A 57,671-nucleotide genomic window follows, 5' to 3' on the forward strand; every position below is an offset into this window, starting at 1 on the left:
GACCGGCTACCGCTGGATCTGAATCGCAACCCCTGATGGGGCTAGCCCCATCAGGGGTTCAATATAACAGGACAGAGTTTAGTTTACACTACCTTTTCTTCCTCGATTCTTAAATATGCCTCACATTGGGTAAGTAAAGCCTCAATGTTTTTATCACGTGAATCATGCTTTACAACCTCTATTATCTCCTCTGGGTTTATTTCAATTTCTTTCTCTTCGCCATTATCTTTATACCTGTAAGTGGGGTTATTATTAGTGACCTTTTCCCAAAGATCACCCATAGATGGCCCACCTACTTCGCCCAAAGATGTGCCACTTCCCGCCAATACAGCTAAGTGTGGCATCTGTAATGAAGATAAAAGGGTTTCTTTTATAGATTCACTGTTACTTTCAACTTCCTTTTGTTTCTCCTTGTCCTCTTGCTCGTCCTTAGGTAATTCAAGTAGTTTCCATTCAGAACTATTTGGAGCTAGAAATTTATCCAAGTTCTCCGATTCCTTACTTTTATTCCCTGAAGTCCTTTTAATTTTTATTTTTTTGCTCATAGAACTAATCCTTGATTCTTTAGTCGTTGAATATCAATCTTTCCCGATATAAGCTTCGGCAAAAGTAAATTTCTCGTTTCCTTAAGCTTAATATTCTGCTTTTGAAGTGTACTTATTTGATCAAATAGAGGCCCAACTTTATAATGAAAAGTATCAAGTAAATCTTGGTTAGGCATAAGAGCTGGCAGCCCCTTAAATTTAGTTTTACTAACGTTTGTCATGGTTGCCCCCGTAGATCCAATTTTTTCCATCAACGGCTTTAGGTCTTTTGTAGTGAAGTACAAGTACTCTCTATAGGATTCGTTTTCTGGTACAATTGAATTTATTTGCTGATTGGTTTGGGAGGGCACCGATGTAAGAGCAACAACACCAGCTGTACCAATACAACTTACACAGATACTGCTAGCCGGCAAGGTTTTATTCTCTTGGGTTTTGACACCTTTTTTTGATAAAACATTTTCAGTTTCATGAATAAAAATTTGATCATGCATGTCAGGTGTCTTTATGAAAGGCATGTAGTCACCATAATTTGCAGAATCTTTGGTGCTTGGTGTTTTACCTAAAACAATCTCTCCAAAATCCTCCAGCTTCTTCACCTCCCACCCCTCAGGAATTTCCCCGAGCTCCGTACCCGAATCCACAAGCTCATCCTCCTGGTGACCGGGATAGCGGAAGTGCACAAACCACTCGCGGTAGATCCGCCGCGCCATCTCCTCCAGGATCTCAATGCGGCGGGTGTTATTTTCGATCAGGTCGTCAAAGCCGGAGAGAATGGAAGCTATTTTTTGCTGAATGGGAAGATCGGGAGGATCAATCTCAACTTCTTCGACAGCTGTTATATCTGCTCGCTGTCTACCCGAAGCCCCTGCCATACTTTTTTCAGCCGTTTTTCTAATAAGTGGACTTCTACTCAAATAGTAAACAAAGTTTGGATCTGAAACACCTTCTTTAGCCCGAAAAACAAAAAATTCAGTAGAGCCAAAACCCTTCTTTATTCCATCTGATTTAAACCGAGTAATTTTCCCATTTTCCAAACAAGGAGTGATACGTGCAAAAAGAGTATCTCCTTCCTTAAATTTTGACCTACTATTCTTGTATTCCCGTGTTTCAGAATTTGTAACATAACCACGGGATGGGTTAACATCAGCCATTCCCACATAGGGATAGGTTTTTCCTTTCTTTAAATCTACTTTGGGATTTATCTGTACGAAATCTTTAAACAGCATCAATTACTGATTTAGAATAGATTGAATATTCTCTGTAATCTGATTTTCCAAACTATCAGCTTCTGCATTGAGCAGTTCCAACTCCTCATATAATTCACCTAATCTCACCTGAAAATCCACATCATCCTCTTCCCGCTCGGCCACGCCTACGTAGCGGCCCGGGTTCAGGCTCCAGCCCTGCTCCTCAATCTCTTCCACCGTAGCCACCTTACAGAGGCCGGGGATGTCCCGGTACTGGCCGTCATCAAATAATTCGTACATGTTATCGGGCTGGGTGATATTGGACGATTGGGTGTCCTCATCGGCCGTACCGTGGTACGGCCCTACAGATTGGTATTCCTCTGCCTCCTCGGCAGCCATTGCCATTTCCTCATTCCCTGCCTGTTGGGACACGCCATGGCGTGTCCGTACGGCAGCATCTCCTTTCACAGAATCCAGCTCTTCGCCCCGGTATCGTCTCACAATATTGGCAATGAAATCCAGCTGCCGGTCGGTGAAATCCCGGTGGGCGCGGTCGAGCTGCCGGTAGATATTTCTTGCATCGATGAAGAGCACGGTATTGCAACCGCGGGTGGATACTTCATCTCTGCCCTTTTCTTCATCCTGTGGGGACACGCCATGGCGTGTCCGTACATCCTCGATATCTATTTCCGGCAATTGCTGCTTGCCCTTATCAAAAAACCACAAGGTACAGGGCAGCGTCACCGTATAGAAAAAGTTGGAGCCGACGGAGATGATCACATCCACCACGCCCTCTTCAATGAGTTTCCTGCGGATCTCCTGCTCGCTGTGGCGGGCATCGGCGGCGGAGTTGGCCATCACAAACCCGGCCCGGCCGCTATCGTTCAGGGCGCTGAAAAACTCCTGCATCCACAGGTAGTTGGCGTTGTCGGTGCTGGGGATGCCGAACGGGTAGCGCGGGTCGCCCTCAATGGCCTCCTTGTCCACCCCGCTCACGTTAAACGGAGGGTTGGCCATCACGTAGTCGAACCGTCCCACGCAGTCGTGGGCATTCTCGTAGTAGGTGTTGCCGGTGCGGATGTCACCCTCCAGCCCGTGCACGGCCAGGTTCATCTTGCATAAGCGCACCGTATTTTCTTTATTCTCCTGGCCGTAGATAGATAAAATATCCTTAGCCTGTTGGGACACGCCATGGCGTGTCCGTACGGAGTCATCTCCGTTTTTCTGATGCCTATTCCTAAATTTATCGCTTTGCACAAACATGCCGCCGGAGCCGCAGGCCGGGTCCAGGATCTTACCGCCGTAGGGCTCCAGCACTTCCACGATCAGCTTGACAATGGCGGTGGGCGTAAAGAACTCGCCGCCTTTCTGTCCCTCGCTCATCGCAAACTTGCCGAGGAAATACTCGTAGATCTGCCCGAACACGTCCCCTTCCACATCGGCGCCCACGTTGGAGAAGTTCTTCAGTAGGTCTTTCAGTACCCGGTCCTCAAACTGCTTGTAGTCCTTGGGCAGCACGTCGGCCAGCTCGGGGTTCTCCTCTTCAATGGCCTCCATCGCCTCGTTCACCTTCTGCCCGATATCCTCGCTTTCGGGCAGCTGCAGCAGGTAGTTGTACCGCGCCTGCTCCGGAAGGTAGAGCACGCCTTCGGCCTTGTAGTCGGCCGGGCCTATGGTGCGCCGCCCGGAGGACTGGCCTTCCAGCTCCTCGTGCAACGGCTGAAATCGGTGCCAGGCGTAGCGCAGGAAGATGAGTCCCAGCACGGGCGTGGAGTATTCGTAAGAACTAAGTTTGGAGTTGGCGCGGAGGTTGTCGGCGGCCTGCCACAGCCGGTCTTCGAGTTCTTTTAGGTTTGTCGGCATGTAACCCCGTTATTCTCTTGTTTAACGCTTTTGTTCTGTGCCCTATATATAAATTTTTTAAGGGATAAAACAAGCATTTATTGGGGATCCAGCCAGATTGTTTAATCTTTTCCAGGAATACACACTTTTCCACACTAGCTATTGAGTATATAAATAAGCGATTAAACAAGCTCTGGTATCTCAATTTCAATGGTATCATATAGACTGGATATGCCAAATAACCGCAGGAGCTGATTTTCTTTTTTCTATATGTGATGTGATATCTATCGACGATGAGGGCCCATTGCAGATCTGGTATGTATTCCTCCAACACTAAATACCTGCAAGTCCCCTACAAAAATTTTCATCCATCTTCTCCTGATTGGTTTACCAATAACTGTCCCATCCAAATATCCATGTAAAATTCCTGTATAGTGGCTAAAATCAGTGTCTTTCTAAAAGAGTTTATGAAATTCAGCTCCATCCCTCCCTATGGCACACCTGAAACCGGTAATAATATGTACTCAGGCAACCCTTTCCTTCCAGAACTTGTATAGACTAATACCGGAACACGGTCAAGACGTACGTGGATTACAAATATTAACTAAACAGGAAGGGATGTTATGAGGAATAAAACAGTATGGCTAATCGGATTACTTTCAATTGTGTTCGTGATTGGATATGCGTGCCAGGATCAATCATTTAACCCGGTCCATTCCGGACAGGAACATGGAGTTAGTCCTCAAAACGTGGAAGGTAAAGCACCTGCATGGGCCAGCTCAAACCAGCGAAACTTTCGTGCTCACCTAAAAGGCAGCAACGAGGTTCCGCCGGTAGAGACGGACGCGCAGGGACAGGCCATCTTCCAGGTAAGTAAGGACGGCAGCTCCATTGACTATAAGCTGATTGTTGCAAACATTGAAAATGTGTTAATGGCTCATATCCATAACGCCCCCTCCGGTCAAAATGGCGGTGTAGTGGTTTGGCTCTATCCGCAGGCGCCCCCGCCCCAGCTGATCGAGGGACAAACCCAGGGCATTCTTGCCGAAGGGACCATCACAGCGGATGAACTTGTTGGGTCACTGGAAGGTCAAACACTTGATGCACTGATCAGCGAGATGAAGGCTGGAAATACGTATGTCAATGTACATACTACGCAAAACCCACCGGGGGAGATCCGGGGCCAAATCAAATAACGTTTAATCGCTGATCTAATACCAGCGTTTGACGTTAAAATAATTATCCGCCTATACTCCCAAAAGTTGGCGGACACTTGTAGAGCAGCTTGTTCCCGGCCGGTTAAACCGGTCGGGCTTATTTTTTTAAGAGATTATTTCCCTGCAGATAGACAAGCACAATCTAGAATGGGGTAATCATGAGAGCTCTTACATTGATAATTCTAAGTATTTGGTTGATTTCCGGATGCAATATTTTTTTCACTTCGGATTCCGGCTTGCCAATTGAAATAAGCGGAATGGTTTATGATAAAGATTCTGGATCACCACTGCCCCAAGCTGCAATCGAATTGTGGGGCGTGGACTTTTGGGGTGATGATGAACTAATAGTCAGAACCTTTTCATCCGGCAGCATTGGACAACCCAGTGGTGCTGGATTTTATATGGTCGATACCAGTACAAAGGCATATCATCGATGCGATTCTACCGGTATTAGATTAAAAGCATGGCACAGTGTTCATTATGCGGAGGTCGACTCATTTGTGTCGTACCGGCTTCCTGAGCGGCTTATACCAATCAACTGCAATAGTAATTTCAAGCATATACAACGAACCATCAATCTGGGTCTTGAAAGAGAGTGAACCGTACAAATTATGCCCTCTTTATAAATGAGAAAATCCCAATTTCGATCAATAATACTGATATACGGCTATGGACTTTCGCGGATAGCAATAAATATTCCTGGATGAATGCGGAGAGCTTCACAGGCCTGGGCTGAGGGGTGAGGATCTGGTTACATTTTTTATAACGGTTTTACTTGCTTAGCATAAAAAATAAAAAGTATTTTGAAGAAGTAATTCTTTATGCTTTATATTTGCAGGTGATTAATATTGATCGCTGATAAATTTCCCGTTTAAGCAACGACGGGGAAAATTTCAGACACTAAAAAGTACGATATGAACTACTTTTTAAAACAATTAAGTGTCCCTGCAACCCATTGTATTCAAATGGATTAGGCGATTTGCCGGTGTGGCGGAATTGGTAGACGCGCGCGACTCAAAATCGCGTTCCCTCTGGGAGTGAGAGTTCGAGTCTCTCCACCGGTACTTTTACCCTTGCAAGTTATTGGCTTGCAAGGGTTCGGTATGTAAGATACAACCAAGGTAACGGGATTGAAACCACCTGCCTCCCCGACCGAACCAGTTATCAGGCAGGAACAGGTTCTTGCATAATCTTTTCCGTGAATCTGCCGAACTTAAAGAATAGTAACGAGAATCAGCCAATGTAAGGCAGATTTTGCGATCTTTTGAAGTGAACACGGGATCTTTTTATGAAAAGATCGCAAAATCACGCCAATATGGGATGGTTCGCTATAGGCTCCAGCCTCATGGTGTGAGGCGATCGCATCCCGGGAATCGATAAACCACGTAAAATGACAAATATATACTACGACCAGGATGCAGATATATCCGTCCTCGAGGGAAGGAATATTGGAATAATTGGTTATGGGAATCAGGGCAGGGCCCAGGCGTTGAACATGCGTGATTCCGGCCTGTCGGATATCTTTATCGGCACGGCCAGGGATGAAACATTTACCCAGGCTCAGGAAGATGGGTTCAGAGTGGATGATGTGCCCGAAGTCGCGATCCAGTCCGATATCCTGTTTCTGTTAATCCCTGATGAGATCATGCCCCGTATCTACCAAGAGCAGGTGGAACCCCATCTCAAAGCGGGCAACGTGTTGAATTTTGCCTCGGGATACAACATCACCTTTGATCACATATCACCGCCCTCACATTGCGATACTATCATGGTTGCTCCCCGCATGATCGGGGACGGAGTTCGCAACCGTTATTTAAACGGGAAGGGCTATCCCGCCTTTATCGCGGTAGAACAGGACGCATCGGGAGAAGCCCTGCAAACCGCCCTTGCCCTTGCAAGGGCGATGGGGGCCACAAAAATGGGATCGATCGAGGTTACCTTCAAAGATGAAACGATGCTGGATCTGCTGGCAGAGCAGGCAATATGGCCGATGATCATATCCATACTGACCGAAGCTTTTCATTTTGAAGTTGAACAAGGACATCCCCCGGAAGCTTCACTGATCGAGTTGTACATGTCGAGAGAGCCTGCCTACATGTTTGAAAAAATGGCTGAAGACGGCCTCTTCAAGCAGTTCCCCTATCATTCTCATACCAGCCAATACGGGCAGCTGTCGCGTATCGAAGATCTGGACAAATCTTTTATCCGAAAAACACTGGCCGATGCCTACCAGTATATCGAAGACGGCAAATTTTCCCGGGAATGGGAAAAGGAACAGGAGAACGGTCTGCCAGAGTTGAAGAGACTCCTGGACCAGGCATATAATTCAGTGATATCCAACATGGAAGAAAAGATCAAAAACCAGTGATATTGTCTTTCACCGACTCCGACATGCTATTGCAAATCTGAGACCGCCCGCTTATGATCTCCACTTCGCTGTTAATTACCAATTTAGTAGTGGCCATTGCCATTATCCTGGTAGCTATTATCGCGTTTCGGTGGAGTCCTGTTGTCGCCCTGATATGCGGAAGCATCTATATGGGACTGGCTTCCGGGCTGGGATTGATGGAAACCGTCCATCAAATTACTGAGGGATTCGGAGAGCTTATGGCAGCAGTCGGTTTGTCCATCGGGTTTGGCGTTATTATCGGGCAGTTGATATATGACAGTGGGGGCGCGCGTTCAATCGCTCTCAAAATGGTCGACATTTTCCCCGGTCAGCTGGTATTCTACGGTATCGGGCTGACGGCGTTTCTCTTTTCGATACCTGTATTTTTCGACGTTACCTTCGTTATTTTGATTCCCCTGGCCCTCGCCCTGGTTAAAGAACTTGATAAGCCTCTTCCCTACGCCGTGGGGGCCATGGTTATCGGGGCGGCTGCCGCACATACGCTCGTGCCCCCCACGCCCAACCCGCTGGCTGCTGCCGATATTTTGGGATTTGATCTCGGGATCATGATCGTGGCAGGCCTGCTTTTTGGCCTAGTCGCGGTCTCCCTCTCCATCAAGATCCTCTTTTATTTTCTCGATCACGGTTTCTGGAACGAGGAGAAAGACCAGGTCAAGGAACCGCTGGAAGTTACGGAGGAGCACCCTCCGAACGCCCCGGGTGCCCTCCTGGCGGTTATACCCATTGTTGCTCCCATATTGCTGATTCTGAGCGGGACCGCATACCAGGCTTTTTCTGAACAGGTCCCCGGTATCATTCAATTTCTGAGTCACAAGGTGATCGCCATGCTTGTGGGGGCCATACTGGCTTATCTCATTGCTGTACGTTCGATGAAGAAAAAAGTCATATCCGATTCTGTTCAAAATGCGATGTCTGCGGCAGGCCTCGTACTGCTTATTACCGGGGCAGGTGGAGCATTTGGAGCAGTCATCGAGAGCACAGAGATAGGCACTACGCTGGCCGGCGGCATAAGCAGTTTTTCCAATTCTGCAATCTGGGCGATCCTCATTACGTACGGGATAGCGCTTATATTTCGTGTCTCCCAGGGATCCGGCACCGTGGCCTCCATAACCACCATGAATATCATGGCCGGGGCCAGCCTGGCGGCCACCGTCGGACTTCACCCGGTATGGATAGCGCTGGCGGCCCTTTCCGGTGGAATGAGTATCGGTCATGTCAACGACAGCGGATTTTGGGTTACAGTTGAACTCAGCGGTTTTTCGGTAACCGGCGGATTGAAGATTTATACTTTTGGAGAGTTCATTATTTCAATAATCGTGCTGACGCTGGCTATACTGGGCGGGGTTTTTCTGCCCGTATTTTAGAAGGTTACTGGTTTCCCAACTCCCCATCCACTTTTTTATCAACGTCAGCCAGGAATTTGCAGTACTCTTCATCTGCCGGGGCAGTTCTGTTTCCATATTTGTCCGGAAATAAATTCGTATTTTTCTTGTTGACTAAACCAAAATCAAGCGATGGTACTTGAGTTGTTCAAGGGCCAGGCCCAACTGTTTATTGGATTGAGAAATGGATAAAATCCAGGAAAAGGTATTGAGAGATAGTATTAAATCGTGTCCATCTGCAGTGGCATATTATAAAACTATTGACGGGGATGACGACCTTGCCGATTTTGAAATCTGGACCACCAACGATGCTTATGCCCGATTTTTCGATCGAACGCCCGGGGATCTTGCCGGCACCCGGGCATCCGAACTGTTGCCCGATCCTGATAATGCAGCAACCAGCTGGAGACGGGCGTATACCCGGGTTGCTTCGAGTGGACAAAATGAGAAGTTTGAACTTTACCTCAGTAATCTGGACAAATGGTTCGAGGTACAGGTGTGGCGCATCCAAAAGCGGGTTATCGCTACGCTTCTGATCGATATTACTAACAAAAAGGAGGCGGAATTCCAGAGCCAGGAACGCACCAAAGAGCTGAGTGCGATGTACTATCTCTCAAAAATATCGCACCATGATACCTCCCTGGCCGAGATGTTGCAACAGATAGCCGATACGTTGCCCGAAAGCTGGCAGTTCCCGGAAATAGCCTGGTGCAGAATTGTGCTGGAAGGACATGAATATAAATCCGGGTCAACCACCGATTCGCAGTGGACCCAGAGCAGCAGTATCGAAATTGAGGGGAAGCGCCGGGGAAAGGTTGAGATCGGCTATTCGGGAGAACGACCCATTCGGGATGAGGGTCCCTTTCTGAAGGAGGAGCGACAACTACTGGAAGCGGCAGCCGATAGAATTGGACGAATTGTCCAGCGAAAACAGGCCGAAAAAAAGCTGGAGGAGACAAAGAATATTATCGACAGAAGCACACTGGTCGCCTTTACCTGGAAAAATGAGGAAAACTGGCCGGTGGAATATGTCTCGGAAAATGTCCGGAAAGTCTTTGGATATTCCGAAAAGGAGTTCACCTCTGGCAGCGTCACATATGAAGACTGTATCCACCCGAAAGACCTGGAGCGGGTCTTTTCCGAAGTTCAAGCCAACAGCCAAAGCGATGTATCAGAGTTTGAGCACCGTCCCTACCGGATTGTTACCAAACAGGGAGTTGTCAAATGGGTCACCGACTGGACGTTTATTGAGAGAGACAACAGCGGCCAGGTTCTGCATTACCGGGGCATTATACAGGATATTACCGACCGCAAGCAGGCGGAGCAGGAGCTGCGCGAAAGCGAGCAGGTCTACCGCAGCCTGGTATCCAATCTTCCCGGAATTGTATACAACTGTGAAAATGATGAGCACTGGACCATGCTGTATATGAGCGACCGCGTTGAAGATATTACCGGGTACCCGGCAGAGGAGTTTATCGGCAACAGGGTCAGATCCTATGAGAGTATCATCCATGAGGAGGACACCGGGCGTGTGGACCGAGAAGTGCGGGCGGCCGTTACCGCAGGGAAAAAGTGGGAAATTGAGTATCGGATCGTCGACAGGGACGGAGACATTCACTGGGTATGGGAAAAGGGGCAGCCGATCGAAGACAGGGAGAACGAGAGAGTGTATCTAAACGGCTTTATCGAGGATATTACGGAGCGCAAGCAGATCGAGAAAAACCTGAGAACCTCGCTGGTAGAGAAGGAAACGCTGCTTTCGGAGATCCACCACCGTGTAAAAAACAACCTGGCGGTAATATCGGGATTGATGCAGCTACAGGTACTTGACACGAACAACAAAGAATTAGAGCATCAACTCTACAACAGCATCGCCCGTATCAAAACCATTGCGAGTGTGCATGAACTGTTATACCGATCGGACAGCTTCTCCAGGCTCAATTTTTCCGATACTATAAAAGAGCTTTTGAGCCATATATCGGATACATTCCAGGCCGATCATTCGGTAACCCGTGAGATCCACTGCGATCCTGTAACGCTGAATGTAAACCAGGCGATACCGGCTTCACTGATACTTAACGAGGTGCTGACGAATGTCTATAAACATGCCTTCAAGGGAGATCAACAGGCAAACCTGAAGTTAACGATCGTTGAAGACAACGGGACGATAACTGTTGAAATTGAAGACAACGGAATTGGAATACGGGACACTCAAAAGGAGGGACAAAACTCGATGGGCATGAAACTTATTGATACCCTAACCACACAGCTTATGGGGACAAGCGAATATCAAAACACCGGAAATGGGACCAAATTCATCCTCTCATTTAAACGAGAAGACCGTAAAACAGGCGTTGGAAACGCCCTCCTGGACTAAACCTGCGTATCGGTATGTTAGTGGAAAAATGTTGGTACCCGGCTTCCGCGCCCCATTCAAGACCGGAAAGGCGGGTTCATTTTTTGCCTCCTCTCGTCAGACAGAACCTCTACCAGTTGAACATGGTGCTATAACCCGTTTATACAACCTCCCTTGAAATTCTGCATTCTGCATTCATAATTCCCAACCGGTGATTCAGGTTCATTTTTGTTCTCAGACACAGGAACACCCCTGCCTGGAAAAAGCTGCAATCACTTTTTGAGTATCTCCCTGCTTGGTGGGCTTTAAAATTCTCGATTCCTCGACCTGAGGGTTGTACTGCCCGCATAAAAGGGCAAATAAGGTCGGTTGTAAACCATCTCCCAACAAATTAGCAGGTTCTGCAAAGGTCCTGATTAAGTATTTCTAACTTGGAAGTGATCCCATAGTTTAGAAAATTACACGTGAAATTAAGAAGGGCAAAGCATGCTTAATTTAAGAGGTCTATGCAAAACCGTTGTTTTGGCCAATATCGGCATTTTCGCGGTTTCGAATCCGCTGAGGGGTTGGTCTTGACCAAAACTCCTGGTTTTTCAATGCCCTTTTTAAGAAAATTTTCACCAGTTTTTACTTGAGCATGCTGGCTGGATACATGCTTTAGGTTCAGGCATTGGGAGCTTTTTTCCGCCAGACGGTATAAAATCAAAAATCAAAAGCAGGAACGTCGGTTTGATGGGTCGACGTTTTTTTATTGTAGGTGCTTGTCCCGAAGAACAGCGGCATACGCTGTCATTTGGCCGCCTGTGGTTCTTCGGCTTCCGTTTCTTCCGGCAAAAGCTGGTCTTTGTACTGAAGTTCATACAGCTTGCGGTAGATACCGCCACTCTTCTCAAGCAGTTCGGCATGCGTGCCCATCTCCCTGATTTCACCTTTGTGCATTACCAAAATATTGTCGGCGCCCTGGATGGTCGAAAGGCGGTGGGCAATCACGATCGATGTGCGTCCCTTCATCATGCGGTCACACGCCTTGTTGACAATCGCCTCGGTTTCGGAATCGACGCTGGAGGTGGCTTCATCCAATACCAATATCCGGGGATTGTACACCATGGCCCGCACAAAACAGATCAGCTGCCGCTGTCCCATCGACAACGAGGTGCCCCGCTCATTCAGCTCATAGTCATACGTTCCCGGGAGTCGCTTTATGAACTGGTGGGCCTGGACCTCCCGGGAAGCTTCAATTACCTTCTCCCTGCTGATAGCCGGATTGCCCAGCGTAATATTCTCCATGATGCTGCCCGAAAAGAGGGCGTTGTCCTGCAATACCATTCCAAAATTCGATCGGAGATCCTCCAGTTTTAAATCCCTGATATCCACCCCGTCCAGCAGAATGGCCCCATCGTCAATATCGTAGTAACGCATCAACAGGTTGATAATAGTCGTTTTGCCGGCCCCCGTAGCGCCCACGATAGCCACAGTTTGCCCCGGTTCTACCGAAAAGGAAACATTTTTAAGCACCTGTTCCTCTTTGTTGTAGCTGAACGACACATGTTCAAACTCAATTCTCCCCCTGGGATTACGTATAACCCTGGGGTTTTCAGGGTCGGTGATCTCATTTTTGGTATCCAGCACATTAAAAATTCGTTCCGAAGAGGCCAGTGCCGACTGCAGGGTATTGAATTTTTCCGAGATTCCCTGTATCGGCCGGAAAAACTGGCGCACGTATTGTACAAACGCAAGCAGGATACCGAATGTCACCTCTCCCAGCAGGGCACGTCCGCCGCCGTACCAGATCACCAGCGCCAGCGCCAAGCTCGAGATAACCTCGATAGCCGGCCAAAAGATGGCATAATAAAAAATGGTGTCGATGTGGGCTTCCCGGTGCTCCCTGTTGATGGAATGATAACGCTCGCGTTCCCGCTCCTCTTTATTGAAAAGCTGAACGATATCCATGCCATTGATATGTTCCTGTACAAAGGAGTTCATTCGGGCCACCTGGTCGCGCACATTCAAAAATGCCACCCGAACCTTGGCTTTAAACCAGAAGGTAACGTAGAACAGGATCGGCAGCACTGAGATAGAAACCAGGGTCAGTTCCCAACTCATGCTGAACATGAAATAGAGGATAAAGAAGATCCGAAACAGGTCGCCCACCATGTTCACCACTCCGTCGCTGAGCAGCTCACTCAGGGCCTCAATATCACTGGTGGTGCGCGTTATGAGCCGGCCGATCGGGTTCTTGTCAAAAAACTGAACATGAAGGGACTGTATCTTTTTAAATACCGCATTGCGCAGGCTGAACAGCGTACCCTGCCCAAACCAGCGGGTCAGGTAGGTGTTGGCAACCAGCACAATAAACTCTCCGACAAGGGCCAGGGCCAGCAGAAAAATAATCCACAGCAATCCCTCAAAATCGTTTGTACGTATATACTCATCTACGGCAATCTGGGTCAATTTGGGACGCACCGTCCCCAGAAAAGACGCTGTCAGCGTCAGACCGATGCCCAGGAGGACATACCATTTATACGGTTCTATAAAAGAGTAAAGCCGCCGAAGAAGATCCCTGTCGACGGCTTTACTACTGTTCGATTTGTTCACGTACCTTGCTAAATTTTAAAAACGATCGAAATCGTCAAATGGAGTGCGCGGCGTTATATGTTTGGGCTTTCGCTGGTTGTCATTACCGCCGTTGTTATTGCTGTTCTTTTTATTGTAGTTGCGTGAATTACTGTCGCTGCTCCTGCTTTTACGCTTGCTCCGGCCGGAGTTGCTGCTCGACTTGGAGCGGGAACGGCTACTGCTTTTAGAACTCTTACGCTTGCGGAAACGTTTCTTTTTCTTCCGCTTGTCGTTGCCCCGGTTCTTATTCTTGGATCGCCCTTTATTCTTGTTTCCACCGCTGTTGTTGATCTCCTTGAGATAAACCTTGGGCTTGATAATGCCTTTTTCATGAGCGGGATCAGTGAAAATGGGACGAAGCTCGGTGGCAACCCAGGTGGGGAAGAAATCGTCGCGCGCTTCCCTCAGCAATACATACTGGTTGGTATACCGGGCTGAGAAGTGGGTCAGTACCAGCAACTTCGTCTTCGCCTCATTCGCCACCCGGGCCGCATCCTTGGCCGTGGAATGGCCGGTTTCCTCGGCCTTGTCAGCGAGGCTGTCGCTGAAAGTCGCCTCGTGCATCAGTACGTTGGTGTTCATCCCCAGCTTAACCGAGTTCGGGTGATACCGGGTGTCGGTAATGTAGGCAAAGCTGTCTCCCGGGCGCGGGTGCCCCACAATATCATAAGATTTGACAACTGTCCCGTCGTCGAGTTCAACGTCATTCCCCGCTTTCAGCTCCTTGTATTGCCAGTCTTCCGAGATTCCCATCTCCTGAGCTTTTTCGGCATCTACCTTGCCGGGCTTGTCTTTCTCCTGGAATCGATAGCCGATGCAAAATTTGGAGTGGTTCAGCGGTCGGGCTTCAATGTAGTATTCATCCTCATCGAGGACCCGTTCGTGTTCAAAGCCCTCTTCTTCGATCTCAACATAATCGATGGGGTAATTCAGCTCAATACCGGCAAAATTGACGTTGAACTCCACATACTCCTTGATCCCTTTGGGAGCTACAATCGTCAGCTTTTGGTCTCTGCGTTGTAACTGAAGCGTGGAAAGCAGCCCGATAAGTCCTGAATAATGGTCGGTATCAAAATGAGAAAGACAGATGCATTCGATTTTTGAACGTTTCATTCCACCCTGCAGCATACGCATTTGGGTGTTTTCTCCGCAATCGAATAGAAATATACTTCCCTCTCTCCATACTGCTACCGATGCTAAATGTCTTGTGGCGGTTGGTGTTGCAGATGCAACTCCGAGTGGTACGATAATCATTATTGTTACTCCCGTTTTTTACGTTGGGGGATTGCGTTCAAGCAATGAGACCCCGATTACTTGTTTCTGGTTTTATTTAAATCTCAGCCAATTCTTCTTCTAGTAGTTGTTTTTTGTACATAGCTGAGTATCTACCTTTTTTTTGCAGAAGTTCATCGTGTGTTCCGTGTTCTTTGATTGTTCCTTCTTCCATGTAGTAAATGATGTCAGCATCCTTGATGGTAGAAATCCGATGACTGATCATAATTGTTGTACGTCCTTTTAATTCTTCTCGCAGGTGCTGGAGAATTGCCTCTTCGGTTTTGGTATCTACCGCACTTAACGAATCGTCAAGTATAATAATTTTAGGGTCCCGGATTAAGGCCCTGGCAATGGCCGTCCGCTGCTTTTGCCCGCCGGAAAGGGTAATCCCCCGCTCGCCGAGCATGGTCTCAAATTTTTTGTCAAAATCCATAATATTTTCACGGACCTGGGCCTTTTCCGCAGCTGCGTGTATCTGTTCTTCACTGGCCTCTTCCGTGCCAAAAGCAATATTTTCGCCAATAGAATCGGAAAATAAGAAAGTATCTTGGGGGACGAAACCTATTTCCGCTCTTAATTTTTTAACTGGTATGGTCTTAATATCGATGTCATCGATCAATATGGTTCCCTTTGTCGGATCAAATAGCCGGGGAATAAGCTGCACCAACGTGGATTTTCCGCTTCCTGTTCTCCCCACGATGGCAACATTTTGGCCGGCGTTGACCTTCAGATTTATATTTTTCACGGCATATACCTCGGCCCCGGGATATTTAAATGATACATCGACAAATTCGATCGACCCTTCAATCTCTTTAACTGACTGATCAGTGCGATTATTATCGCTTATTTCCACCTTCTCGGTTAATACCTGGTCTACCCGGTTCCAGGAGGCCATGGAGCGCTGGAACCGGTTAACGGTGTATCCCAGCGACGCTACCGGCCACGTCAGGTAGGCCACATATACAACAAACTCGACGATATTCCCGATCGTCAGCGTACCCTCGATCACGTACTGGCCCGCCTTCCAGATAACCAGGATAATAGAAATACCTATCAAAAAGTTGAGCCCGGGGTGAAACAGCGATTCAACCAGGTCAAGCCGCAGTTTCTTCTTTCGGTACGATTCGCTTTCATCCTCAAACCGATTTTGTTCGTAGTCCTCGCGGTTATACGCCTTAATAAGCCTGATGCTTGAAAAAGCCTCCTGCGCCCGGCCCGCCACGTTGGAGTACTGCTCCTGGATAATCCTGGAATGGGTGTTGATATAGCCGCTGATCCAGTAGGCAAAACCGGAGAGAAGCGGAAGCGGCAGCAGTGCCCAGAACGTCAACTCCGGGCTTACAATAATCATCATGGCGATAACAAATCCCGCCCGGGAAAGCGTGTTGACGGTATACATGAATGCGGGACCAAAGTATTCCCTCACCTTGGAGATATCCTCGGTTGCGCGCACATAAATTTCTCCTTTGTTAAATTCGCTGAAAAAACGTTGAGGCAGCTCCAGCAGCTTGTCAAAAACATTATTCCGGAGGTCGAACTCAATTTTCCGTGAGGTGACGATCAGCGTCTGTCGAGTCGCAAAAAGAAGCAGGCCCGATGCGACCACCGCACCCACCAGCATCAGCGCATTCTCTGCCAATATAGCCCCCGCCTGGCTGCTAAAAAGCACTTCTGCGAGCCCGTCAAAAGAGCCGCCTCCCTTGCTCTCCAGTGCTGCCACTTCATCGATGGTCCGCCGAATAAAAATCGGGATCCAGACCAAAAAGAAATTGGAGGCAACCAGGAAAACAGACCCGAGAATGATGGTCCCCAGGTACTTTTTGAAATATGTATTCAGCTTTTTGAGCGATCCTGTCAAGGAGAAATTGTTTTAAAGATCAATAGATTGTTGGCAGACAAGTATTTTACAGCCTGAGAACCTTTTATGTTACAGCAGTAACGAAATGCCTCCGTGCTTTTTATTATTTCAGGAAGTACAACCGAGCAAATTTATTATGATATAACAGTGGGTTAGGATGAATGATTCAGATTTAGGTAACAATATTTAGACCCTGGCCAGCTCATATTTTTCATTCCAGTATTCCGCCAGGCGGAGTCCTGATAAATAGGAGCTTTCTGCCGAGTTCCCTCCCAGGTAATCTCCTATCAGGGCCAGCGGAGCCTCTTCCATCTCCAGTTCCATAAAACCCTCGTCAATCGGGTTCCTGCAGCTTGCATACTGCCAGTAGTGGTAATGCTCGGCCGTGGGCTGGGCGATCCAGTCCTGACCGGTGATGCGTGCAACCTGCTGCAGCAACCCGGAAGCTGCCTTTTGTGGGTCTTCTTCCTTGTTTTTCCGGGCAAACGCGGCGGAAGAGTGAATGACCAGGGAGGTATCGGCATTGTCCCGTTTTGACGATTCATTAATTACCCACTTCAGGTGCTCTCCAGCGCATTCAACAGCATCCCAGTCGGGGACCTCCTGGTTCCTGTAGCTGGCCATCACGGTGAATGAAGGGTCATAGTTAAATTCATCGACATGGCGAATAATACGGCGGGCCGGCGTCTCATCCTGTGCGGTCATCAGGATGCCGTAGGCCACCGTGGCGGGGGTGGCGATGATTACCGCATCACACTCAAAAACGCTGACATCCGTTAAATTGATCATCCACGCCCGTTTTTTGGTGCGGTCGGCCCCGATGTAGGTCAATCCCCCCGCCTGTACGGACGACTTAATATCGACCCAGCGACTCAACTTTTGTGCAACCCTGGAAAAGCCCCTGGTTGACGCATAATGCAGTTCTGGAGAGCGGTTGGGATTCAGATCGTGAAGCTGAGAACCGTCAAAATACTCAAACCGGGACGACCATTCATCCACCAGGTTTTCCTCTTTCAGGTAGTTGACAAATGAGACAAAATCCGGGTTGTTGGCGTGAAAGTGTGAAATCCCGTAATCAAATATATTTCCTTCTCCATCATCGAGCGTGGCCATCCGTCCGCCGAGCATTCTTGTTTTTTCAATAACGGTTACTTCATGTCCTGCCTGACCCAGTTTTTTACCCGCTACAAGACCTGCCAGGCTCGATCCGATAATTCCTATCTTCATTCTGTAAAATTAAATTTTGATTAGTTCTCAACTATAAAATAGCAAATCATATTGTATAAATCCGAAATTCGAATCACCTAAATCCGGAACTACCTCCAAGCATAACATATGGACAAATGGACAGGTGATATCTGCCCGCAAGCTCACCGGTTACGAGCCCACCTTGTTGCTATCAAACGGGAAAAATTTATTTCCAGTGAGGACTCTGCAAACAACGGTTTTGCGAACGGACTTTTCCGGTGATTTAGAGAGGACTTTTCAAAACCATCAATTCTTCGTTCTGAGGGAGTTATACTCCCGTTAAAAGGTCAGTAGTACAACTACCTCCTAACAAAATAGCAGGTTTTGCAAAGGTCCCTTAAATCTTTCGGTACGGGGTGTTCAAATCGTAAACAACCTCATCCGGGGCTCTACTGCACTCTTGTCAAGCAAGGCGGGCCAGTAGGCGACAATTTCCGCAGCTTTCGGGCGGCCGGCGGCATAGCCAGTTACCCCGCCCGGGCCTGTCAGTACCAGGGGAATAACCTCTTTTCCAAATCGGTCGAGCACTTCCCGGTTCATCCCCGAAACAGAAATTCGAAGCTGAATTTCCTCAAACTCCCGTTTCAGGGCTTCTTGCGTGACCGGGTTTTCACTGCACCCGTTGTAGCCGATATATTCCGCTTTCCACTCTCCCAGCTCAAGCCCGAGCTGTTCGGCCCTGCCCTGCAGGATATCGGCCGCCTTTTGCGCTTTGCCCAGGGCCCGGGGCCAGGAATATACCAAAGTAGAAGTTATTTTATAACCCGCCTTGTAGCTGGCAGAGACCTTGTACGACCGGGGAGGCGGCTTGCCCTTGATATTAAAAACACGAACACGATCCGGCCCGGACTGCTGCAGCTGGAGCGTGGTGAAGTCAGCCACCCCGTCCGGGGTCAGGTAGGCTGATGGGTCTGCGATCTCATACACGAGCTGCTCCTTCACCGTCATCTGGTTGATCAATCCCCCCGTGCCCTCGTGCTTGGTAACGGCAAACGTTCCGTCGGGGAAGGCTTCGACAATCGGGAACCCGATATTGACAAAATCTTTGACCTCTTGCCAGTCCGTAAAATTGCCCCCCGAGGCCTGGGCTCCGCATTCAATTATGTGGCCCGCTACAATACCGGAAGCGATCCGGTCATAATCATTAAAGTCCCAGCCGAATTCATGGACCAGGGGACCCAAAATCAGCCCGGCGTCAAATACCCGGCCGGTGATGACAATATCCGCCCCTTGGTCTAGCGCTTCCACAATCGGGCGGCTGCCCAGGTATACATTTGCACTTGTCAGCTGGTCACGCACCGATGTGATCGGCTCACCGGTATCGATATTTTCAAGCTGATGCCCCGCCTCGACCAGCGCATCAATTTTTCCCAGGATGTCGTCGCCGTCGACTACCGCTACCGAGATATCCTCGTATCCGCGCTCTTTGACCAGCGTCAATATCGCCTCTTTACACGCCTCCGGATGCACGCCGCCCGCATTGCTGATCACTCTGACTCCGCGCGCCGTGATATACTCCAGGATTTGATCAATAACGTGAACAAAATCGAGGGCGTAACCGTGATCGGGATTGCGCATCCGCTGCTTCTGCAGGATCGACATGGTGACCTCCGCAAGATAGTCCATTACCAGGTAATCGATTGAGCCCTTTGTAACCTGGTCGACCGGTGCCCGGGGCAGATCTCCCCAAAAACCCGAGGCCGATGCAATGCGAATTGAAGATTTCAATATTCTTATCTTATTTTTTCAGTTGACTTTATTTGACTATTCATGCGTCATTATTTGCAAATCATCCCGGCACAGGGTGGTCCCTAATCGTTGCTGTACCCGGTCCGGGCGTGTTGGTCCGAATGGTAAGATAAAAGTTCATCCCAGAGGAACAAATTGCATTGCGTGCCTGAATATTGTCTACATATTCTTCTCGCAGGATATACAACGCACACTTTACCGAGCATGCGGTTGGCAATTCAGGGAACTTCATTTTGTCCCGGCCGATCGTGGACGAAAGTGATACCAATGTGTAAAGTACAGGCTAAAATACTTGCCGGTCTCCCGCGATCACCTTACCATTACTGCATAATGTTGAGCAACTAATATTCAAGTCTGTGTTTATATCAACCTATGATGCAATTATTGTTGGGGCCGGTCCAAATGGTCTGGCGGCCGCTGTAGCGCTGGCTGAGCGGGGCCTTCACGTTAAAGTACTGGAAGCCCGGGAAACGATTGGCGGCGGCACCCGAACACAGCAGCTGACCCTGCCCGGCTTTCACCACGATGTATGCTCGGCCATCCATCCGATGGCACTGGCCTCTCCCTTTTTTAATACGCTTCCGCTGGAAAATCATGGTCTTCAATGGATCTACCCGGAATATCCACTGGCCCACCCGCTGGATGAAGAACCGGCCGTTGTGCTGTACCCTTCACTGGATCAGACGGCCGGAGAGCTGAACCGGGATACCCCGGCATACAAAAAGCTGTTCGGACCGATTATTTCTAACTTCGAACGGCTGATTCCCCAGCTGCTGGCCCCGTTTTCCCCGTTCCCGGACACCCCGATCCTGATGGCCCGCTTTGGGTGGAATGCCGTTAAGTCGGCCCGATCCCTCGCTTTTTCACGATTTGAATCGCACCGCGCGCGAGCCCTTTTCGCCGGACTGGCGGCCCACAGCATCCTGCCACTGGAGCAGTCCGTTTCCGCTGCCATCGGGCTCATACTTGGTGCTGCGGGCCACCATCGCGGCTGGCCCCTTCCAAAAGGGGGATCCCACCAAATTACCAACGCCCTGGCTTCTCACCTCAGAGCCCTGGGTGGCGAAATTGAGACCGACTGCAACGTGGAATCGATCGATCAGCTGGAACATGCCCGGACAGTATTTTTTGACCTCACCCCTGCCCAGGTACTGGAAATTGCGGGAGAATCGATTCCACCGGGGTATGCCAGAAAGCTACAGAAATTCCGCTACGGGGCCGGGGTTTTCAAACTGGACCTGGCGCTCGACGGGCCGATACCGTGGAGTGATTCCCGCTGTCTCAAAGCCGGAACGGTTCACCTGGGCGGCCTCTTCGAAGATATTGCCGACTCCGAACGAGCCACATTTAAGGGCAACCATCCTGAGAAACCGTATGTGCTCGTCGCCCAGCAAAGCCTCTTTGATGATACTCGTGCGCCCGACGGCAAACACACCGCCTGGGCTTACTGCCATGTACCGCAGGGCTCTACCGTGGATATGTCGGAGCCAATATTAAATCAAATCGAGCGATTTGCCCCCGGTTTTCGCGATCGGATTATCGGGCGGCACTCGATGAACACCGAGCAGATCCAACGGTACAACGCCAATTATATCGGGGGCGATATCAACGGCGGGCTGCAGGATATAACCCAGCTTTTCACGCGTCCCGCGGGGCTCTTTAATCCTTATCACATCCCCGAGACTTCGTATTATATCTGCTCCTCTTCGACCCCGCCCGGCGGCGGAGTTCACGGAATGTGCGGATATCACGCCGCAATGTCTGCCCTGAGAAACCACTTGGACACCTGATATCTCCAAAAATATCCTCTAAAGAATAATTACATGCTTTTATTTCACCGTTATTTCTCTTTACAGGGACCTCTGCAAATCAAATTTTGATGGCAAAACAGATTCAACCCAACATTCATGCCTGGTACATGCAACTTTTAAAATACACGTCAAATGCCGGTACTGGGCACGGAAACGATTTCGTAAATTCACCTTGTCGTTTTACCATCATCCAACCACATTAATTTTCAGGAGCCGCTGGAGCCCATGCTGAGTGTCAAGGAACAACAGCTTCAAATTCTGTTCTCACTGCTGTCTCGCGGCAAGCGGACCCGGTACGGCAGGCAACACGCTTTCGACAAAATTGAAGGCTACCAGGATTTTTGCACCCGGCTGCCGATCAGTTTTTACAGTGATATTGAAGACAAGATAGAGGCGGTAAAGCAGGGCGCGCCCGACCTGTTGTGGCCGGGAACCACCAACCGGTTTGCCGTTTCCGCCGGCACTACGGGAAAAGGCAAGCACCTCCCTCTTTCAGACGAGCGACTCAAGAGCGATTGCCGGTTTATGCGTTCGGTGGCCTTCAGCTACCTGAAAAATTGGAATCGTATTCCCTCGGTTTTGGGCAAACATCTGAGCCTTCCGGGCACAGTGGAGCGGAGAGATCACCTTTTAATTGGGGAAATAAGTGGTTTCACGGCCCTGCATTCGCCCTGGTGGCTTCGGCCCTTTCACCTCAAGCCTCCCGCCGAACTGACCCGGCTTCCCTTCAAACAAAAGTTTGAAACCGTTCTTGAGGCCGCCCTGGAATCTGATATCAAGGTCATTGTAGCCGTACCAAGCTGGATTTTAACACTATTCCAGCAGGCTCTCGATCGAACCGGTAAACAAAAAGTTTCGGAAATCTGGCCTAATCTTGCATTGCTGATCTGTGGCGGAGTGAAGCTTTCAAACTACCAACCGCACCTGGAGCAGCTCTACGGGAAAAAAGCATCTCCCCTCGATTTTATAGAAACATACGGCTCTTCCGAGGGCTACTTCGCCTATGCTGATACGCCAAATAATGAAGATATGAAGCTGGTATACGACAACGGCATATTCTACGAATTTGTACCTGATCCTCTTCCGGAGATGGAATCACTCAGTATTCAGCCGACTATACCGTTGTGGCAGGCAGAGCCCAACCGGCCCTACGCCATGCTCGTAACCACCAATGCCGGGCTTTGGCGCTATGCGGTCAATGATATCGTGGAGTTTACCTCGGTCACGCCTCCGCGCATTTCAGTTATGGGCCGATTAAGTGAGATGCTGGATGATTTCGGAGAAGCCCTTCACCTCTATGAAGCGGAACAGGTTCTGAACGAAACAGCGGGCAGGATGGAAATCGGAACCTGCTCGTTTACCGTGGGCAGCAGCATTACGTCTGAGCAGGAACTGCCCCGCCACCACTGGTTTGTACAGTTTGTGGAGCCTCAGCACAAGCAGACACTGGAACGACTTGCCCGCGCTGTTGACCAGTCCCTGCAGGAAAAGAACAGGCATTACGCCATCCGGAGAGAAAGTGGTGCACTGGGCCGGCCCGTAATCCGTTCAATCACCCAGCAGGAAATCAACAGCTGGCTGGACCAACAGGACAACAGTTCTGCACAAAGCAAGCTGCCCAAACTGCTGAAAAAACGGGAAGATATTGACTTTTTTCTTCATCAATAGGGCCTCATAACATCTTGGTATCGATCTCGTGTGGCAGAAATATTTCTTTATTGCATGAATACATCCACAGGCGAAGGAAAATACCATTTCAAGGGTATCCCAGGTCCAGAAAATCCCAGCTGCAAACGGGACAAGAGCGGTCATGCTGATACATTTTTGAACAGCAATTCGTAATGATTAAGCAGTTTTAACAGGGGAACGTTCATTTTATAAATATTTATTTTTTATACTTTTAAAAGTACGATATCTATCATAAAAACTGTCAAGGGTGAAATCATGAGTTCAGAGAATAAAATTACCGCTTTCTGCCTGTGTTTCTGTATATTTTTTATTGCCTCAACAGCTACCGGGCAATCAACCTATTCAGATACCTACCTTTACTCTCCTGGTTCCGATTTGCAATCACTCCATTCTACAGCCGGGATTTTTCCATTTCAAAACACGGTAACGGGTATCGCGAACGACGCCGGGGAAAAAACACGGCGAAATACCACGTCGGTAACTGCAGGATATATCGAAGATGAATTTAACCTGAGAAGTGATAACGGAAGCTACCGATACCGGTTTAACGGCAAATCGACGGGTATTATGCTGAGCTCCAGATCCTCTTCTGCCATATTCAGTTACGGTATTGCTGATGCGCAGGAGACCGAAGGAGATATTCGAAGTATCACAGCCGACCTAAACCTGGGCGGTAATATTAGCATCTTTCGGCACCTGTTTGGCGTGCCCATCGGCAGCTTTATTCCCGTTCGGGTAAATATGGGCTACCGGAATCTGGAACTGATGGACAACACGGAATATCCGGGGCACGCTGTCAATATCGGCACCGCCAGCCTGGGTGGCGGACTCGGCGCCCACATTCGAATTCCCACCGGCCTGCCGGTCTTGCAAGATAACCTCACCGCGTTTGCCTCGGTAGTTACCAGCGTTGGGGGGATCGGCGAATTTTCCGGGCTCACCAACGACCCGATGCCCGATTCAGGGGACGCCATAAGCGGTATCCGGCTCACCAAAAGCACCGATTTCAATTTTGAAGCCAAGTTTGAACGCTTGCTCGGTGGCAAAACAGGCGTTACGGCAGGCCTGACCCTGCGCTGGCTGCATTGGACCGATGAAAGGGCAGACAACGCCAAACAGCTGCTGGATGTGATTTCCGGAAAACAGCAGGGCTTGGGGTTGCAAGCTACCCAATCCTTTTTCCGGATAGGAATTAACTGGTAAGCACTACACCAGTTTGTGCAATCGTACCGCCAGGGTTTTCTTTATTTAGAGGAAGCCCGACTGAAAAGGAGCTTTGCAGAACCTGCTATTTTGTTGGGAGGAGTTGTACCACCACCCTTGGTGACCTTTTAAACGGAAGTAAAACTCAGAACGAAGAATTGAGGGGTTTGCAAAACCCTCTGGAAATAAAGATCAACCTCCGTAATCTGAAGGCTGGTGAGCCCCCTTTTTGAGGACCCATTATTTTACGACCAGGTTCACAATCTTGCCCGGCACAAAAATCTCTTTTACCAGCTTCCCGTCATCCAGATACCGCTTGACGTTTTTCTCCTCCTTGGCCAGACCCAGCACGAGCTCCCTGTTCTCAGCCTTATCAGTGGATACTTCAATCTCTCCGCGGACTTTGCCATTCACCTGTATGGCGTAGGTCGTTGTTTCGTCGACCAGGTATTCCTCGTTGAATTCGGGCCATGCAGCATATGCTATGGACTGGTCATGTCCCAACCTGCTCCAAAGCTCTTCCGCTATGTGAGGAGCGAAGGGAGAGAGCAAAACAAGAAACGACTCCAGGCTTTCACGGGGAATCTGGTCCCATTTATACGCCTCATTGATAAAAATCATCATTGCAGAAATTGCCGTGTTAAAGGAGAGGTTCTCCACATCACCAGTTACCTTTTTAATACATTCATGCAGCGCTTTTAACTGCGCTTTTGACGGCTCCGTATCCTGTACAGCGCTGTTTATTTCACCGCTCTCCTCATCGATAATCAGCCGCCAGACGCGACCCAGGAAGCGATAGACCCCGTCCACATCCTTGGTGCTCCACGGTTTGACCTGCTCCAGCGGACCCATAAACATTTCGTACAAGCGCATCGAATCGGCCCCGTATTGAGCTACAATATCATCCGGGTTCACTACATTTCCGCGCGACTTCGACATCTTGTGGGCCTTCGCATCCACCTTGATGTCGGTTCCTTTCAATACAAACCCGTCACCTTTCTTATCGATTTCGCTCTCGTCGAGCCTGACCTGCTCCACATCCTCCAGCTCTTCTGCTTCGTCCGGTGAAATCCATTTTCCATCTTTCTTAAAACCGGTATACTCCATCTCCCCGAGGATCATCCCCTGGTGCACCAGCCGCTGGAACGGCTCTTTGGTGGAGACCACCCCGCAGTCATACAACACCTTGTGCCAGAACCGCGCATAGAGCAGGTGCAGCACGCTGTGCTCGGCGCCGCCCACGTACATATCCACCGGCATCCAGTATTTTTCCTCGTCAGGGTCCACAGGTGCCCCGTCAAAATCGGGACTGCAATACCGCAGGTAGTACCAGCAGGAGCCCGCCCACTGCGGCATGGTGTTGGTCTCGCGCAGGGCCGGCCTGCCGCTTTCCGGATCGGTGGTTTGCACCCAGTCTTTGGCCCGGGCCAGCGGCGGATCGCCATCGGGCGTAGGTTCAAAATCCTCAACCTCCGGCAGCGTTACCGGCAGGTCGTCTTCATCCAGCGGCTTCGGCTCGCCATCCACGTGGATAATCGGGAACGGTTCGCCCCAGTAGCGCTGGCGGGAGAACAGCCAGTCGCGCAGCTTGTAATTGACAGACTTCTTCCCCTGCCCTGTTTCTTCCAGCCAGTCCGTGATTTTCTTCTTGGCCTCATCCACCGAAAGCCCGTTCAGGGAAACCTCATCATTTTGGGAATTGACCAGCACGCCCTCTTCGGTATCGGTATAGGCTTCTTTGGTGATATCGCCGCCTTTGACGACCTCCACGATATCCAGATCAAACTCCCGGGCAAACTCCCAGTCGCGCTCATCGTGACCCGGAACGGCCATAATCGCACCCGAGCCATAAGTAGCCAGGACATAATCGGCCACTAAAATCGGAATTTCTTCTCCAGTCGCGGGATTGATCGCATTCGCGCCGGTAAATACGCCCGTCTTCTCCTTGCTGAGCTCGGTGCGCTCCAGGTCGGATTTCCGGGCCGCTTCTTCCTGGTAGGCTTTGACCGCTTCTTTCTGATCATCGGTCGTGATTTTATCGACCAGTTCATGCTCGGGCGCCAACACCATGTATGTAGCACCAAAAATCGTATCAGGACGAGTGGTAAATACTCTGATGTCTTCCTCGTAGCCGGAAATCGGGAAGTCGATATCGGCACCGATCGACTTGCCGATCCAGTTGCGCTGCATCTGTTTGGTGGATTCGGGCCAGTCCAGGTCGTCGAGCCCTTCCAGCAGGCGGTCGGCATATTCGGTGATCTTGAGCACCCACTGGCGCATCGGCTTTTTGACGACGGGGTAGCCGCCCACTTCGCTCTTGCCGTCGATCACTTCTTCATTGGCCAGCACGGTTCCCAGCTCGGGGCACCAGTTCACGGGCACGTCATCCTCGTAGGCCAAGCCCATGTCGTACAGCTTCAGGAAGATCCACTGGGTCCACTTGTAGTAGTCGGGATCCGTGGTGTTGACCTCGCGGTCCCAGTCGTAGCTGAAGCCGAGCGACTGCAGCTGCTCGCGAAACCGGTTGATATTCTTTTCAGTGGTGTCGCGCGGGTGGGTGCCGGTCTTCACGGCGTACTGCTCGGCGGGCAGGCCAAATGCATCCCAGCCGATGGGGTGCAGCACGTTGAAGCCCTGCATGCGCTTGTACCGCGCCAGGATGTCGGTGGCGGTGTAGCCCTCCGGGTGACCTACATGCAGGCCGGAACCGCTGGGATAGGGAAACATATCCAGCACGTAATATTTGGGCTTGTCGTGGTTCTCCGGCGTCTTGAAAGTCTTATTCTCCTGCCAGTATTCCTGCCACTTGGATTCAATATCTTCCGGATTGTACGAGCTCATGCAGTCTGTTTTAACTAAATGTTAAATTTAGGATTAGTCGCCAAAGATAAGGAAAAAAAGGGGTGTATCGAAGAGAGGATTATTGGTTCTGATAATGAATGGAGAAATAGGAATTGAGAATAGGTCCGGTCCCCTCGCTGAATGAGAACGTTTAGAAATGATATTCACGCGGAGGGGACGCGATTTTGAGTCGCGTTTCTCTACTTGCTTTTAAATATCGCGTTATAAACACCCGGTGCATAACGCCATTCAACGTAGCTCCGCTTCAGTAGTAGAAAAACTTAGCAGGTTTGAAAAAAACAATACATAGCTGCGTTTCGCCATTCTGCTGACCTCTATTACCGTCAAATCTCATCTACCAAGGCGCCTCGGCCAGCCGCTACCAGAAGGAGCGTATTACCGCCACCTACCTGGCCATTGAGGCCATCGAGCATGTCCGGGCTGACCGCGACTCCTACTGGCTCGGTCCAACCTCTGGTGATTTTGCTGACTGGGCCGACGAAATAACAACTGCCAGCTTGTGCGGTGGCAGTGGCTGCCGGGTTGATACCCGTCTTGAAGTCGATAACGAGCAGAGTATTCAGAGTTGCGGTGAGCAGTGTCCGCTGCTGGATTACAACGAAGGGAGCAACCTCTATGGTTATGGCAATGGCGCCGACAGCAAGTATCGCCGCACCTTAGTGGCCACTAACCCCCAGCCTGGCGAGGTGATACTGACAGCAACTGTTGAGTGGACACGCTCCGGCGGCAACCAATCATCCGTTGAGATAAGCGAGTCTGTCTTTGATTATCGCCGCAACTAACATGTCTGTTTTTTCAACACAATCTAAGCCTACAGACGACCCCGGCTTTACCATCCTGTTTGCGGTTATCGTTGTCGGGGCGGTCACGGTTCTCGGGGCTACGTTGGCCGGCATCTATCAGCGGTCGGCACTTCTGGTTACCTCCTCAGATGCTTCATCGCGGGCTTTTTATGGAGCCGATACGGCGCTTGAGTGTGCGATGTATTACGACACGCAGCATGATTCCTTCTCAACTACGACTGCCGACATTAACTTTGGTGAGGTTGAGTGCCGTGGTATTTCGGCTTCAGACACGAGCTATTCTGGGTCTGGCCCGTACTACCGGTCCTTTTCTCTGAACTCTGATGATGAGCGCCTCTGTGCCGAGATCTACATCGAAAAAGAGACTGATGGCGATGGAGAAATCCGCACACGCATCGAGGCTCGCAGCCGCAACACCTGCGGCGAGTCAGCGCGCTACCGCGCCGAGAGAGCCCTCAGAACCGCGTATTAAAGCAAAGAATATAAGTTTACCCAGCCCTTGCGCAGGGACTGGGCCAATAATAAAAACCCCCTAGCGTGCATTACACACACTAAGGGGTTCTAGTAATTAACATTAAACACTCCTACCTTGCACACCACGGGTGCACAAGGCTTACCGGCGATACAACTCCTGCTCTCCGATCGGCTCCTCACGTACGTTGTACGTGATGTCGTTGATCGGGCTTGCAACCTCAAACTGACGTGTTTGCAACTGCCGGTCCTTTGCCTGCGAGTTAACTTCTTCTGGTTCGTAGAACCAAGTTATAGACACTTTTGCATCTCTCCCTGGCACGAAATAAACAAAGTCATCTTGCCCGTTAGTTGGTGATTCACCACGAATTTTACTTGCATGAACAAAATAAAATTCGTAACTAGTTCCGGTTTTAAAGAACTTTTTAGTGATGGAGGTCACTTCTACGTCAACCCAACTTTCTTTGCCTTTATCCGGAATAATTTCGCTAAGATTTACATTGTTAAGATTATCACTGCTTGGTCCGGCTTTTACTTTTATAGCAGCTTCTTCACCAGATTGATCAGCGGAGACTTTTTTCTCAAATTGTACAGAGATTGACACAGCAATCTGGATTGAGGAAGGAAGTTTTTGAAATGGACGAATGAATATACGTTCTCTTTTATCCTTTGCTCCGGAGACAAAGAACGTTTCTTCTGCTCCTGAGAAACTCATGATCCGCTGAAAGCCTTCGAGCTTTTCATTATCATCCTCAGGATCATAGTTGCCATCAAGGTCAACACAACCACCGTCATTCTCATCGGCCACGCCGTCACCGTCGTTATCATCGTTATCCGAGCAGGCTGGCAGCTCTTCCTTACGGACAAGCGTTAGGGTAACCTCCACATCCGCTCCGGCCGTGATCGTCTCCGCATCTGGTTCGTAGCCGTCTTTGCCGGCTCGTACCAGTCGCGTACCCGCTCGGGCCGGGAAGTGATGCGTCGACTCACCAGCCTTGTACGTATAGGTGTTACCACGGTCCTCGACGGTGATCTCCGGGTTTTCTACCGCATCTCCGGTTTCATCCACAACGTCAACACGCACCGCGGCCGCCTTCCGGTCGGCCCGGATCACGATTGCTCGGTCGGTATCCGTCGGGATAACAATGTCGCAGCTTTCTGCAAAGAACTGCGGCTCGGTACACAGCTCGATACCCTGATCCGTTCTCGGCAGGGTAATCTCACCGCTGGCGGAGCCGTCGTTGAGAACCTCACCGGTATCCGACCGGTAGAGGTCACCGGCTACCAGTGTGTCTGCACCGTCGGCGCGGATCTCGTACGTTCGGGTAATGGTTTCTCCACCATTACCATCGTCATCCTGTTTGGCCAGGGTAACGGTCACGGTACCGTCCGTATCGAAGGAGATAACCCGTGCCGTTGGCTTATGGCCGTCGGCCTGAATGCAGACGGTCAGGGTTGTGTTGGCTTCTCGTGTGATCTCAGCCGCAAGCTCCTCACCGCTGCAGCTCTTGTCCTCCAGGCTGCCAGCATAGACACTGAAGTCGGTCAGCTTATCGCCGTTCTCCGTCACCGCGACGATGGTTTTTTGTACCATACGAATTTCCGATTCGGTGGGACCATTGCCTTTACAAGAAGCAAGAAAAAGAGTAGTAAAGACACCAAGTAGCAGCCATTTCTCTATAGAGAAAGAAAACACAAGCATATTAATGAAGGATTATAAGTACCTATGAAAAGTTTATATCATATTATTCAAAAAAGTGCCTATTGACAAAGATTTGATCTTATTTAATTCTTGAACTGCCTGATGTCTCCAAGAGTGATAGTTCATTAGTTGATTATTATGTTCCGTTCCTTGCAGAATGATTTTGGCATTACAAAATCTCTCTCCTAATAAAAATTCCTGTGTAGAGAACTCGTGTAGAACTGTCCTCTCCCGAATCTCTGATTAATTTCCCCCGGTTAGACCCGGTTATTTGAACGAAGATTGAATCAACGATGTCTTTCTATTGAAAATCTCAACCTCAACTGAAAATCAGGAAACAGGAACCGCATGTATCAGCTGAATCAAACGCAGACCCTGCAAGCCCCGATCGAAGAGGTATGGCGGTTTATTGCTCATCCGGCCAACCTCAACAAGATCACGCCCCCGGAACTCAATTTTGTGATCACTTCTCCCGTTCCGGATACCATGCACAACGGCTTGCTGATCCGGTACGAGGTGACGCTTCCGCTGCTGGGAGTATCAGACTGGGTGACGGAGATCAAACATATTATCCCCAGCCGGCAGTTTATCGACGAGCAGCGGATCGGCCCGTATCGCTTTTGGTACCACTTCCACGGGCTGGAGACCACCAGTGACGGCGTGGTGATGACCGACCAGGTCTCCTATTTGCCTCCCTTCGGTGTACTTGGAAAGCTTGCAAACCGGCTGTTTATCAGGAATCAGCTGGAGTCAATTTTTGACTACCGCTACCGTGCCCTGGAAGCCCGTTTCGGTTAAAAATTCTGGATGAGGTATTTTTTGATTGCCACATTTAATCGGCGCAGCAACCTCACGACATGTCCCATTCTCAGAAGATTTAACGAGTTGAGGCTATCCACTTTCTTTTGTTACAGCCGGTTTTATTCAGACACCGATGTTTTCCGGATAAAACGGCGTGCGGCCCACAAACTTCCCAGGTATCCCATAAAGACCGAAAGCAACAGCATCGCCCCGCAGAGATAATACCAGCGCCCAAACGGCCAGGACAAGACCCCGAACTGCGGGATATATTCCGGCAGCAGGAACAGGAAAAACAGGTACATAACTCCTACGGCCGCCACTCCCGCTATCAGTCCCTGGATGATCCCTTCCACCACGAAGGGACGACGAATAAAGGCATTGGTGGCTCCGACCAGCTTCATCGCCTTGATCAGACCGCGTTTGGCATAGATGGTCAGGCGTATGGTGTTAAACACCAGGATTAAAGCGGCTAACAAGATCAACAGCCCGATCCCCCCGCCTGCAACGGCGATCGTTTGGAACCGCGATTGCAGCATCTCCAGCAGCTGCTGGTTAAATTGGACCTCCTCGACTCCCCGATACTCCTCAATCCGTTCCACCAGGACTGCTATATCACTGACTTCAGCCTCCGGATCTATACTGAGTCGAAAAGAGGCCGGCAGAAATTTCAGCTCTGCCAGCGACTCTCCTCCCGCACCAAACTCCTCTCGAAAAATGGCCGCAGCGCTGTCTTTTGAGATATAGGTAAACGACTGTACCAGGGGCTCCTCTTCCAGTTTATCCCGGAGTTCCCCGGTTGTCCGTTCATCCAGGTCTGCCAGGAACACCTCCACGTCAATCGACTGTTTCAACGCGTTGCCCACCTCGTAAACGTTATATGATATTCGCGCCAGTATCCCCAGCAAAAGGACTGCAATAAACAACGAAAAAATGGACGTAAAGGAGGCCAAGCGCGCCCGCTTGAAGCCTGCCAGACCCTCTTTAATAACGTAACCTAAACTCATGTTTTATACTTTGTATCAATAACAGCTGTTTCACCCCTTATCGGGGATGCCGCAAGATGATTTTTCCTGTTTTCAGTTGTTGAATACCGCCCGTACGCCAAACATGAACCGGCGGGGCGGCATCGGGTAACCGGCCGTCTCAAAGTAGCCGAGTTGACTAACATCGTCAAGCACATTTTCAAAGCGGAGCACAAACATGATGGAGCGCACCCGTGCGGAAATATCGACATCCAGTCGACTGTACCACGGCAGCGGCTGATCGGTGCTGGCGGGCTGCCAGTAGTCCAGGGCCGGATCGTAATGTTCGGCAAGATACTGTCTGGGAGAAAACATCCCAGACAGTCCCGCCTTCACGTAGGTAGCCCGGTTAAAAAGATATCCTTTCCAGTACGCCCCTCCCTTCAGCCAGATGCGGGTCGTGTTAAAGGCGGGTATCTCACCAGCCGGATCCAGCTGAATATTTCGATATTGCTGTACCGTGCCGGAGCCCGACAATTCAAAACGGGAATTCTCAAAATCCATGAAGCCGGTAACCGAAATTGCTTCATATCCCGGTATATTCACGAACTGGCCATCGGTATTCAGCAGGATACCATCCTCTATCTGCTTGAGCTGCCCCCTGCCCCCCACGCTGCCCCCGCTGAAAAGGCGTAATTCAGCAGATCCGTGGAGTTCCGTAATCTTTTCCGGATTCAGGTTTTCAGATCCCTCCACTCCCGATGAACTCCAGTAAAGCTGCTGCAGGGTTGCCATGCGGGTGCCGCGCGACCCTCCTCCCACAAGCTTCAGGCGGCCGCTGAAATCCAGTTCCATGTCAGCCCCGATCGAGTAGTCACGCTGTTGCCCGCGCTGCCTGAACGAAGCTCTGCCAACAGCTTTTCCCCAGGCAACGGGTTCAAACGCCGCATTTCCCGTGGCCGTCAGCTGGCTCCAGCGACCGATATCCAGGCTGGATGCCTCCCGTTCCCTGTTCGTAAAAAGCTCGTAGCGCAGCAGCCCCTCCACCCTGAATGGATTCAACTCCATCCACTTGTGCGCGTAGGCCCCGACCGAACCCAGTGTATAGCTGGTCGTATCCTCCGAAAACCGAACCAAACGCTTTTGGTTGTTCATAAACATCCCCGCCCGAAACCGCTCGGTCACAAGTGTGGAGTCGGCCGGCCGCCGGTGATAGGAAAGGGCTACCGTGGTGTTCCCTGATTCCGACCTGCCGCTCGACTGATTGGCCGTGGCGGAAAAACGATTGAAAGCAAAATTCTGCAGGTCCGGGATGTTGTAACCAAACGGTTCCCCAAGATTCCTGCTGCCGGTTAAAAAGCGCAGTTTAAAAAACTGCTTATTGTCATATTGATGATAGACCCGGGCGAATATCTGGCTGCCGGTAAACGAGGAGTTGCTGTATCCCCCCCCGCCGCGCCGGTCCCAGTAGCTCAGTTCCGCATTTGTTTTTTGGGTAAAATTTTGTGTAACCCAAAATTCAAGGGCCCGCCGGTCATATTTACTTTCATCAAAAATTAGTCTTGATCGGGGCTTGTTCACGTAATACTGTTTCAGGTGAAAGTTGCTTGTGTGGGTGATCCCCCGGTTCTGCTCATGTATGGATTCGATCTTGTGGATCGGTATCACATTCCAGTTTACGGTGCCACTTACCCGATTCTGCATCGGGATATCTTCCCAAAGCAGCTGCTGATGACGCGGTTCGTGAGCATCAATCATGATCGCATTGCTGCGACCCACCGTACCCAAACGAAAGCTAAGTACCCCGGGATCCCGATTTTTTTTAACCGTCCAGTCGGGCCAGTTTTGCCACCGCATCAGGCTGTCATTTGACACCATTTGGGCATCAATAGCCTGGTTATATTTCCAGGGAACAATCGTTATCGCGGGCTCAGGTGGACCGGAAGTGGTGTCCTGGAGCGTGGTGTCAGCAACAGCCGCGTTTACCCGGGCATTTTCCAGATCGATACCCGGAGCCAGATCAATCTGAAGGGAGTCAACAGGAAGTGAATCGATCCGGAGCGAATCAACCTGAGCCTGCAGGTCAGATACACCGGTCACGGCAACAATGAGGAGCGTGATGAGGTATGTCAGAATCTGTCGACTCAAGCCCACTCGGGTTCTAGGCCGTATGGCATCGTATCGAGGTCCAGCAGCACGCGGCGGACCATCTCCATCGCTACTGCTACGGTTCGTTCTTTGTTGACAAGCCGGTTATTGGTAAAAAGTGTGTTGAGGGCAAAATGTTTCCCGGTTGACCAAAACCCGACCCATATCGTTCCAACCGGTTTCTCATCGGTTCCCCCTCCGGGACCTGCAATTCCGGTGGTGGACACCCCGATATCGGTACCGTATTTCCTGGCAATTTGCCGGGCCATCTGCAGGGCCACCGGTTTACTGACGGCCCCGTGTTCAGCCAGCATGGACCGGGAGACGTTTAATTCATCCGTTTTGACTTTGTTGGCATAGGCAACCGTCCCTCCCGTCACGTAGTCACTACTGCCCGGAATATCCGTAAGTGTACTTGCCAGGAGTCCGCCTGTGCAGCTTTCAGCCGTCGCTATTGTCAGCTTTTTTTCCCTGAGTTTTGCGCCGAGGGCTTCACTGAGCTGCAGGTCTTTCCCTTCGCCGATAACCAGATCGCCGGCCTTTTGATAAATGTAATCGGCGACCGGCTTTATCTTTTGTTCGATCTCCTCCACTGAACGCCCGGGACTGGTAATCCTGATACGCACGCCGTAGGGGCTCGGCAAATAGGCGACTGTTGTCCCGCTTTGCAGCAGATGGTCTAACTCCCCGATCACTTCATCACTGAGCGTGCTCTCCCCGATGCCGGCCGTTACCAGGTATCTTGAGCGCCGAAACCACTGATCCTGAAGCTTTTCGCGCAACCTGGGGAGCACTTTTTCGCGCATCAGGTGCTTCATCTCGAACGGGACGCCGGGTAATACCGCCAGGCTACACCCATATTCTTCAAACCACAAGCCCGGGGCCGTGCCCTGCGAGTTGAATAAAACCTCTGCGTTTTCAGGTCTCTCGGCCTGGTGGTAATTCGATTTTGTAAACGGGATATTCCTCTTTTCGAACATCTCCTTCACAAAACTGAGCACCGACTCGTCAATTACAGTTTCCACCTCAAACAGCTGCTGGAGCGCCAGCTTGGTGACATCATCATGGGTGGGCCCCAATCCGCCGGTGGTAATAACCAGGTCGCACTGCTCCATACTTCGTTTCAGGGTTTGTTTTACCACGTCAAGATCATCTCCGATGGTATGGATCCCGAGAACCTCCACTCCCTCTTCCGTCAACAGCTGTCCAATCCAGCTGGCGTTGGTATTGACGGTGTCACCGATAAGAAGCTCATTGCCGATACTTATAATCTCTGCTTTCATAAATGGATTTGGCGATTCATGGAATGAAGAGAAAATATCAAACTCTGTACGCTTTTCGAAGCTCATATTTCATCAACAGAAAAGATTTAATTCTGTAAAACTATTACTATCTTCCCACCGTGCAACGGATACCCAACATATTAAGTACGCTGCGGATTATCCTGGCTCCCATCTTTTTGATTATGTATATCCAGGATGAAGTGGTTTGGAGATCCCTGAGTATCGCCGTATTCGCGGTAGCGGTTGTCACCGACTTTTTTGACGGGTACATTGCCAGGCTCTACGGGGCGCAAACCTCATATGGGGTATTCCTCGACCCGCTGGCTGACAAGATACTTACATTTGCAGGTTTTATCTGCTTACCTTTTATTGATGCCGACCAGTTCCCGTGGTGGGCCGTTGCACTTATTGTGCTCAGAGATCTTTTTGTAACCGGTATGCGCATGCTGGCTGATCAGCGCAATGTAGAGATGAAAACCCGCTTAACGGCCAAATTCAAAACCATGAGCCAGATGTTTTTCCTGTATATTACACTGATGGTGGGCGTTTTCATTGAAACGGATGTGATGCTCAGCGAGTTTTGCGAACAGCTGTTGGAAACGGAACTGCTGGGATGGCTTATGATCGCCATCGTTATACTTACAGTATACTCCGGGTTCGAATACGTATTTATTAATCGCGATATCTTCAAGAAAAACAACAATGCAACGACTTAAACCGATTATCGGCAGTTTTTTTAACGCCGGCTTTCTACCCAATGCTCCGGGAACCTGGGGCAGCTTTTTTGCACTCTTTCCAATCTATTTTGTCGGAGTGTATGCCCCCTGGTATGGAATCGCCCTTTTTACCGCCGTCTGCTCATTCCTTACCCTCTGGGTTTCCGATGAGTGCGAACGGGTGTGGGGCGGCGATCCCTCCCCGCTGGTTATGGATGAGTTTGCGGGACAGGGCATGGCTTTTATTGCGATCTCCTTTACGCCGGACCTGACCACAAACATACTCATCCTGATCGCAGGTTTTATCATCTTTCGCTTTTTCGATATCGCCAAACCTCTTGGAGTTGATGCCCTGCAGAAGCTGCCCGGAGGCTGGGGCATACTGGTAGACGACCTGCTGGCTGGGTTCTACGCTTTTATCGTTCTGAAAGTTCTACTTTTAATTATACTTTAACCATATTGGCTTTATAAATTATTAACAAGATTTTCTTACTTTTGAAGATTGTCCGGAGGGGGCCAAAATAAAATTAAAACTGACAGAGTTAAACTATGATAATCGACGCTTCATTTGCGGAAAAACTAGCGCTTCATCTACTGGAGATCAACGCCGTGGTACTGCGGCCGGACGATCCCTTTACCTGGGCTTCCGGCTGGAATTCACCGATCTACTGCGACAACCGCCTGACGCTTCGCTACCCGGAAATACGATCCGCAATTGCTGACCAGTTTGTTTCATTTATCGAAGAGAAATATCCCGGCGTAGACGTAATTACCGGCACTGCAACCGCCGGTATTCCCCATGCCGCATGGGTGGCCGACCGAATGGAGAAACCGATGGCCTACGTGCGCTCCAAGGCCAAAGCATACGGTATGGGCAACCAGATTGAGGGCGGAGTTGAAAAGGGCGAAAAAACCGTGGTTATCGAAGACCTTATCTCCACCGGGGGATCAGTCCTCTCGGTTGTGGAAGCGCTTAAATTTATCGGGGCGGATATCCAGGCTGTTACCAGTATTTTCACCTACGGCTTCGACAAGTCGATGGAAAAATTTAAGGATGCCGGAGTCACCGTACATACCCTTACCGACTACACCACTCTGATCGATGTAGCGGTCCAGGAAGGATTTATCGAAAAAACGGACCTGGAGCTCCTTAGTGAATGGAGGACCAATCCAGAAACCTGGCCGAAAGATGGTTGATGCTGTCTTATTCTCACAGAGGTCTTTGCACAATCGTTGTTTTGGCCAATATCGTCATTTTCGCTTCATATAATACATTCAGGTTGCTGAAAAAGAAGCCATATACCTGCCGCATGGTGCCACAGCAAATATGCTTAATTTCTTTTCAAACATTGTTATATTTACTGCTCTAAATAAAACGCAGTAAACCCAAAAAGATCACTTCTGTATTTTGGATCAACGCACATTTTATATTGAGACTTACGGCTGCCAGATGAATGTCTCGGACACCGAGATTGTAAACTCCATACTAATGGAGGAGGGTATGACGCCCGTACAGCAACCCGATGAGGCGGACATCATTTTTATCAACACCTGCTCTATCCGCGAAAATGCCGAAGACAAGGTATGGAAGCGGCTCACCGAATTCCGCTCTCTGAAAGAGGAGAAAGAGAAGCTGACTGTCGGGGTGCTGGGCTGCATGGCCGAGCGGATTCGCGACAAGATTATTGAAAAAGAACACCTGGTAGACCTGGTGGTCGGTCCCGATGCCTATCGTGATCTCCCAGAGCTGCTGACCGATGTGGACGACGGGCGCAAAGCTGTAAACACGCTGCTCTCCCTGGAAGAGACCTACGCCGATATCGCTCCCGTGCGCACCAACGACAACGGAGTCAGCGCCTTTGTAACCATTATGCGCGGCTGCGATAACATGTGCGCCTTCTGCGTGGTGCCCTTCACCCGCGGTCGCGAACGAAGTCGACCGGTGGAAAGCATTTTAAATGAGTTGCACGATCTGAGTGAGCAAGGTTATAAAGAGGTTACCCTGTTGGGACAAAATGTCAATTCCTACAATTTTGAAGGTACGGATTTCACGGAATTGATGGATAAAGCCAGCAACGTGGACCCGGAGATGCGGATACGGTTTTCTTCGCCACACCCGAAGGATTTTCCCGAAGAGCTTCTTCACCTTATCGCGGAGCGGCCCAACCTGTGCAACTATATCCATATTCCGGCACAGTCGGGCAGTACGTCTGTGCTTGAGCGGATGCGTCGCCCCTACACGCGCGAGCAATATCTTGAGCTTGTGGAAAAAATGCGCAATATCATTCCAGGCGTCTCCCTCTCTACCGATATTATTGCCGGCTTCTGCGATGAAACCGAAGAGGAGCACCGGGATACCATGTCGCTGATGGCCGAGGTTCGGTACGACCTGGCCTACATGTTTGCCTATTCCGAGCGGGGGCGAACCCTGGCGCACCGCAAATACGAGGATAATGTCCCCGAAAAGGTCAAAAAACGTCGGCTTACGGAGATCATCGAGCAACAGATGCAGATCCAGGAAGAGCGCAACAAGCAGGAGATCGGCAAACGACACCTTGTGCTGGTTGAAGGCACGAGTAAACGTTCTGATGAGCAGCTAAAGGGCCGTACGGATACCAACAAAATGGTGGTGTTTGATCGCGGAGATCTTCAGAAAGGTGAGTACGTGGAAGTCGAAATTACCGACTGCACCTCAGCTACCTTGATGGCAGATGTGATCGGTCGAAGCAGCATCAAAGAATTTAACCGCGAAATGGTGGCGGCCTGACAGTCTTTTTTCCAAAAAGAAGGTACCTTTGCGGAACCTGCTATTTTATGGAGGATTGGTTTGTACCACCGACCTTGGTGACCTTTTAACGGGAGTACAACCCCTCAGAACGGGGAATAGAGGAATTTGTAAAGCCTTCAAAGAATTAAAACATCCAGGAATTCAACATTCCTGGATGTTTTTTTGTACAATATTATTTACTGAGCCTGTTCCAACTCAATTGTACCGAGTTCATTCGTTTCGCCCACCGTTACTTCAACACCGCTTGTATCTTCAGGACTGAAATCGGTGTTGGTTGGGTCGAAAGCAACCGTATAGCTCCCCTCTTCGAGCCCTATCAGTTTAAAATAGCCATCAGTGGTGTCTGCATACGTGGTAGCCAGCGTGTCGGAACCGGCAATGGCATACACGACCGGCTCAGATTCGACCGGTGTAACGGTACCGTCTATGTTGCCGGTAACCGCCGCATTTGTGGCATTAATCACCGGCTTCAACAGGTATTCCGGGTTGGCTTGTCCTTGTCCCCGTTTGACAACCGACCGGCTGGCATCAAAATCGAGCAACAGTACATACTCCAGGTCTTCCTCTATTTCGGCGTCTACATTCAGCTTTATACCGGTTTGTGCACCACTGGGTACGAACATGCTTTTTTCTTCTCCGTCAACAACTACGCTGTGACCGTCGCTGCTCAATATCAGCCGGATCTGGTGGTAGGTTCCGGTCTCAAGCGTAGTATCCCCCAGCACCGTGTAGGCGCCGTTGGTTAATTCGAGCAGGTTATACATCTGCTGCGGTTCGCTGATCGTCATCCATCCTTCGGAATCTTCCTCCCGGTTGATCTCGACGCGTTCTACGAACACGTTTACCTCATCGTAGCTGGCCGGGGCATCGTGCATGCGTACCTCCAGCGTTCCCATACCGGAATTGGTACTCGTTCCGGATTCATCGCACCCGGAAATAAGCAGTCCCAGTCCCATTATTAACAATATTACGTGATTACGCAGTCTAGTCTGTAGCATAGCTGTAGATATATTTTTTAGAGTTATTTTGATACCGTCTGCAACAGTGTGACGAACAGCACAGGAAATGGTTACTGAATTATTGAATATTTGTTCCGACCGGTCTCGCAGGAACAAGTCAACTGTTACCGACCTGCCCCAGGTTCCTGCTGAAATACACCCATGGTTCAGGAATTTGACAAACACTCGAAAACCCTGCCTCCCAAACAGTCTGTTTATCTCCTCGCTATTGGTATGCTGATGGGTAATTTGCGAAAAAGGATCTTTACAAAACCTACTATTATGTTGGGTGGTGAGATTGTACCACCGACCTTATGGGCCTTTAAACGGTAGTATAACGCTCTCCGAACGAGGAATAGAGGGTTTGGCAAAGGTCTCTAAAAGAAAGCCTAATTATTCCCTCTCCCCTGACTCTGTCCCGGTCCCCTGTCCTGCCCCGGGTTTTCCTGCATTCCCCCTGGAACAGAGCCCGGCGGTCCGCCCCCCATATTGCCGTTAAAAAGATTTTGCAATATCCGGGATGCGGGGGTGCCGACTTGCAGTTGCTGGGAGGCTCCCTTAAGTACCCCGGCTGCCGGAAGCCGGCTCCGTTTTTGTGCCATATTGACCGCCATCGGCAGCTTCTGGAGCTCACTGCTGTTAAACCCTCCTTTAAGAGCCCGAATAACGAATGCGCGGGCGGTCCGGGGCTGCTCTGCCGCCCCGATATCCGGCAGAATGCCGATGGCCGTTATGATGTCAGAAGCGGTGGCCCTGGAAAGGATCGATTCGCTGCCCATTTCCGACAACATCTGGCTGACTGACTCCACAGGAATATCCTGGGAAATTGCCTTCGAGGAGGCTTCGATCATACGGTTGCGCACCCGCTGGTTGCTCCCCGGTCCATCGGTGCGCTCAATCATCTTTTGCACGCCGGGGTTCTGCATCCAGGGATCCACGACCTGGGCGGCCTGCTCTGTTGCGCTGTGGATTCTGTTGATTACAGAGACGATCTGCCGATCCGGCACCCCTTTAGAGAGGCCCTCCAGGGCCTTTTGGATGAGATGGTCTGCCGGCAGATTCTGCTCGGCCAGGCTCGCGGCAGGGCGGATGATATCGATTAGTTGTCCGGCCTGCATGCCCCGGCTGTCAGCCCTGGTCCGCAACTCGCTGAGAGCCGACTGTTCCATGCCGTTGTCAGTCGCCGTTTGCATGAGTTGATCGACCGCTTCCTGCTGGGCTTTAACGGGACTGATCCCGACCAGACACAGCAACTGCAAGATTAGCAAGAGTTGTAACAGCCGATCTTTTGTCAGATATTTCATAGCGTTATTGTGATTTCATTGTTCAATCAAAAGCATTGCATTTGTTCCGTCAAAACCATCGTTCACGGTGTACACGTTATCCGAAAAGGAGATCCATTCTTCCTCTTCTCCCAGAACCTTTAACACCTTGTATTCATACGCTCCGGTTTCCAGGGAAAGTTCTGCCATGTACCGGTTGTTTTCCTGCTCAACCAGCGGTATACCCGGGCGTTCCCAGTTGTTAAAATCGCCCACAAGGTATAGCTGTCCTTCACCGGCATACCGAATATACACGTGTTGCCGGCTCGCACTGTTTTGCCATTCAGGCTCAATGCGCCTCCCGCCGGACCGCCGGTCGGGCTCAAAGCTCAGCCGTACACCGCCCGCTACCTGTAGATCCCGAAGACTACCGGCTGAGGCCCCCGACTGGTAGTGCAGCCCTTCAGCGTTCAGAAACAGTGATACCCGATTGCTGACGGGATAGCTGCCCTCAATCCCCAGTCGAAACAGGCGATTGGTCTGTTCCACTGTTTCAGAGCCGCCTGCAGATCCTCCCACAGGTGGAAATCCACTGCCTCCATCCGGCGCCGTGGCGGTGAATTCATTTTGGTATTGCTCAAGTCCCGCCGTCAAACGAAGTTGTGCACCTCCCTCAAACAGGCGGGCGACACTTACCGTGCTTCGAAATCCTTCTCCCACTGAAGGCAGTGTTTCCAGGCTGCCATACAGTCCCGCCGACAGCTGCCACCGGAAGCTGGGCCATGTTTCAAATTCAACGGCATAGATACCGGTCTGATCTTGAGAGTTCACCCGGGTGCTGTCCACCACATAATTGTCGTACTGCCGGTAACTCGTACCGGCTTTTATCCTTAGGCTTGAAAAAGGAGTAATATGCCAGCTCAAAGCCGGCTGAGCCCACCAGAGAGTACGACTGAACGAGGAGCTGAAATAACTGCCGCCGGTTTCAATGCCCCCCGTCAAATTATCTGACAATGATCGACGGTAATTGGCCATTCCCAGAAATCCCTTCCAGGTATCATCATTCCCAAAATATGGCTCCCATACGGCGTTGCCGGTAAATTCTGCCACATTTTTTTCATCAAACCAGGCTGTTTGCCCCATGAGCGAAACCGTGCCATAGCCCGATTCAACCGAGCGGTCCCACTCGGAAAAGTAGGGATTCAGGTAGGTATTGGAAGAGAATCCCACCCGGGAATCGAAATACAACACCGTCTGCCACTGCTGGGCATGGGCCCGCCCCGCTATAAAAAATAATACCGCCATAGCCAGGAATATGATTCTCATAAGTAGATTACAGCATTTTTATTGCCAAATCCGTCTTCACGGTGCATCGGGGCCAGCGGATCGGTTACCCACTGCTCCCCGTTTTTAACAAACATGTAGCGATGCTCGCCCCGGTTCATCGAAACAAGACCCGTCCACACGGTTTTTCCGTTCACCTGCTCTTTGGTGAGCGGCTGCGGCTCCCAGTCATTAAAATCACCGGCCACCGCCACAGAACGAGCTGTTTCATCGATATACACAAAACGGGTCCAGACCTGGTCTACCGAGGCCGAAATTTCCCGCACCGTTTGTCCCGAGGCCAGCTCCCGGTCGGGCGACTGCTGCTGCCCCAGATACGGGGGAACGACCAGTAAAACCGCCAGAACCAGCAACAATACCATCGTATAGGCCGGTCTCCACTGGATCGGCCGGGGACGCCAGAGCCACTCAACCCAGGTGCTGTGCTCCTCCGCCTGTTTTGACGTTTCAGCAACAGGAGCTGAATGTGTTATCTGTTTCATAACCCTGTCGCTGAATCCCTCCGGAACCTCGAATGATGAGGGATCCCGCCCGTCCCGAAATGAATGCCGGAGTTTTATCTCAAAACGAAGCAGCGATCTCAATTCCTCGTCATCCGCGATCAGATGCAGGATTTTCCGCTCTTTTTTCCCGGGGAGTTCCCCATCCAGATAGTTCCTGAAAAGTTCCTCTTTTTGTGCATTCATCACAATTGACCTTTGGTTTCAAAATATTCCTTCAACGCTTTTCGCGCCCGGTGAACCCGTACTTTCAGGGCGCTCTCCGAAACATCCATCCGTTTTGCCATCGCCCGGTATGTCATGTCATCCCTGTATTTGTACAAAAACGCCTGCGCATACTCTTCTGATAAACGGGCAAGTCCTTCATCCAGCAGCTGGTTCCACTCCTCCTGCTCCAGTTGTTGGTCCGGGGTTTCGGTTGTAGCCATCATCGCTTCCAGCTCATATTCATCCATTTCGCTGAACTGCTTGTTGTGCCGCCTCACATTCCTGGCGTAATCGCGGCAATGATTCTTGGCAATCATATACAGCCAGGAAGAAAATTTGGAATTCATATTAAAAGAACCGAGTCGTTCATAACACTTAACAAAAATCTGCTGTGCCAGCTCTTCTACTACCTCTTCATCCGTTACAAATTGGCGAACAATGTGAAAAACCATCGGGGCATACCGGTCTACGAGTAGTTGATAGCGCTGTACCTCTCCGTCCAGGATTTTTTCTACCAGTTCAAATTCTTTGCCAGCTTGCTCCATCAATACTCAATTTGTTACGCTATCAATGCTCATAAATGAGGCCTTTGCCCCCATTAATTGACTTAACACCTTCGCTACAGGTAGTAGCTATTTACTTATTAAGTGAGGGCTTTGCAAAATCCTCATTCTGAGGGAGTTGTACTCCCGTTTAAAAGGTCAACAAGGTCGGTGGTACAACCAACTTCCACCAAAATAGCAGGTTCTGCAACCTTTTGATTCTGATAACTTATCTTTGTGCCTTTACAGCTAACTCCGTTGCAGGCTATATTAAAACTACATCAGCAAAACCTGGATGTCCCTGAAACGGGAACCGGTTAAGAACAACTTTCCGCTTCTTGTAAGATAGGACGATCAACCAAGGAAAACGTTACTGAATTTATCAAAACAACCCGGTTAACAGTTGAATTAACCACTTGAAATCGCCATACTTGAATGCGTATGAACATCTCTTTTGAAACTTTTTTCCTGCAGAAAATTTTTATTTAAACAAACGAGAACTATTTATCCTAATCACAATTAGTACATTTTGGCTACTAAATCATTTGATGACATTTTAAACAAACTTGCCCCCCTGGTAGAGCAGTCGCGGGAGATGAAAGAGATTCTGCTCGCTAACCTCGTGATGCTCGGGGAGATACCTGCTCCCACTTTCGAGGAGGAGGAGCGTATAGAATTCCTATTGAATCGCTTCAAGGAGGCCGAGCTCGACAAGACCTCGGTAGATGAGGTGGGAAACGGCATCGGTATGATTGAAGGTGAAGTGGGCGAAGAAAATATCCTGATCGTTGCCCATGCCGATACCGTCTACTCCAAAAAAACCGATCACACCCTGACGGTTCAGCCCGATACTGTTACCGGGGCCGGTGTCGCCGACAACAGCCTGGGGCTGGCCGTACTTGCCACGCTTCCCTTTTTCCTTGATAAGTTTGATATCACGCTGAAGCAGAACCTGTTCCTGATGGGTGCCACCCGCAGCCTGGGCCGGGGAAATCTCGAGGGGTTGCGTTTCTTCCTTTCCAATGCCGACCGGCCGGTTAAAGTGGGGATCGGCCTGGAGGGAGTTGAGCTGGGACGTCTCAGTCACACCTCCATCGGCATGCAGCGCGGGGAGATCACCTGCAAAGTGCCTGAAGAGTACGACTGGTCGCGTTTTGGTGATGCCAGCGCCATCCTGACGCTTAACGAGGTGATCAACAAGATAAACGGCATTCGCCTGCCCCAGCGGCCGCGCACCAGCATCGTGATGGGCTCCATTGAAGGTGGAACTTCGTTCAATACAACCGCTCTGAAATCGACTCTCGGTTTCGAGATACGGTCGGAATCGGCGCAGCTGGTCAGCGACATCAACCGGGCGATCCATGAAATTGTAACCGAAGTTTCCTCCAAAAGCGGAGACACGATTGAGCTCGATATTTTCGCCGAACGCGAGCCGGGCGGAATCCCCTTTTCGCACCCGCTCATACGCCGGACGAGGGAGATCATGGAGGAGCTGGAAATCGAATCGCGTCCCGGTCCCAGCACGTCGGAACTTTCCGCCTTTATCGACCATGATATCCCCGCCATTACGCTGGGACTTACCCACGGCGACCAAATTCACGAAGTAAACGAGAACATCGAAATTGCCCCTACTTTCAAGGGAATTGCCCAAGTAATCGGCACGCTGCTAGCAATTGACGGAGGTTACTGTGAAGAAGATTAAGAACTGGATTAAGAATAATACCTATCACCATTCCCAATTTTGGGATCTCAAACAACTCGTGGAAAAAAAGGAGGAGCAGGATCTGACTATCTCTCTCTGCCTGCCCACCCTGAACGAGGAGAAGACGATCGGCAAGGAGGTGGTGATCTTCAAGTCGGAGCTGATGGACCGATACCCGCTGCTGGATGAAATAGCGGTGATCGATTCCGGTTCCACGGATAAAACGTTGGAGATCGCAGAGGGATTTGGTGCCGACACGTACCTGGCAGACGACATTTTGCCCAACCTGGAAACCAAAAAAGGGAAGGGCGAGAACCTCTGGAAGGCGATATACCAGCTCAAGGGTGATATCATCGTGTATGTAGATGCGGACATCAGCAACATTCACCCACGCTTTGCCTACGGCCTGGTGGCCCCTCTTATTCAGCGACAGGAGATCCAGTACGTGAAAGCGTTCTACGATCGACCGCTGGCCGTATCCGGCGGCATTCGTCCCTCGGGTGGCGGGCGCGTGACCGAAATTTTGATCCGTCCCCTGTTTTCCCTGTTTTTCCCGGAACTGACCGGTATCATCCAGCCGCTCTCCGGTGAATATGCAGTCCGGCGCGAGGTGCTCGAACAGATTCACTTTCCGATCGGCTACGGTGTGGAGACCTCCCATCTCATCGATGTGTACACCAGGTACGGGCTCGACGCTTTTGCCCAGACCGACCTTGACCAGCGGATTCATGAAAACAAGCCCACGCGCGCGCTCGGCAAGATGGCTTTCGGCATTCTGCAGACCTTCATAAAGCGGGCCAAGGCGCTGGATATCATCGAAGATATTGCCGATCACGAGACAATACTGCGGCAAACCCAGGCAGTGGAAGACTCCTACGGTCAGGAGGAGATCGAGATTGTGGAGGAAGAACGCCCCCCCATGATCGAGATTGAGGAATACCGGAAAAAATTTGACCGCAACCCCGAATAGTTCTCATCCCAACGGCATATCCTTCTCGCTGCATTTCGCGGAGAAAGGAGAACCATACCGGTGTGGTCGTGTTGGATCAAAACATCTGCAAACACTAACTCCTAATCTGTTTAACCGATGGACAAGGCGTTGCTAATCAGTCGTATCCGCGATCTTTCTTCTCCCATGGACCCCGTTCCAACGGAACAGCAGGCCCGGCTGCAGTCGCTTTCTGGTATCCACTCCGTGGCGTTCGATTTTTATGGCACCATGTTCCTCTCGGGCGTGGGGGATATTGGCATCGATGAGGAACAGAACACAGAAAGCGTAGAGTTGTTCGGGCAGGCGTTGCAGGATACCGGCTTTACCCTGCGGGACGAAGAAGCACCGCTTACCGGACTCAAAACGTTTGACCGGGCGATCCGGGAGTATACAGAACTGCAGCAGTCCCGCGGTATAGATTATCCTGAGCCGGATATCGTGCTTATCTGGCATGAAGTGCTGGAGCACCTCATTGAAAACGATCTTGTAGAAGGAGCGCTTGATCGCGCAACAGCACAACGCTTTGCCGTGGAGTATGAATTCCGGTTCAACGCTGTATGGCCGGTTCCCGGTTTGATGTCAACCCTTGAGTCGCTTCGGGAAAAACGATATATCCTCGGTATTATCTCCAATTCCCAGTTCTATACTCCCCTGGCGTTCCAGGCCTTGACAAATCGGGAGCTCACTTCAGTCGGCTTTGATAAGGATTTGCGGGTATGGTCATACCAGGCCAGTGTCAAAAAACCCTCTACCCATTTTTATGAACGCTTTGTGGAGGCCCTGAAGAACAAACACAACTTGCAGCCGGAACAGGTGCTCTATGTGGGCAACGACATGCTCAAGGATATTATGCCGGCCTCCGGGCTGGGCATGAAAACCGCGCTGTTTGCCGGCGATGCCCGCTCATTGAAGCTCCGGCCCGAGGATCCACGCTGTGCCGATGTCAAGCCGGACCTGCTGATCACCAACCTGGGGCAGATTACGGAGTGCCTGGGGATGGCCGTCTGAAAATGGGAGAAACATAACGACATTGCGCTTAACGCGCGCGCGAATTGGTGTTAATTCATCTCCAGTTTAGTATTTGTCGCCAGTACCCTTAATACGAGCAGGCCAGGGCGAGGCGCGGCCCCTCCTTGAAGCTTATAATAAATAATTACCCGATTTTGTATTTCAGCATTTCCAATCCATCAATGAACCGAAAGTCTTTTCTGTTCTTAGATAACAAAGGAATATCAAGAAATAGGGCAGTGGATGCTATGAACATATCTGGAATTAATACTCCATGGCTCAACCGGTAGTTTTCAAAAAATTCAACCGCTGTTTGAGAAACTGAGCTGTCGAGTTGAATAATTTCAAAGTCAATTAAGAACTCTTGTAGAGATTCAAATTCAGGTCTCGGTAAATTATTTGGTATAACAATATTTTGAGCTGATTTCCCCTCTGCCTTTTATGTGAGTACCCCTTACAGGTTAGTCTCAAAAATCTTGCAGCGAGGTTTTTGCTTCTCATCACCTTTCAGTGTGCGGTCAACCATAACCATTCGGATTTACCGGATGCTGATATTGCAGATTAACCACAGCGTAGTTGTTCAAACAGCATCTCCACATGATCTATCCGTGTAGATTGGCCTGATCGATGGTATCCGCGTACTCCAGTAACGGCCGAAATCCGGGCTAGGAAGAAGTATCCCTTAAAATTTTCTGGGCCTCGTCCAGCATATCAGTCCATTTCTCTTGCTCTGTATCAATATTCGGAAGTGCTTTATACGCCTTGTAGACGGCAGCATAATATCTTTTTTCGCGCTTGTTGCCTTCTTTCATCCTGTTTTCAGAGGGCGTTCCGTCAAAAATGATCCGCTTTTTAACCTCCTGTAACAGCTGTCTCCGCGTCTTCTGCCCGGAGTTCCCCTCCTCTTCCATAAGTGAACCTACCTGGGCAACATACCACTCCAATCGCTCATCAATCGATTTATTCATCCATTCTTCTTTTGTCATTACTTCAGATAACCTTGTTCAACTTACTGTTCATATCAGTAATATAGTTACAGCAAATATGCGGGGTGTATTATTCCATGACGACACAAACCCGGGAAAAGGAACTGATCCCTAAGGCCAGCCGATGTATTACATTTGATATCGGATCTGAATCCTTTTCAACAGCTTTTACAGCCCGAAATTAATCGGAAATTAACTCCCGTGCGGATGCTCCCGGAATCCAGGGCGCACAGACCCGCTGTCATTGAGCCATGCAATCCACTAAAAGACCACTTAGCTACGCGCTGTTAATTTTGACAATCAATTTTGCCGGCTGTTCCGGGAACCTCTTTGATATACACGGGGAGAACGACGACATCGCTGTGGAGGTTACCGATAACGCACTGCTTGTTCAGAACAGGTTTTTAGAACCGATCTACTATTTTGCCGTTGAATCAAATCTATCTATGCTGATACTTTGGGCGCCCATCTCTTCAGACAGTAACCGGATCGATCCCCTTCACACGGTCAAGATCGAGTTCAACGATGTCTATGGGTACGCCCCGGGAAATCGCATCTTATTTTACCACTGGCACGGAGAAGACCCGGATCAAGGCGAAATACTGAGCAAAACCATCGATACGGGTTGAAATCAATCTCCCTCCGGCGGTACCAGCCAAACTGTTTCAAAAGGTTCCAGCAAAAGCGTGCCATCGCCACCCCGCTCGCTGTCGCTCAAAAGATCCTTCCACGAACGCTGAGATGGGGGAAGCGGCAGCAGCTCGCGGTCCACACTCAACGAATCTCCGGTAACATTGCTGACCGCAACAACAGCCTCGCTTTCGTCCAGGGCTGTTCGCTTTATTACAAACAGGTTGGCTCCGCAGTCATATACCTTCTGCGGCGCATCGGGATGGAAAGCCGGGTGTTCTCCCCGAACCCGGAGCATCTCCCTGTATTTCTGCATAACCTGGTGCGTGGTGGTCGATTCATCCTCCAACCGGTCGACCAGCTCTTCATACTCCCACTGCATTCGGTTGATAGCTCGTTTATGTCCCGTTGATACGGCTTCCCCGGTGTTGTTCTCGGTCGCTGTAAGATTGTGGAAATAGATCCCCGGCACCCCTTTAAATGCCAGCATAATGGCCTGCGAGCAGAGGTACCGCTTCACCTGTACTGTCTTTTCTTCGGTACCCGGAACGGAGAACGCGTCGAAATAGGTGATGTTCAGCTCGTAGGGACTTTCACTGCCGTCCTCGTTTTTTTTGTACGAGACAAAACCTTCCCGCTTAAATACCTCCTCAATCATAACGTCAAATTCCTCGTCGGGAACCAGTCCCTCCAGCGGGCGAACGCCGATGCCATCGTGCGAGGCTGTAAAATTCATGAAATAGCACCCTTTTTTAACCCCCTCAAGCCGGGAGGCCCACTCGGTCAGATATCGGGAATTTTCCGTTAAAATGGCATGCAAAAGCAGCGGTGGCAGGCTGAATTGATACACCATGTGGGCTTCATCCTCTCCGTTGCCGAAGTAACTTATATTCTCCTCGTGTGGCACATTTGTTTCCGTAACAAGCGTTACGTGCGGTGCCACCTCGTCAACCAGGGTACGAAACAGTTTTACCACTTCATGCGTCTCAGGCCGGTGAATACAGTTGGTGCCAAGCTGTTTCCACAGGTACGCGATCGCATCGAGCCGCACAATCTGTATGCCCTTTGAAAGGTAGAACAGGAAAATATCGAGGTATTCAAAAAGAACATCCGGATTGGAAAAGTCGACATCCACCTGGTCCTCGCTGAAGGTGGTCCAGACACAGCGATTCCCCTTGTCGGTCTGTACCGGCGTCAGCAGCGGGGAATTGCGGGGACGGGTTACCTGCGAGATATCAAGATCCGGATCGACATCGATAAAATAATCTTTGCCCGGTCTTCTGTTCTCTTTAAAATTTTGAAACCAGTCGCTGTACCGCGAGGCGTGATTGATCACCAGGTCGCCCATCAACCGGTACTTTTCTGAAAGCTTCCCGATATGATCCCAGCTGCCAAGGTCTTCCCGCACCTTCTTGTAGTCGATGACCGAGAATCCCCCATCGGAAGAGCTCGGGAAAAACGGGAGTATGTGAACCGAGGTCACGGAATCACCCACGTACCGTTCCAGAAACTCATGCAGAATTTTGAGGCGCGGTTCTGCGGGACGGTTAAGGTCCCGCAGCACATCGCCATAGGTGATCAGGATCGAGTCCTTCTCGGACCATTTGTCGCGGTCGGTCTCCGGAACATCAATTTTGGGCTTGTACTCCCGGATCATCGACTTGAGTCGTTCTACACACGCCCCGGCTTGCTCTTCACCGTAAATTTTTCTGAAGTGCGATGCAAAATCGTTATGTAGTTCCAACTGTTCTGTATCGTTTTTTGATATATCGGCCAATATCAGAGATTCATTTTCGGTTCAAATCAATTCCAAATTTAAGAAATTGATTTTTAAAAGTAAGGGGGATTAAAGCGGCTATTCCGACTGGTATCTGCGCTTATGTAATCCTGTTTGGCAAGTAGAATATCCGGCAAAAAAATTGGGCTCCGAAAGAGTTATGCATCCCCCATCAGGAATGCTTAAATTTAAGCTTTAGCATTCTCAGGGATCGTAAAATTTTAACCGTACACAAGCTTAATGGACCGCGAAGCATTTCAAGAACGATTCGGACTCATCGGTGAATCTACTGCGCTCAAACAGGTTATCGACAAGACGGTTCAGGTTGCCGATACCGATATTACCATCTTATTACAGGGCGAAAGCGGCGTCGGCAAAGACGTTACAGCCCGCGCGATCCACGCCATCAGCAAGCGTAAAAACAACGACCTCGTAATCGTAAACTGCGGGGCGATACCGGAAGGCATCATCGAAAGCGAGCTGTTCGGCCATGAACGAGGTGCTTTTACCGGAGCCCATGAGGCGCGAGAAGGATACTTCGAAAAAGCGAACGGCGGCACCATTTTTTTGGATGAGATCGGGGACACCCCGAAGAATGTACAGGTTAAACTGCTCCGCGTGCTGGAAAGCGGCGAATATTTTCGGGTGGGTTCAAGCAAACTGAAAAAGACCGATGTTCGTGTTATCGCCGCGACCAATAAGGATCTTTGGGAGCACGTACAAAATGGTGAATTTCGTGAAGATCTCTACTACCGACTCGATACGGTCAAGATCAAGCTGCCGCCGCTGCGCGAACGCCCCGATGATATCATCCCGATTTTCCGCAAATTTGTAACCGAATTTTCCGCTAAATATGACTCCGTGTTCAAGGGGTTTTCTGACGAGGCGAAGGAGCTGTTGACCTCCTATCGCTGGCCGGGTAATGTGCGGGAGCTGCGGAACGTGGCAGAACAGCTGGTAGTGCTGGAAAAATCTCAGTTTATCGACACCGAAACCCTGAAAAAATACCTGAAAGGTCGCCAGCATGCGGGATCGCCCGACAACCTGCCGGTGCTTTCCGGCGATTCCAAGCAGTCCGGCGGACCGGAGTCTTCTTTTGGAAAAGCCGATCGCGAGCTGGTCTACCGGGCGCTTGTTGAACTGCGAAGCGAAATCAGCGACATGAAAAAGATGCTTGCCACCTTTCTCTATGGTACCTTCTCCGGCCGCCAGCTCAAGGCGTTGCCCCAAAATATCCAGAGCGAGGTGGAACACTCCAATATGTCGGATATCGATTTCGGTGACGAGCCGGAAGAAGCCGGGACCCTGGGCGTGCAGAACTTTGCCGAAGCCGATATTTCGGAAGAGGATGAACCTGAAGAGGAGATTACCACTGAATTTCAGCGGTTTTTTAATGGAGATCGCATCCCCTCGATCGAAAAGACAGAGCAGTTCCTGATTGAACAGGCATTAAAAAAATTTGACGGCAACCGCCGCAAAGCGTCTGAAGCGCTGGGAATCAGCGAGCGCACGCTCTACAGGAAACTGGACCAGTATGGACTTGACTAGCCCCCAATGCACTACAGCTTCTTCAATGATGAATAACGATAAAACAGCTGTCTCTTCTACCGTTCAACTACCCGACGCCTCGGGGCGGCCGAAGTACATTCCGGACCGCATGCGGAAGATCGTTGTTCTCCTTATGCTCTGTATCCTGCCCTTTTCCCTTGCGGGATGCTACAGCTACAGTTTTACCGGTACCTCCATCCCCGAGGGGGTCAACTCCATCTATATACCGTTTTTTGCCGACCAGTCGAACAGCAGCATCGGCAATTTGAGCGATCAGCTTAACCAGGTGCTCATTGAGCGGTTTGTCAATCAAACAAGACTGCAGCTAGCCAATTCCAGAAGCGATGCCGACGCGGTTCTCGAGGGACAGATTATAAACTACACCAACCAGCCTTTTAGTGTTACCGGAGAGGAGGAGACTTCCCAAAACCAGGTGACCGTCACGGTGCGTGCCACCTATCAATATACCAGTGAAGAGCAGCCGGAATGGAATCAGCAGTTTTCGGGGCAGGCTACCTACGATCCCAACGAGAATCCGATTGAAGGCGAAGAAATTGCCGCCGCTGAAGCGATCGAACAAGTGGTCAATAACATGTTTAACGACGCAGTCAGCGACTGGTAACATCAAACGTAGATCCGGATCTCAAAATATGTTGATTGTTATCTGATGCTGTTTGTATTATTGGGATCCCTTGTATTGCCGTTGGGAGGTGAACAACTGTATTTCCCGGCATAAGACATGCTCCACCCGGCCTGTGAGATTATAACTATCGACTCAAACAATCATACCCCATGGCGGATTTTCCTTTCAACATACCACAGTCACTTGCTACCTATGCCGAGCAGTTTGAAGATGATCCGCTGAAAAGTACGAACAGGCTCAAAAAACACCTCGAAAGCCGGGGACCGGATGCCGTCGGGCACTTCCTGCTGGCCTGGTTCTACCACCTCAAGGGACGCAGCGACCTGGCTGTTGAGCAGGCACTGAAGGCGAAGGCGTATGCCCCGGGCAGCCCGTTCCTGGAAAAATTGCACTATTATATGTCTCATCCAGACACCTTTGCCGCCTGGACACCTGAGCATATTTCTGAATATTCATCCCAAAAATACCGGCCACAAAAAGGACCTGAACCGATTTTAGATCTCGACAACTTGATTGCCCGGTTATCAGAGGTTGACTCCGAACCTATCTCCATATCGGAACGTGAAACCAAACTCAGATCTCACCCGGTCAGGTCAAAAGACGAGGATGAGGTTGATGACATCGCCTCTGAAACGCTGGCAAAAATTCATGAAACGCAGGGAAAAACCGAAGCTGCAATCCGTACCTACGAACGCTTAAAACGGCTGAATAGCGACAAAAAAACGTACTACGATGAGCAAATCGAACGCCTGAAAAAGCAGTTGAACGCATCAGACGAAGAGGAGTAACTTCTCTCCTGCTATCCTTTTATAAACGGGTTGTTCGCCTTTTCATGGCCCACTGTTGTTTTAGGTCCATGTCCCGGGTAGATCTCCGTGTCGTCTGGCAGACTGTAGAGTTGCGTTCTGATGGAATGTTCCAGCGTGTTGAAGTCGCCCTTGTAAAGATCCGTGCGACCGATCCCCTCCCGGAAGAGTGTATCGCCCGCTATGAGCTTTCCCTCTACTGGCAGGTACAGCACAACGTGGTCGGGCGCGTGTCCCGGTGTGTACCGCACATCAAAAGTAAATGGACCCAATTTCCAGTTTTCTGATATCGGCAGCCGGCTCGGAACTGTCTCAATCGGTTCCACGTCAAAACCAAACATCTGGGCCTGGGAGGAATAGTTTTCCCACAGGTAGCGGTCTTTGTCGCTCAGGTAAACCGGAACCTCGAACTCCTTCAACACCCGGTTTAAGCCCAGAATGTGATCGACATGAGCGTGTGTTAATACGATTGCCTGCAGCGTCCCGGATTGACTTGCCAGCTCTTTTTTGCACTCGTTGAATTCAGATTCCTCATAAAATCCGGGATCAACAAGGATCGCTGCATTATCCCTTGTCAGCAGGTATGTGTTTTCGGCAAAGGGTCCGACGTTGTATTGGTATAGCTGCATTGTTCAGTTATGTATTGATCGGTGCGGGGTATAAGTGGACGGGGTTATTCTTCCGGTTCGGCCAATAAAAAAAGGATGCAGAAACGAGTCCTGCACCCTTCAGTATCGCTCTGAAATAGAAAACCTAATCTTTGTTGCCGTAGCGCTTGTGGAAGCGGTCGATACGGTCGGCTTTTTTCTGAACTTTCAGGTTGTCGGTATAGAACGGATGGTTTTTGGAATCGACTTCGCTGCGGTAAACGCCATCTTCGGTGTCAAGCGTGCTGCGTGTCTTGAATTCGCTGCCATCACTCATAACAACCGTAATTTCGTGATAGTCGGGGTGAATTCCTTTTTTCATGATTGTAAAACTCTTTTTGCCTTTGATTTTGAGTGGTCAAATATACGAGGAACTGACGGGTTATGCAATGCCGGGAAGGCACTTACCCATGGCAACAGGGAACAGCTCGCACTATTATGCTGATATGTTACCGACAATAAAAGGTGCCAATGTTTCACCAGGAAATGTGTTCCGCATCATGGCGAACAAAATGGCCGGTACGCAGAGAGAAGTTCACAAACGCCTGCTGCCAGGTTAAAAGCGATCCGTTCAACGGTCTTCTTTATCCTTAGCCGTTTTGACCGGGACGCTACGTACCGGTAACGGCCTTTATCCCGGATAAATCGACTTCTTGGCTGCCAGCAGCGTATTTTTCATCAGCATGGCTACAGTCATGGGCCCCACCCCGCCGGGAACGGGGGTTATCCAGCTGGCTTTTTCCCTGACGCTCTCGAAGTGGCAGTCGCCCACCAACTTGTAGCCTTTTTCACGGGTTTCGTCCGCCACGCGGCTTATCCCCACATCAATCACCACAACGCCCTCCTTGACCATCTCTCCCTTGATCAGGTTGGGCTGGCCGGCCGCAACAATAATGATATCGGCCGCAATCGTATGCTGGGTAAGATCCTTGGTATATTTATGGCAGATGGTAGTAGTGGCTTTTCCCTCGGAATGCTCGCGGGAAAGCATAATTGAAACGGGGGTTCCCACGATATTGCTGGCCCCCACCACCACTGCATGCTTGCTCTTGGTAGGTATGCTGTAATATTTCAACAGCTCAAAAATACCGGCCGGGGTACACGACCGAAACGTGGGTTGTCCCACGGCCAGCCGTCCCACATTCATCGGGTGGAATCCGTCCACATCCTTCCGGTAGTCGATCGACTCGATGACATCGTGCGACGACAGGTGGCTGGGAAGGGGGAGCTGCACCAGAATACCATCCACATCATCATTTTGATTGCACTGGCGGACCGTTTTCTTAAGCTCTTTGGCAGAGACCGTGTCGGGGAGTCGCAGGGTGTCGGTTTCAATACCCACTTCCTTGCAGGCTTTCGTTTTCGCCCCGATGTAAGTGTTGGAGGCCGGATTATTTCCGATAAGAATAGCTTGTAAAAATGGCGGGCGATGGCCCTCGTCAACCCAGTCTTTTACATCCTGGCGGACTTCATCCCGGAGTTCTGATGCAACCTTGCTGCCGTCAATAATTTTTGCTGACATTAAACCTCTGTTAATTGTTTTGATTATGGGTACTAGAGACCTTTACAAAACCGTTGTTTTGGCGAACCTCTGTATTTTCGCGAATTTGAAATCCTCACATATAGCAAATAAGCTCCGGGGTCAAATTCGCTCAAGCGTTTACTGACCAAAACCCCTGGTTTTTCAAAGCCCTCTACTGATAAAAAAATGGATTATATTGCTGATTTAGCTTTATCGCACGTTTGTACAAAATACGGATTCAACCAGAAATTCAGCTTTTCCCACCATTAGCCTATTCTATAATACCGGCGCACCTTTCGCAGAGGTGAAAATAGTTTTACCGTTCGATATCATATTTTTTCATTTTGGTATACATGTGGCTTCGCTGAATGTCGATCGCTTCGGCTGTCTGGGAGATGTTCCAGTCGTTTTCTTCCAATTTTCGGACCAAAAATAATCGTTCTGCAGCTTCTTTGAAATCCTGAAATGTCTGGTTTTCCCGGATGAGATTCTCCTCCCGGCGGTTCGTGGTGGTATGCCGTGCAGAGGCCATCTGAGCCACGTCATCCTTCGTAATCGCAGAATCATTAACCAGCAATCCCAGCCGCTCCACCGCATTTTGAAGTTCACGAACATTGCCGGACCACGGAAGCGTTGCCAGTTCTTCCAGGGCCTCCCCGGTGAATTCAATTCCGGAAAATACGATATCCTCGTCGGCCAGCTGCCGGAGGTAATGTTGAGCGAGCATTGGGATATCTTTTCTTCTTTTTCTGAGTGGCGGCACATGGATCGGCAGCACATTGATCCGGTGATACAGATCCTCCCGGAAGTTGCCCTCTTCAATCTCTTCCACCAGTTCCTTGTTAGTTGCCGCAATCACCCGCACATCCACTTGAATCTTTTCGGTGCCCCCTACCCGGGTGACCGTATTTTCCTGGAGGGCACGCAGTACTTTGGCCTGCGCATCCATGCTCATATCGCCAATCTCATCCAGGAAAAGCGTGCCGCCGTCGGCCTGTTCAAATTTTCCGATTCGCCGACTCGTTGCCCCCGTAAACGCCCCTTCTTCATGACCAAAAAGCTCGCTTTCGAGGAGTTCACCGGGAATCGCCGCACAGTTAACATCCACAAAAGTCCCCCCGCATCGCCTGCTTTTTTCGTGAATCCAGCGGGCTACCAGCTCTTTACCCGTACCATTTTCGCCGGTGATGAGAACCCTGGAGTTTGTGGGGGCCACCTTGTCAATGGTTTGCTTGATCTGGCATATAGCCTCACTTTCCCCGATAATTGGAGGCACCTGCGGCAGCCTGGAACGCATATTCCTGTTTTCCTGCTGCAGGTTGTGCCGTTCAATAGCGTTTCGCACGCTCACCAGCAGGCGATTCAGGTCGGGTGGCTTCTCAATAAAGTCGAAGGCCCCCAGCTTGGTCGCCTTCACAGCGATTTCGATGTTGCCATGTCCCGAGATCATTATAACGGGAAATTCATGGTCTTCATCCCGGATGGCCTGCAGCACCTCCATGCCATCCATTCCCTGCATCTTTATATCCAGCAGCAACAGGTCGGGCTGCTGCCGTTCGATTCGTTCGAGCGTATCGGGGCCGCTTTCCGCCTCCGAAACGGTATATCCCTCAAACTCCAGGATATCCCTAAGC

The 57,671-nt window shown here is 50.1% G+C and carries 48 protein-coding genes and 1 tRNA gene (1 of these 49 running past the window's edge); 24 read left to right on the forward strand and 25 right to left on the reverse strand.

Annotated elements, in window-relative coordinates; all coding sequences use genetic code 11:
• Positions 1-83: 83 nt before the first annotated feature.
• From ACG2E4_RS10110 to ACG2E4_RS10120, 3 genes are read right to left on the reverse strand one after another with little or no spacing between them, the layout of a single operon-like run.
• The gene (locus tag ACG2E4_RS10110) at positions 84-545 is read right to left on the reverse strand and encodes a hypothetical protein (protein WP_395276467.1); all 462 of its coding nucleotides are present in this window, start codon (positions 543-545) and stop codon (positions 84-86) included.
• Complete coding sequence (locus ACG2E4_RS10115) at positions 542-1,771, reverse strand: restriction endonuclease subunit S (RefSeq protein ID WP_395261002.1); 1,230 nt, start codon at positions 1,769-1,771, stop codon at positions 542-544. Before ACG2E4_RS10115 ends, ACG2E4_RS10110 begins: the two co-directional genes overlap by 4 nt.
• A 3-nt stretch (positions 1,772-1,774) precedes the next feature.
• A complete protein-coding gene (locus ACG2E4_RS10120; protein ID WP_395261004.1) occupies positions 1,775-3,595 on the reverse strand; it encodes an N-6 DNA methylase in 1,821 nt (606 codons plus the stop codon).
• Between the two features lie 602 nt (positions 3,596-4,197).
• On the opposite strand from ACG2E4_RS10120, the gene ACG2E4_RS10125 reads away from it, so the two are divergent.
• From ACG2E4_RS10125 to ACG2E4_RS10150, 6 genes are all read left to right on the forward strand, one after another.
• Positions 4,198-4,770 carry a CHRD domain-containing protein gene (locus ACG2E4_RS10125; protein ID WP_395261006.1) on the forward strand — a complete coding sequence of 191 codons (573 nt, stop codon included), beginning with the start codon at positions 4,198-4,200 and terminating at the stop codon, positions 4,768-4,770.
• Positions 4,771-4,949: 179 nt separating this feature from the next.
• Positions 4,950-5,390: a hypothetical protein gene (locus tag ACG2E4_RS10130; protein ID WP_395276468.1), complete on the forward strand. Its 441-nt coding sequence runs from the start codon at positions 4,950-4,952 to the stop codon at positions 5,388-5,390.
• Between the two features lie 382 nt (positions 5,391-5,772).
• Positions 5,773-5,855, forward strand: a tRNA-Leu gene (locus ACG2E4_RS10135).
• Between the two features lie 326 nt (positions 5,856-6,181).
• Positions 6,182-7,159, forward strand: coding sequence for a ketol-acid reductoisomerase (gene ilvC / locus ACG2E4_RS10140; protein WP_395261010.1), 978 nt, complete (start codon positions 6,182-6,184; stop codon positions 7,157-7,159).
• A 53-nt stretch (positions 7,160-7,212) separates the two neighbouring features.
• Positions 7,213-8,565 (forward strand): GntP family permease, encoded by a 1,353-nt coding sequence (locus ACG2E4_RS10145; RefSeq protein WP_395276469.1) that lies wholly within the window; start codon positions 7,213-7,215, stop codon positions 8,563-8,565.
• 259 nt (positions 8,566-8,824) lie between these two features.
• Positions 8,825-10,960, forward strand: coding sequence for a PAS domain-containing protein (locus ACG2E4_RS10150; protein WP_395276470.1), 2,136 nt, complete (start codon positions 8,825-8,827; stop codon positions 10,958-10,960).
• Between the two features lie 768 nt (positions 10,961-11,728).
• On the opposite strand, the gene ACG2E4_RS10155 is transcribed toward ACG2E4_RS10150, so the two are convergent.
• The 5 genes from ACG2E4_RS10155 to ACG2E4_RS10175 form a co-directional block, all read right to left on the reverse strand.
• Positions 11,729-13,534: an ABC transporter ATP-binding protein gene (locus ACG2E4_RS10155; RefSeq protein ID WP_395276471.1), complete on the reverse strand. Its 1,806-nt coding sequence runs from the start codon at positions 13,532-13,534 to the stop codon at positions 11,729-11,731.
• A gap of 15 nt (positions 13,535-13,549) precedes the next feature.
• Positions 13,550-14,809 (reverse strand): ribonuclease Z, encoded by a 1,260-nt coding sequence (gene rnz, locus ACG2E4_RS10160; protein WP_395276472.1) that lies wholly within the window; start codon positions 14,807-14,809, stop codon positions 13,550-13,552.
• 76 nt (positions 14,810-14,885) lie between these two features.
• Positions 14,886-16,688, reverse strand: coding sequence for an ABC transporter ATP-binding protein (locus ACG2E4_RS10165; RefSeq protein WP_395276473.1), 1,803 nt, complete (start codon positions 16,686-16,688; stop codon positions 14,886-14,888).
• Between the two features lie 186 nt (positions 16,689-16,874).
• On the reverse strand, positions 16,875-17,915 hold the full coding sequence (locus ACG2E4_RS10170; protein WP_395276474.1) for an NAD(P)/FAD-dependent oxidoreductase: 1,041 nt from the start codon (positions 17,913-17,915) through the stop codon (positions 16,875-16,877).
• A 381-nt stretch (positions 17,916-18,296) separates the two neighbouring features.
• Entirely contained in the window at positions 18,297-19,664 is a 1,368-nt protein-coding gene (locus ACG2E4_RS10175) for an acyclic terpene utilization AtuA family protein (RefSeq protein ID WP_395276475.1), read from the reverse strand.
• A 377-nt stretch (positions 19,665-20,041) separates the two neighbouring features.
• Here ACG2E4_RS10175 and ACG2E4_RS10180 point away from each other — a divergent pair, with 377 nt between their 5' ends.
• The 3 genes from ACG2E4_RS10180 (at position 20,042) to ACG2E4_RS10190 (ending at position 24,388) form a co-directional block, all read left to right on the forward strand.
• Positions 20,042-21,475: a phytoene desaturase family protein gene (locus ACG2E4_RS10180; RefSeq protein ID WP_395261024.1), complete on the forward strand. Its 1,434-nt coding sequence runs from the start codon at positions 20,042-20,044 to the stop codon at positions 21,473-21,475.
• Between the two features lie 246 nt (positions 21,476-21,721).
• Entirely contained in the window at positions 21,722-23,164 is a 1,443-nt protein-coding gene (locus ACG2E4_RS10185; RefSeq protein WP_395276476.1) for a GH3 auxin-responsive promoter family protein, read from the forward strand.
• A gap of 276 nt (positions 23,165-23,440) precedes the next feature.
• Positions 23,441-24,388, forward strand: a complete 948-nt coding sequence (locus tag ACG2E4_RS10190) for a hypothetical protein (RefSeq protein WP_395276477.1) — start codon at positions 23,441-23,443, stop codon at positions 24,386-24,388.
• Between the two features lie 240 nt (positions 24,389-24,628).
• Here ACG2E4_RS10190 and leuS read toward each other — a convergent pair whose 3' ends face one another.
• Complete coding sequence (gene leuS / locus ACG2E4_RS10195; protein ID WP_395261030.1) at positions 24,629-27,229, reverse strand: leucine--tRNA ligase; 2,601 nt, start codon at positions 27,227-27,229, stop codon at positions 24,629-24,631.
• Positions 27,230-27,747: 518 nt separating this feature from the next.
• Between leuS and ACG2E4_RS10200 the strand changes: the two genes are divergently transcribed.
• Both ACG2E4_RS10200 and ACG2E4_RS10205 read left to right on the forward strand, forming a co-directional pair.
• The gene (locus ACG2E4_RS10200; RefSeq protein ID WP_395276478.1) at positions 27,748-28,032 is read left to right on the forward strand and encodes a hypothetical protein; all 285 of its coding nucleotides are present in this window, start codon (positions 27,748-27,750) and stop codon (positions 28,030-28,032) included.
• The gene (locus tag ACG2E4_RS10205) at positions 28,013-28,525 is read left to right on the forward strand and encodes a hypothetical protein (protein WP_395276479.1); all 513 of its coding nucleotides are present in this window, start codon (positions 28,013-28,015) and stop codon (positions 28,523-28,525) included. The genes ACG2E4_RS10200 and ACG2E4_RS10205 overlap by 20 nt, the downstream gene beginning before the upstream one ends.
• A gap of 141 nt (positions 28,526-28,666) precedes the next feature.
• Here the strand turns inward: ACG2E4_RS10205 and ACG2E4_RS10210 are convergent, their stop codons facing one another.
• Positions 28,667-30,226: a hypothetical protein gene (locus ACG2E4_RS10210; RefSeq protein WP_395276480.1), complete on the reverse strand. Its 1,560-nt coding sequence runs from the start codon at positions 30,224-30,226 to the stop codon at positions 28,667-28,669.
• A 348-nt stretch (positions 30,227-30,574) separates the two neighbouring features.
• Between ACG2E4_RS10210 and ACG2E4_RS10215 the strand changes: the two genes are divergently transcribed.
• Positions 30,575-31,024, forward strand: coding sequence for a hypothetical protein (locus tag ACG2E4_RS10215; RefSeq protein WP_395261032.1), 450 nt, complete (start codon positions 30,575-30,577; stop codon positions 31,022-31,024).
• A gap of 122 nt (positions 31,025-31,146) precedes the next feature.
• Here the strand turns inward: ACG2E4_RS10215 and ACG2E4_RS10220 are convergent, their stop codons facing one another.
• The 3 genes from ACG2E4_RS10220 to ACG2E4_RS10230 form a co-directional block, all read right to left on the reverse strand.
• Positions 31,147-32,031, reverse strand: a complete 885-nt coding sequence (locus ACG2E4_RS10220) for a cell division protein FtsX (RefSeq protein WP_395261034.1) — start codon at positions 32,029-32,031, stop codon at positions 31,147-31,149.
• Positions 32,032-32,103: 72 nt separating this feature from the next.
• Positions 32,104-34,137: a putative porin gene (locus ACG2E4_RS10225; protein WP_395276481.1), complete on the reverse strand. Its 2,034-nt coding sequence runs from the start codon at positions 34,135-34,137 to the stop codon at positions 32,104-32,106.
• Positions 34,134-35,420, reverse strand: a complete 1,287-nt coding sequence (locus ACG2E4_RS10230; RefSeq protein ID WP_395261038.1) for a competence/damage-inducible protein A — start codon at positions 35,418-35,420, stop codon at positions 34,134-34,136. Before ACG2E4_RS10230 ends, ACG2E4_RS10225 begins: the two co-directional genes overlap by 4 nt.
• Positions 35,421-35,539: 119 nt before the next feature.
• Between ACG2E4_RS10230 and pgsA the strand changes: the two genes are divergently transcribed.
• The 4 genes from pgsA (at position 35,540) to miaB (ending at position 38,903) form a co-directional block, all read left to right on the forward strand.
• Positions 35,540-36,136: a CDP-diacylglycerol--glycerol-3-phosphate 3-phosphatidyltransferase gene (pgsA, locus tag ACG2E4_RS10235; RefSeq protein ID WP_395261039.1), complete on the forward strand. Its 597-nt coding sequence runs from the start codon at positions 35,540-35,542 to the stop codon at positions 36,134-36,136.
• On the forward strand, positions 36,123-36,590 hold the full coding sequence (locus ACG2E4_RS10240; RefSeq protein WP_395261041.1) for a phosphatidylglycerophosphatase A: 468 nt from the start codon (positions 36,123-36,125) through the stop codon (positions 36,588-36,590). Before pgsA ends, ACG2E4_RS10240 begins: the two co-directional genes overlap by 14 nt.
• A 95-nt stretch (positions 36,591-36,685) precedes the next feature.
• Positions 36,686-37,333, forward strand: a complete 648-nt coding sequence (gene pyrE, locus ACG2E4_RS10245) for an orotate phosphoribosyltransferase (RefSeq protein WP_395261043.1) — start codon at positions 36,686-36,688, stop codon at positions 37,331-37,333.
• 211 nt (positions 37,334-37,544) lie between these two features.
• Positions 37,545-38,903 (forward strand): tRNA (N6-isopentenyl adenosine(37)-C2)-methylthiotransferase MiaB, encoded by a 1,359-nt coding sequence (gene miaB / locus ACG2E4_RS10250; protein WP_395261045.1) that lies wholly within the window; start codon positions 37,545-37,547, stop codon positions 38,901-38,903.
• Between the two features lie 197 nt (positions 38,904-39,100).
• Here the strand turns inward: miaB and ACG2E4_RS10255 are convergent, their stop codons facing one another.
• From ACG2E4_RS10255 to ACG2E4_RS10275, 5 genes are all read right to left on the reverse strand, one after another.
• Entirely contained in the window at positions 39,101-39,922 is an 822-nt protein-coding gene (locus ACG2E4_RS10255) for a DUF4382 domain-containing protein (protein WP_395276482.1), read from the reverse strand.
• A gap of 389 nt (positions 39,923-40,311) precedes the next feature.
• A complete protein-coding gene (locus ACG2E4_RS10260; RefSeq protein WP_395276483.1) occupies positions 40,312-41,226 on the reverse strand; it encodes a hypothetical protein in 915 nt (304 codons plus the stop codon).
• A gap of 15 nt (positions 41,227-41,241) precedes the next feature.
• A complete protein-coding gene (locus ACG2E4_RS10265; protein ID WP_395276484.1) occupies positions 41,242-42,489 on the reverse strand; it encodes a glycogen-binding domain-containing protein in 1,248 nt (415 codons plus the stop codon).
• Between the two features lie 17 nt (positions 42,490-42,506).
• Positions 42,507-43,214, reverse strand: coding sequence for a hypothetical protein (locus tag ACG2E4_RS10270; protein WP_395276485.1), 708 nt, complete (start codon positions 43,212-43,214; stop codon positions 42,507-42,509).
• On the reverse strand, positions 43,214-43,780 hold the full coding sequence (locus ACG2E4_RS10275) for an RNA polymerase sigma factor (protein ID WP_395261052.1): 567 nt from the start codon (positions 43,778-43,780) through the stop codon (positions 43,214-43,216). Before ACG2E4_RS10275 ends, ACG2E4_RS10270 begins: the two co-directional genes overlap by 1 nt.
• 526 nt (positions 43,781-44,306) lie before the next feature.
• Here ACG2E4_RS10275 and ACG2E4_RS10280 point away from each other — a divergent pair.
• From ACG2E4_RS10280 to ACG2E4_RS10290, 3 genes are all read left to right on the forward strand, one after another.
• Positions 44,307-45,479 carry a M20/M25/M40 family metallo-hydrolase gene (locus tag ACG2E4_RS10280; RefSeq protein WP_395261054.1) on the forward strand — a complete coding sequence of 391 codons (1,173 nt, stop codon included), beginning with the start codon at positions 44,307-44,309 and terminating at the stop codon, positions 45,477-45,479.
• Positions 45,466-46,449, forward strand: a complete 984-nt coding sequence (locus ACG2E4_RS10285; protein ID WP_395261056.1) for a glucosyl-3-phosphoglycerate synthase — start codon at positions 45,466-45,468, stop codon at positions 46,447-46,449. Before ACG2E4_RS10280 ends, ACG2E4_RS10285 begins: the two co-directional genes overlap by 14 nt.
• A 117-nt stretch (positions 46,450-46,566) precedes the next feature.
• Positions 46,567-47,478, forward strand: a complete 912-nt coding sequence (locus tag ACG2E4_RS10290; RefSeq protein ID WP_395276486.1) for an HAD family hydrolase — start codon at positions 46,567-46,569, stop codon at positions 47,476-47,478.
• Between the two features lie 145 nt (positions 47,479-47,623).
• Here ACG2E4_RS10290 and ACG2E4_RS10295 read toward each other — a convergent pair whose 3' ends face one another.
• Positions 47,624-47,890: a PIN domain-containing protein gene (locus tag ACG2E4_RS10295; protein WP_395276510.1), complete on the reverse strand. Its 267-nt coding sequence runs from the start codon at positions 47,888-47,890 to the stop codon at positions 47,624-47,626.
• A gap of 253 nt (positions 47,891-48,143) precedes the next feature.
• Positions 48,144-48,464 (reverse strand): hypothetical protein, encoded by a 321-nt coding sequence (locus ACG2E4_RS10300; protein WP_395261059.1) that lies wholly within the window; start codon positions 48,462-48,464, stop codon positions 48,144-48,146.
• A gap of 251 nt (positions 48,465-48,715) precedes the next feature.
• On the opposite strand from ACG2E4_RS10300, the gene ACG2E4_RS10305 reads away from it, so the two are divergent.
• Complete coding sequence (locus tag ACG2E4_RS10305; RefSeq protein WP_395261060.1) at positions 48,716-49,093, forward strand: hypothetical protein; 378 nt, start codon at positions 48,716-48,718, stop codon at positions 49,091-49,093.
• 2 nt (positions 49,094-49,095) lie between these two features.
• On the opposite strand, the gene ACG2E4_RS10310 is transcribed toward ACG2E4_RS10305, so the two are convergent.
• Positions 49,096-50,838, reverse strand: a complete 1,743-nt coding sequence (locus tag ACG2E4_RS10310; RefSeq protein ID WP_395261061.1) for a sugar phosphorylase — start codon at positions 50,836-50,838, stop codon at positions 49,096-49,098.
• Positions 50,839-51,111: 273 nt separating this feature from the next.
• Here ACG2E4_RS10310 and ACG2E4_RS10315 point away from each other — a divergent pair, with 273 nt between their 5' ends.
• The 3 genes from ACG2E4_RS10315 to ACG2E4_RS10325 all read left to right on the forward strand — a co-directional run bounded on the left by ACG2E4_RS10315 (position 51,112) and on the right by ACG2E4_RS10325 (position 53,850).
• A complete protein-coding gene (locus ACG2E4_RS10315; protein WP_395261062.1) occupies positions 51,112-52,419 on the forward strand; it encodes a sigma-54 interaction domain-containing protein in 1,308 nt (435 codons plus the stop codon).
• A 25-nt stretch (positions 52,420-52,444) separates the two neighbouring features.
• Entirely contained in the window at positions 52,445-53,041 is a 597-nt protein-coding gene (lptE, locus tag ACG2E4_RS10320) for an LPS assembly lipoprotein LptE (RefSeq protein WP_395261064.1), read from the forward strand.
• Between the two features lie 170 nt (positions 53,042-53,211).
• Positions 53,212-53,850, forward strand: a complete 639-nt coding sequence (locus tag ACG2E4_RS10325) for a hypothetical protein (RefSeq protein WP_395276487.1) — start codon at positions 53,212-53,214, stop codon at positions 53,848-53,850.
• An 11-nt stretch (positions 53,851-53,861) separates the two neighbouring features.
• Here the strand turns inward: ACG2E4_RS10325 and ACG2E4_RS10330 are convergent, their stop codons facing one another.
• Both ACG2E4_RS10330 and rpmE read right to left on the reverse strand, forming a co-directional pair.
• On the reverse strand, positions 53,862-54,497 hold the full coding sequence (locus ACG2E4_RS10330; RefSeq protein WP_395261067.1) for an MBL fold metallo-hydrolase: 636 nt from the start codon (positions 54,495-54,497) through the stop codon (positions 53,862-53,864).
• 124 nt (positions 54,498-54,621) lie between these two features.
• On the reverse strand, positions 54,622-54,837 hold the full coding sequence (gene rpmE, locus ACG2E4_RS10335; RefSeq protein ID WP_395261068.1) for a 50S ribosomal protein L31: 216 nt from the start codon (positions 54,835-54,837) through the stop codon (positions 54,622-54,624).
• On the opposite strand from rpmE, the gene ACG2E4_RS10340 reads away from it, so the two are divergent.
• Positions 54,836-55,075 (forward strand): hypothetical protein, encoded by a 240-nt coding sequence (locus ACG2E4_RS10340; RefSeq protein ID WP_395261070.1) that lies wholly within the window; start codon positions 54,836-54,838, stop codon positions 55,073-55,075. The genes rpmE and ACG2E4_RS10340 overlap by 2 nt on opposite strands.
• 71 nt (positions 55,076-55,146) lie before the next feature.
• On the opposite strand, the gene folD is transcribed toward ACG2E4_RS10340, so the two are convergent.
• Both folD and ACG2E4_RS10350 read right to left on the reverse strand, forming a co-directional pair.
• Positions 55,147-56,037 carry a bifunctional methylenetetrahydrofolate dehydrogenase/methenyltetrahydrofolate cyclohydrolase FolD gene (gene folD / locus ACG2E4_RS10345; protein WP_395276488.1) on the reverse strand — a complete coding sequence of 297 codons (891 nt, stop codon included), beginning with the start codon at positions 56,035-56,037 and terminating at the stop codon, positions 55,147-55,149.
• A 316-nt stretch (positions 56,038-56,353) separates the two neighbouring features.
• Positions 56,354-57,671, reverse strand: the 3' portion of a protein-coding gene (locus ACG2E4_RS10350) for a sigma-54-dependent transcriptional regulator (protein WP_395276489.1). The gene runs 62 nt beyond the window's last position; 1,318 of the gene's 1,380 nt are visible here — the last part of the coding sequence; its start codon lies beyond the right edge, outside the window; its stop codon occupies positions 56,354-56,356.

Origin of the sequence: Halalkalibaculum sp. DA384 (genome assembly GCF_043951955.1) — a bacterium.
GTDB lineage: Bacteria > Bacteroidota > Rhodothermia > Balneolales > Balneolaceae > JAMQKA01.

Coding starts and splice junctions, on each gene's coding strand:
- ACG2E4_RS10110 (WP_395276467.1), bottom strand. CDS start 545: ATGAGCAAAAAAATAAAAATTAAAAGGACTTCAGGGAATAAAAGTAAG.
- ACG2E4_RS10115 (WP_395261002.1), bottom strand. CDS start 1,771: ATGCTGTTTAAAGATTTCGTACAGATAAATCCCAAAGTAGATTTAAAG.
- ACG2E4_RS10120 (WP_395261004.1), bottom strand. CDS start 3,595: ATGCCGACAAACCTAAAAGAACTCGAAGACCGGCTGTGGCAGGCCGCC.
- ACG2E4_RS10125 (WP_395261006.1), top strand. CDS start 4,198: ATGAGGAATAAAACAGTATGGCTAATCGGATTACTTTCAATTGTGTTC.
- ACG2E4_RS10130 (WP_395276468.1), top strand. CDS start 4,950: ATGAGAGCTCTTACATTGATAATTCTAAGTATTTGGTTGATTTCCGGA.
- ilvC (WP_395261010.1), top strand. CDS start 6,182: ATGACAAATATATACTACGACCAGGATGCAGATATATCCGTCCTCGAG.
- ACG2E4_RS10145 (WP_395276469.1), top strand. CDS start 7,213: ATGATCTCCACTTCGCTGTTAATTACCAATTTAGTAGTGGCCATTGCC.
- rnz (WP_395276472.1), bottom strand. CDS start 14,809: ATGATTATCGTACCACTCGGAGTTGCATCTGCAACACCAACCGCCACA.
- ACG2E4_RS10170 (WP_395276474.1), bottom strand. CDS start 17,915: ATGAAGATAGGAATTATCGGATCGAGCCTGGCAGGTCTTGTAGCGGGT.
- ACG2E4_RS10185 (WP_395276476.1), top strand. CDS start 21,722: ATGCTGAGTGTCAAGGAACAACAGCTTCAAATTCTGTTCTCACTGCTG.
- ACG2E4_RS10190 (WP_395276477.1), top strand. CDS start 23,441: ATGAGTTCAGAGAATAAAATTACCGCTTTCTGCCTGTGTTTCTGTATA.
- leuS (WP_395261030.1), bottom strand. CDS start 27,229: ATGAGCTCGTACAATCCGGAAGATATTGAATCCAAGTGGCAGGAATAC.
- ACG2E4_RS10210 (WP_395276480.1), bottom strand. CDS start 30,226: ATGCTTGTGTTTTCTTTCTCTATAGAGAAATGGCTGCTACTTGGTGTC.
- ACG2E4_RS10215 (WP_395261032.1), top strand. CDS start 30,575: ATGTATCAGCTGAATCAAACGCAGACCCTGCAAGCCCCGATCGAAGAG.
- ACG2E4_RS10220 (WP_395261034.1), bottom strand. CDS start 32,031: ATGAGTTTAGGTTACGTTATTAAAGAGGGTCTGGCAGGCTTCAAGCGG.
- ACG2E4_RS10230 (WP_395261038.1), bottom strand. CDS start 35,420: ATGAAAGCAGAGATTATAAGTATCGGCAATGAGCTTCTTATCGGTGAC.
- ACG2E4_RS10240 (WP_395261041.1), top strand. CDS start 36,123: ATGCAACGACTTAAACCGATTATCGGCAGTTTTTTTAACGCCGGCTTT.
- pyrE (WP_395261043.1), top strand. CDS start 36,686: ATGATAATCGACGCTTCATTTGCGGAAAAACTAGCGCTTCATCTACTG.
- ACG2E4_RS10255 (WP_395276482.1), bottom strand. CDS start 39,922: ATGCTACAGACTAGACTGCGTAATCACGTAATATTGTTAATAATGGGA.
- ACG2E4_RS10260 (WP_395276483.1), bottom strand. CDS start 41,226: ATGAAATATCTGACAAAAGATCGGCTGTTACAACTCTTGCTAATCTTG.
- ACG2E4_RS10265 (WP_395276484.1), bottom strand. CDS start 42,489: ATGGCGGTATTATTTTTTATAGCGGGGCGGGCCCATGCCCAGCAGTGG.
- ACG2E4_RS10270 (WP_395276485.1), bottom strand. CDS start 43,214: ATGAATGCACAAAAAGAGGAACTTTTCAGGAACTATCTGGATGGGGAA.
- ACG2E4_RS10275 (WP_395261052.1), bottom strand. CDS start 43,780: ATGGAGCAAGCTGGCAAAGAATTTGAACTGGTAGAAAAAATCCTGGAC.
- ACG2E4_RS10290 (WP_395276486.1), top strand. CDS start 46,567: ATGGACAAGGCGTTGCTAATCAGTCGTATCCGCGATCTTTCTTCTCCC.
- ACG2E4_RS10300 (WP_395261059.1), bottom strand. CDS start 48,464: ATGACAAAAGAAGAATGGATGAATAAATCGATTGATGAGCGATTGGAG.
- ACG2E4_RS10305 (WP_395261060.1), top strand. CDS start 48,716: ATGCAATCCACTAAAAGACCACTTAGCTACGCGCTGTTAATTTTGACA.
- ACG2E4_RS10315 (WP_395261062.1), top strand. CDS start 51,112: ATGGACCGCGAAGCATTTCAAGAACGATTCGGACTCATCGGTGAATCT.
- lptE (WP_395261064.1), top strand. CDS start 52,445: ATGATGAATAACGATAAAACAGCTGTCTCTTCTACCGTTCAACTACCC.
- ACG2E4_RS10325 (WP_395276487.1), top strand. CDS start 53,212: ATGGCGGATTTTCCTTTCAACATACCACAGTCACTTGCTACCTATGCC.
- ACG2E4_RS10330 (WP_395261067.1), bottom strand. CDS start 54,497: ATGCAGCTATACCAATACAACGTCGGACCCTTTGCCGAAAACACATAC.
- ACG2E4_RS10340 (WP_395261070.1), top strand. CDS start 54,836: ATGATTGTAAAACTCTTTTTGCCTTTGATTTTGAGTGGTCAAATATAC.
- rpmE (WP_395261068.1), bottom strand. CDS start 54,837: ATGAAAAAAGGAATTCACCCCGACTATCACGAAATTACGGTTGTTATG.
- folD (WP_395276488.1), bottom strand. CDS start 56,037: ATGTCAGCAAAAATTATTGACGGCAGCAAGGTTGCATCAGAACTCCGG.